General features: G+C 40.9%; 59 protein-coding genes and 2 pseudogenes (1 of these 61 running past the window's edge). 25 read left to right on the forward strand and 36 right to left on the reverse strand.

From position 1 onward, the window contains the following. Together SCSH_RS06655 and SCSH_RS06660 are read right to left on the reverse strand one after the other, a co-directional pair. On the reverse strand, positions 1-1513 hold a 1513-nt coding region (locus tag SCSH_RS06655), incomplete at its 3' end, for a collagen binding domain-containing protein (RefSeq protein ID WP_057491112.1). A 145-nt stretch (positions 1514-1658) separates the two neighbouring features. Then, entirely contained in the window at positions 1659-3074 is a 1416-nt protein-coding gene (locus tag SCSH_RS06660; RefSeq protein WP_152972531.1) for a streptococcal pilin isopeptide linkage domain-containing protein, read from the reverse strand. A gap of 391 nt (positions 3075-3465) precedes the next feature. On the opposite strand from SCSH_RS06660, the gene zupT reads away from it, so the two are divergent. The 3 genes from zupT (at position 3466) to SCSH_RS06675 (ending at position 5390) form a co-directional block, all read left to right on the forward strand. After that, on the forward strand, positions 3466-4260 hold the full coding sequence (zupT, locus tag SCSH_RS06665; RefSeq protein ID WP_057491114.1) for a zinc transporter ZupT: 795 nt from the start codon (positions 3466-3468) through the stop codon (positions 4258-4260). Between the two features lie 36 nt (positions 4261-4296). After that, positions 4297-5028 (forward strand): peroxide stress protein YaaA, encoded by a 732-nt coding sequence (yaaA, locus tag SCSH_RS06670; RefSeq protein WP_057491115.1) that lies wholly within the window; start codon positions 4297-4299, stop codon positions 5026-5028. A 119-nt stretch (positions 5029-5147) separates the two neighbouring features. Then, on the forward strand, positions 5148-5390 hold the full coding sequence (locus SCSH_RS06675; RefSeq protein WP_057491116.1) for a hypothetical protein: 243 nt from the start codon (positions 5148-5150) through the stop codon (positions 5388-5390). 50 nt (positions 5391-5440) lie between these two features. On the opposite strand, the gene nrdG is transcribed toward SCSH_RS06675, so the two are convergent. The 9 genes and pseudogenes from nrdG to SCSH_RS06710 form a co-directional block, all read right to left on the reverse strand. After that, the gene (nrdG, locus tag SCSH_RS06680) at positions 5441-6046 is read right to left on the reverse strand and encodes an anaerobic ribonucleoside-triphosphate reductase activating protein (protein WP_057491117.1); all 606 of its coding nucleotides are present in this window, start codon (positions 6044-6046) and stop codon (positions 5441-5443) included. Next, a pseudogene (locus SCSH_RS06685) lies at positions 6027-6546 on the reverse strand (GNAT family N-acetyltransferase). The gene nrdG and the pseudogene SCSH_RS06685 overlap by 20 nt, the downstream one beginning before the upstream one ends. Further along, positions 6521-6691 carry a hypothetical protein gene (locus SCSH_RS11255; protein ID WP_193743690.1) on the reverse strand — a complete coding sequence of 57 codons (171 nt, stop codon included), beginning with the start codon at positions 6689-6691 and terminating at the stop codon, positions 6521-6523. Before SCSH_RS11255 ends, SCSH_RS06685 begins: the two are co-directional and overlap by 26 nt. 364 nt (positions 6692-7055) lie before the next feature. Next, positions 7056-9260: an anaerobic ribonucleoside-triphosphate reductase gene (nrdD, locus tag SCSH_RS06690; protein WP_057491119.1), complete on the reverse strand. Its 2205-nt coding sequence runs from the start codon at positions 9258-9260 to the stop codon at positions 7056-7058. A 99-nt stretch (positions 9261-9359) separates the two neighbouring features. Further along, positions 9360-10931, reverse strand: coding sequence for a DUF2079 domain-containing protein (locus tag SCSH_RS06695; protein ID WP_152972532.1), 1572 nt, complete (start codon positions 10929-10931; stop codon positions 9360-9362). A 36-nt stretch (positions 10932-10967) separates the two neighbouring features. Then, on the reverse strand, positions 10968-11096 hold the full coding sequence (locus SCSH_RS11415; protein ID WP_274518962.1) for a hypothetical protein: 129 nt from the start codon (positions 11094-11096) through the stop codon (positions 10968-10970). Between the two features lie 78 nt (positions 11097-11174). Next, entirely contained in the window at positions 11175-11480 is a 306-nt protein-coding gene (locus SCSH_RS06700) for a DUF1292 domain-containing protein (RefSeq protein ID WP_057491121.1), read from the reverse strand. 90 nt (positions 11481-11570) lie between these two features. Continuing rightward, entirely contained in the window at positions 11571-11990 is a 420-nt protein-coding gene (ruvX, locus tag SCSH_RS06705; protein ID WP_057491122.1) for a Holliday junction resolvase RuvX, read from the reverse strand. Next, positions 11987-12256: an IreB family regulatory phosphoprotein gene (locus SCSH_RS06710; protein WP_057491123.1), complete on the reverse strand. Its 270-nt coding sequence runs from the start codon at positions 12254-12256 to the stop codon at positions 11987-11989. Before SCSH_RS06710 ends, ruvX begins: the two co-directional genes overlap by 4 nt. Positions 12257-12424: 168 nt before the next feature. On the opposite strand from SCSH_RS06710, the gene SCSH_RS06715 reads away from it, so the two are divergent. Next, the gene (locus tag SCSH_RS06715; protein ID WP_057491124.1) at positions 12425-12859 is read left to right on the forward strand and encodes a LytTR family DNA-binding domain-containing protein; all 435 of its coding nucleotides are present in this window, start codon (positions 12425-12427) and stop codon (positions 12857-12859) included. A 12-nt stretch (positions 12860-12871) separates the two neighbouring features. Further along, positions 12872-13318, forward strand: a complete 447-nt coding sequence (locus SCSH_RS06720) for a DUF3021 domain-containing protein (protein ID WP_057491125.1) — start codon at positions 12872-12874, stop codon at positions 13316-13318. Positions 13319-13610: 292 nt separating this feature from the next. Here SCSH_RS06720 and SCSH_RS06725 read toward each other — a convergent pair whose 3' ends face one another. The 10 genes from SCSH_RS06725 to argR all read right to left on the reverse strand — a co-directional run bounded on the left by SCSH_RS06725 (position 13611) and on the right by argR (position 24120). Then, positions 13611-14030 carry a hypothetical protein gene (locus SCSH_RS06725; RefSeq protein WP_057491126.1) on the reverse strand — a complete coding sequence of 140 codons (420 nt, stop codon included), beginning with the start codon at positions 14028-14030 and terminating at the stop codon, positions 13611-13613. 319 nt (positions 14031-14349) lie between these two features. Then, positions 14350-14748 (reverse strand): transcriptional regulator Spx, encoded by a 399-nt coding sequence (spx, locus tag SCSH_RS06730; RefSeq protein ID WP_057491127.1) that lies wholly within the window; start codon positions 14746-14748, stop codon positions 14350-14352. 84 nt (positions 14749-14832) lie between these two features. Beyond that, positions 14833-15978 carry a recombinase RecA gene (gene recA / locus SCSH_RS06735; protein WP_057491128.1) on the reverse strand — a complete coding sequence of 382 codons (1146 nt, stop codon included), beginning with the start codon at positions 15976-15978 and terminating at the stop codon, positions 14833-14835. A 47-nt stretch (positions 15979-16025) separates the two neighbouring features. Further along, complete coding sequence (locus SCSH_RS06740) at positions 16026-17294, reverse strand: competence/damage-inducible protein A (protein ID WP_057491129.1); 1269 nt, start codon at positions 17292-17294, stop codon at positions 16026-16028. 122 nt (positions 17295-17416) lie between these two features. Further along, positions 17417-17986: a DNA-3-methyladenine glycosylase I gene (locus tag SCSH_RS06745; protein WP_082581958.1), complete on the reverse strand. Its 570-nt coding sequence runs from the start codon at positions 17984-17986 to the stop codon at positions 17417-17419. A gap of 25 nt (positions 17987-18011) precedes the next feature. After that, positions 18012-18602 (reverse strand): Holliday junction branch migration protein RuvA, encoded by a 591-nt coding sequence (gene ruvA, locus SCSH_RS06750; protein WP_057491131.1) that lies wholly within the window; start codon positions 18600-18602, stop codon positions 18012-18014. Between the two features lie 157 nt (positions 18603-18759). Beyond that, positions 18760-20724 carry a DNA mismatch repair endonuclease MutL gene (gene mutL, locus SCSH_RS06755; protein WP_057491132.1) on the reverse strand — a complete coding sequence of 655 codons (1965 nt, stop codon included), beginning with the start codon at positions 20722-20724 and terminating at the stop codon, positions 18760-18762. A 72-nt stretch (positions 20725-20796) separates the two neighbouring features. Beyond that, the gene (mutS, locus tag SCSH_RS06760) at positions 20797-23346 is read right to left on the reverse strand and encodes a DNA mismatch repair protein MutS (protein WP_057491133.1); all 2550 of its coding nucleotides are present in this window, start codon (positions 23344-23346) and stop codon (positions 20797-20799) included. After that, positions 23339-23686: a YlbF family regulator gene (locus tag SCSH_RS06765; protein ID WP_057491134.1), complete on the reverse strand. Its 348-nt coding sequence runs from the start codon at positions 23684-23686 to the stop codon at positions 23339-23341. The genes mutS and SCSH_RS06765 overlap by 8 nt, the downstream gene beginning before the upstream one ends. Continuing rightward, complete coding sequence (gene argR, locus SCSH_RS06770) at positions 23683-24120, reverse strand: arginine repressor (RefSeq protein ID WP_057491135.1); 438 nt, start codon at positions 24118-24120, stop codon at positions 23683-23685. Before argR ends, SCSH_RS06765 begins: the two co-directional genes overlap by 4 nt. A gap of 171 nt (positions 24121-24291) precedes the next feature. Here argR and argS point away from each other — a divergent pair, with 171 nt between their 5' ends. Then, a complete protein-coding gene (gene argS, locus SCSH_RS06775) occupies positions 24292-25983 on the forward strand; it encodes an arginine--tRNA ligase (protein ID WP_057491136.1) in 1692 nt (563 codons plus the stop codon). A 101-nt stretch (positions 25984-26084) separates the two neighbouring features. On the opposite strand, the gene SCSH_RS06780 is transcribed toward argS, so the two are convergent. The 4 genes from SCSH_RS06780 to hisS all read right to left on the reverse strand — a co-directional run bounded on the left by SCSH_RS06780 (position 26085) and on the right by hisS (position 31313). Continuing rightward, positions 26085-26966 (reverse strand): YitT family protein, encoded by an 882-nt coding sequence (locus SCSH_RS06780; protein ID WP_057491137.1) that lies wholly within the window; start codon positions 26964-26966, stop codon positions 26085-26087. Between the two features lie 28 nt (positions 26967-26994). Then, positions 26995-27933, reverse strand: coding sequence for a YitT family protein (locus SCSH_RS06785; protein ID WP_057491138.1), 939 nt, complete (start codon positions 27931-27933; stop codon positions 26995-26997). Continuing rightward, positions 27926-29686, reverse strand: a complete 1761-nt coding sequence (aspS, locus tag SCSH_RS06790; protein ID WP_057491139.1) for an aspartate--tRNA ligase — start codon at positions 29684-29686, stop codon at positions 27926-27928. The genes SCSH_RS06785 and aspS overlap by 8 nt, the downstream gene beginning before the upstream one ends. A 349-nt stretch (positions 29687-30035) precedes the next feature. Then, positions 30036-31313, reverse strand: coding sequence for a histidine--tRNA ligase (gene hisS / locus SCSH_RS06795; protein WP_057491140.1), 1278 nt, complete (start codon positions 31311-31313; stop codon positions 30036-30038). Positions 31314-31662: 349 nt separating this feature from the next. Between hisS and rpmF the strand changes: the two genes are divergently transcribed. From rpmF to SCSH_RS06815, 4 genes are all read left to right on the forward strand, one after another. Beyond that, complete coding sequence (rpmF, locus tag SCSH_RS06800) at positions 31663-31845, forward strand: 50S ribosomal protein L32 (protein WP_003079131.1); 183 nt, start codon at positions 31663-31665, stop codon at positions 31843-31845. Positions 31846-31861: 16 nt separating this feature from the next. Next, the gene (gene rpmG / locus SCSH_RS06805; RefSeq protein WP_001265622.1) at positions 31862-32011 is read left to right on the forward strand and encodes a 50S ribosomal protein L33; all 150 of its coding nucleotides are present in this window, start codon (positions 31862-31864) and stop codon (positions 32009-32011) included. Positions 32012-32280: 269 nt separating this feature from the next. After that, positions 32281-32841: a nucleotidyltransferase family protein gene (locus SCSH_RS06810; protein WP_057491141.1), complete on the forward strand. Its 561-nt coding sequence runs from the start codon at positions 32281-32283 to the stop codon at positions 32839-32841. Between the two features lie 146 nt (positions 32842-32987). Further along, positions 32988-33749, forward strand: coding sequence for an SDR family NAD(P)-dependent oxidoreductase (locus SCSH_RS06815; protein ID WP_193743691.1), 762 nt, complete (start codon positions 32988-32990; stop codon positions 33747-33749). 331 nt (positions 33750-34080) lie between these two features. Here SCSH_RS06815 and SCSH_RS06820 read toward each other — a convergent pair whose 3' ends face one another. Both SCSH_RS06820 and SCSH_RS06825 read right to left on the reverse strand, forming a co-directional pair. After that, entirely contained in the window at positions 34081-34440 is a 360-nt protein-coding gene (locus SCSH_RS06820) for a rhodanese-like domain-containing protein (RefSeq protein ID WP_057491143.1), read from the reverse strand. Position 34441: 1 nt separating this feature from the next. After that, on the reverse strand, positions 34442-34855 hold the full coding sequence (locus SCSH_RS06825) for a MarR family winged helix-turn-helix transcriptional regulator (RefSeq protein WP_057491144.1): 414 nt from the start codon (positions 34853-34855) through the stop codon (positions 34442-34444). 190 nt (positions 34856-35045) lie between these two features. On the opposite strand from SCSH_RS06825, the gene SCSH_RS06830 reads away from it, so the two are divergent. The 4 genes and pseudogenes from SCSH_RS06830 to SCSH_RS10920 form a co-directional block, all read left to right on the forward strand. Beyond that, positions 35046-35375: an ArsR/SmtB family transcription factor gene (locus SCSH_RS06830; RefSeq protein ID WP_027974919.1), complete on the forward strand. Its 330-nt coding sequence runs from the start codon at positions 35046-35048 to the stop codon at positions 35373-35375. A gap of 76 nt (positions 35376-35451) precedes the next feature. After that, positions 35452-36447 carry a permease gene (locus SCSH_RS06835; RefSeq protein WP_057491145.1) on the forward strand — a complete coding sequence of 332 codons (996 nt, stop codon included), beginning with the start codon at positions 35452-35454 and terminating at the stop codon, positions 36445-36447. Positions 36448-36458: 11 nt separating this feature from the next. After that, positions 36459-36767, forward strand: coding sequence for a thioredoxin family protein (locus SCSH_RS06840; RefSeq protein WP_057491146.1), 309 nt, complete (start codon positions 36459-36461; stop codon positions 36765-36767). Next, positions 36767-36886, forward strand: a pseudogene (locus SCSH_RS10920) (arsenate reductase/protein-tyrosine-phosphatase family protein); the annotation flags it as partial. The gene SCSH_RS06840 and the pseudogene SCSH_RS10920, both read left to right, overlap by 1 nt. Before the next feature lie 167 nt (positions 36887-37053). Here the strand turns inward: SCSH_RS10920 and SCSH_RS06845 are convergent. Continuing rightward, entirely contained in the window at positions 37054-37617 is a 564-nt protein-coding gene (locus SCSH_RS06845) for a TetR/AcrR family transcriptional regulator (protein ID WP_057491147.1), read from the reverse strand. Between the two features lie 120 nt (positions 37618-37737). On the opposite strand from SCSH_RS06845, the gene SCSH_RS06850 reads away from it, so the two are divergent. Further along, a complete protein-coding gene (locus SCSH_RS06850) occupies positions 37738-38919 on the forward strand; it encodes a macrolide family glycosyltransferase (protein ID WP_057491148.1) in 1182 nt (393 codons plus the stop codon). Between the two features lie 15 nt (positions 38920-38934). Then, positions 38935-39750: a tyrosine-protein phosphatase gene (locus SCSH_RS06855; protein ID WP_057491149.1), complete on the forward strand. Its 816-nt coding sequence runs from the start codon at positions 38935-38937 to the stop codon at positions 39748-39750. A gap of 115 nt (positions 39751-39865) precedes the next feature. On the opposite strand, the gene SCSH_RS06860 is transcribed toward SCSH_RS06855, so the two are convergent. From SCSH_RS06860 to SCSH_RS06880, 5 genes are all read right to left on the reverse strand, one after another. Then, a complete protein-coding gene (locus SCSH_RS06860; RefSeq protein WP_057491150.1) occupies positions 39866-40495 on the reverse strand; it encodes a hypothetical protein in 630 nt (209 codons plus the stop codon). Positions 40496-40553: 58 nt separating this feature from the next. Next, entirely contained in the window at positions 40554-41318 is a 765-nt protein-coding gene (locus tag SCSH_RS06865; protein WP_027974926.1) for a ferredoxin reductase domain-containing protein, read from the reverse strand. A gap of 14 nt (positions 41319-41332) precedes the next feature. Next, positions 41333-41656 carry a hypothetical protein gene (locus SCSH_RS06870; protein WP_027974927.1) on the reverse strand — a complete coding sequence of 108 codons (324 nt, stop codon included), beginning with the start codon at positions 41654-41656 and terminating at the stop codon, positions 41333-41335. Between the two features lie 151 nt (positions 41657-41807). After that, entirely contained in the window at positions 41808-42377 is a 570-nt protein-coding gene (locus SCSH_RS06875) for a TetR/AcrR family transcriptional regulator (RefSeq protein WP_003090013.1), read from the reverse strand. 167 nt (positions 42378-42544) lie between these two features. Then, positions 42545-43879, reverse strand: coding sequence for a replication-associated recombination protein A (locus SCSH_RS06880; RefSeq protein ID WP_057491151.1), 1335 nt, complete (start codon positions 43877-43879; stop codon positions 42545-42547). A 483-nt stretch (positions 43880-44362) separates the two neighbouring features. Here SCSH_RS06880 and SCSH_RS06885 point away from each other — a divergent pair, with 483 nt between their 5' ends. Genes SCSH_RS06885 through SCSH_RS06900 form a run of 4 tightly spaced genes read left to right on the forward strand, consistent with a single transcriptional unit; the run spans position 44363 to position 47742 of the window. Next, the gene (locus SCSH_RS06885) at positions 44363-45514 is read left to right on the forward strand and encodes a betaine/proline/choline family ABC transporter ATP-binding protein (RefSeq protein ID WP_057491152.1); all 1152 of its coding nucleotides are present in this window, start codon (positions 44363-44365) and stop codon (positions 45512-45514) included. Continuing rightward, on the forward strand, positions 45511-46143 hold the full coding sequence (locus SCSH_RS06890; RefSeq protein WP_057491153.1) for an ABC transporter permease: 633 nt from the start codon (positions 45511-45513) through the stop codon (positions 46141-46143). The genes SCSH_RS06885 and SCSH_RS06890 overlap by 4 nt, the downstream gene beginning before the upstream one ends. A gap of 1 nt (position 46144) precedes the next feature. Further along, positions 46145-47080: an osmoprotectant ABC transporter substrate-binding protein gene (locus SCSH_RS06895; RefSeq protein WP_057491154.1), complete on the forward strand. Its 936-nt coding sequence runs from the start codon at positions 46145-46147 to the stop codon at positions 47078-47080. Continuing rightward, on the forward strand, positions 47077-47742 hold the full coding sequence (locus SCSH_RS06900) for an ABC transporter permease (RefSeq protein ID WP_057491155.1): 666 nt from the start codon (positions 47077-47079) through the stop codon (positions 47740-47742). The genes SCSH_RS06895 and SCSH_RS06900 overlap by 4 nt, the downstream gene beginning before the upstream one ends. 40 nt (positions 47743-47782) lie before the next feature. Here the strand turns inward: SCSH_RS06900 and SCSH_RS06905 are convergent, their stop codons facing one another. After that, positions 47783-48361 (reverse strand): DNA-3-methyladenine glycosylase, encoded by a 579-nt coding sequence (locus SCSH_RS06905; protein ID WP_057491156.1) that lies wholly within the window; start codon positions 48359-48361, stop codon positions 47783-47785. Positions 48362-48492: 131 nt separating this feature from the next. On the opposite strand from SCSH_RS06905, the gene SCSH_RS06910 reads away from it, so the two are divergent. From SCSH_RS06910 to ilvD, 3 genes are all read left to right on the forward strand, one after another. Continuing rightward, entirely contained in the window at positions 48493-49869 is a 1377-nt protein-coding gene (locus SCSH_RS06910; RefSeq protein ID WP_057491157.1) for an NAD-dependent succinate-semialdehyde dehydrogenase, read from the forward strand. A gap of 191 nt (positions 49870-50060) precedes the next feature. After that, entirely contained in the window at positions 50061-52841 is a 2781-nt protein-coding gene (locus SCSH_RS06915) for a cation-translocating P-type ATPase (protein WP_193743692.1), read from the forward strand. A gap of 145 nt (positions 52842-52986) precedes the next feature. Further along, positions 52987-54702, forward strand: coding sequence for a dihydroxy-acid dehydratase (ilvD, locus tag SCSH_RS06920; protein WP_057491159.1), 1716 nt, complete (start codon positions 52987-52989; stop codon positions 54700-54702). A gap of 56 nt (positions 54703-54758) precedes the next feature. On the opposite strand, the gene SCSH_RS06925 is transcribed toward ilvD, so the two are convergent. Further along, on the reverse strand, positions 54759-55100 hold the full coding sequence (locus SCSH_RS06925; protein ID WP_057491160.1) for a metal-sulfur cluster assembly factor: 342 nt from the start codon (positions 55098-55100) through the stop codon (positions 54759-54761). 168 nt (positions 55101-55268) lie between these two features. Between SCSH_RS06925 and SCSH_RS06930 the strand changes: the two genes are divergently transcribed. Further along, complete coding sequence (locus SCSH_RS06930; RefSeq protein ID WP_057491161.1) at positions 55269-56210, forward strand: TDT family transporter; 942 nt, start codon at positions 55269-55271, stop codon at positions 56208-56210. Positions 56211-56368: 158 nt separating this feature from the next. Next, positions 56369-57154, forward strand: coding sequence for a Cof-type HAD-IIB family hydrolase (locus tag SCSH_RS06935; protein ID WP_057491162.1), 786 nt, complete (start codon positions 56369-56371; stop codon positions 57152-57154). A gap of 81 nt (positions 57155-57235) precedes the next feature. On the opposite strand, the gene SCSH_RS06940 is transcribed toward SCSH_RS06935, so the two are convergent. Beyond that, positions 57236-57671, reverse strand: the 3' end of a protein-coding gene (locus SCSH_RS06940) for a YhgE/Pip domain-containing protein (RefSeq protein WP_057491163.1). The gene runs 1964 nt beyond the window's last position; the window shows 436 of its 2400 coding nt (coding positions 1965-2400); the start codon falls outside the window, past its right edge; its stop codon occupies positions 57236-57238.

Here is a 57671-nt window from a genome sequence, read left to right on the forward strand (position 1 = left end):
CTTCCGTTGTCGTTGGAGCCTCTGTTGTCGTTGGAGCCTCTGTTGTCGTTGGAGCCTCTGTCGTTGTTGGAGCTTCCGTTGTTGTTGGAGCTTCTGTTGTCGTCGGAGCTTCTGTTGTCGTTGGGGCTTCCGTTGTTGTTGGAGCTTCTGTCGTTGTTGGAGCTTCTGTCGTTGTTGGAGCTTCCGTTGTCGTTGGAGCCTCTGTTGTTGTTGGAGCTTCTGTCGTTGTTGGAGCTTCCGTTGTCGTTGGAGCCTCTGTTGTTGTTGGAGCTTCTGTCGTTGTTGGAGCCTCTGTTGTTGTTGGAGCTTCCGTTGTTGTTGGAGCTTCCGTTGTTGTTGGAGCTTCTGTCGTTGTTGGAGCTTCTGTCGTTGTTGGAGCTTCCGTTGTCGTTGGAGCCTCTGTTGTTGTTGGAGCTTCCGTTGTCGTTGGAGCCTCTGTTGTTGTTGGAGCCTCTGTCGTTGTTGGAGCCTCTGTTGTCGTTGGAGCCTCTGTTGTCGTTGGCTTTTCTGTCGTTGTCGTATTTCCGTCAGCACCGCCATCAGCATTAACATTAGCTACAGAAGAGTTAAATTCTTTACCATTAACAGCTTCTTTATTATTTTCCTTATACCAAGCTTTACTGTGATTTTCAAAAGTCTTTTGCTTAGGGTTATCAACTTTAGTCAAGTACATAATGCTAAAGCTTCTTACTTGAGCATATCCATAAGGAATAAAAACTGAAATTTTATTAGTAGCTGAGTTTGCTGAAATTGCTACACCTGGGTAATCATTAGCAAGGTCATTAATAGCATAGTCTCCACGATACGTATGAACATTGCCATCATAATCAGTTACAGTAATTTCAAAGCTTTTTTCATCCAGAGTTTGACCAGATTGAATTTCATCTTCAACTCTGACATCAGTGTCTACATAAGTTCTTTCATTGTTGATGTTCAAGAACCAGCGCACATGATCAGTATCATGGGTCTGCATGTCGCCCGTCTTGTAGTAAAAAGTACCTTTATTTCCTGAAGCAGCTTTCACGACACTGACTTCAGCAGACTTGCTCCCGCTGGTAATTCTAAAGCTGCCGGTATTTTCTTCAGAAGTATTAGCAAAATTGCGACCTTCGATTTCAAATTCACCCCAGCCAGTGATATTTTGCAGACCAGTAATGCCATCGTTAAAAGTAACGACTGCTCTGTCTTGCGTAACTACCAAGTCACCAACATAGGTACCACGAATTTCCAGGCGAACGTTTTTAGAATAACCCGATCCTTTGACTGTTCCTGTATTCTGCCAGTTAACAGTTATAGTATCCCCAGATTTAATTTTTTGAGCATGTTCATCAAAATTAAAGCGAACCGTTGTTTTACCGCCGTCTTTAATCTTCTCAGGTGATACCGTCAGTGATGACACATTACTGCTAACATCATCTGCCTGAACCTTAGTCAAAGCTATAAAAAGCATTGAGAAAAGGATAGCAAAGGTTCCTAGGAATTTTAATATTCCTGCTAAACGCTTTCTATTCATTTTTTGAGTCCTTTCTGAAATAAACAAAATATTACAAAAACATTATAGATATATTTCATGCTTTTGTCAACGGTAATAATTAAATTAGAATAAAATAATAAAAAGGGAAATCTAATACTAAATTCCCCTTTTTATCTATTTAGCATCAATGATGCTGTTTTCGGAAATAGAAGGCTCCTGTTATAGAAACCATAACCAGTCCCAAAAGCCCTAAAGCAAAGCCACTTTCTTCGCCTGTGCTTGGAAGACCTTGTACCCTACCTTTTTGTTTGCCAGATACTTTATGAGGTTTTCGGGTTGGTCTGCCTGAAACTGTTGTTGTGATAGATGGATCCTTAGCTTTGGTTGCAGTAGTTTTCTCTTCAGCTTTTGTGGTTGCTGGATCTTCTGTTGTAGTTGGGGCTTCCGTTGTACTTGGATCCCCTGTAGTAGTCGGTGCCTCTGTGGTAGTTGGTGCTACCGTCGTTGTCGGCGCTTCTGAAGTGCCTGGAGCCACAGTTGTAGTCGGTGCCTCCGTTGTTGGAGCTACCGTCGTTGTTGGCGCCTCTGTTGTTGCTTCCGTTGTGGTCGGTGCTTCTGAGGTGCTTGGAGTTACAGTTGTGGTTGGATTACCTGGTGCTTCTGAAGTACCGGTAACCTCGGTTGTTGTTGGCGCCTCTGTTGTTGCTTCCGTTGTAGTTGGAGCCGCTGAAGTGCTTGTAACTTCTGTTGTTGTCGGTGCCTCCGTTGTTGGAGCTTCCGTTGTGGTTGCTTCTGTCGTTGTTGTCGGAGTCTCAGTTGTCGTTGGATCGTCAGGCTTTATTTTATTTGTAATCTTAAAGCCATCATACATGTCACCTTCAATTTGAGGCTCTTCATATCCTTCTATCGGTGTTTCAACTACCAGATATTCCCAGTCGAAAGCACCATCTTTATCAGAACCATATGTTGGTAAATTTTTAAAAGTATAAGTCCAATTTCCTTGAGCATCTGGAGTTACTATAACATCTTGATAACCAGGTACCGGTTTATAATCGTTAGGGATTAACTGTGCAACTGGAAGAGCCTTCTCTGGATCCAATGCCACTGGTTGGACTTTCTCTCTCGCTTTTCTTCGATATAAGCCGATAAAAATATGGTCAGGACGTATCTTCTTACGATTATTATGGTCTTCCCAGATTTTCTCAACATTAATACTTGTTACAGCTGTATCGTCAAAGCTGTTTTCAAAAATAATTTCGTTTTCCGTCTTATCAACAGTTGCTTTTAGTTCTCCTGAACTATCTTCTGTAACAGTAACTGTCACATCATACTCAACATTATCATACGTAATGCCTGCTTCTGATCCCAGTTCTTGTTTAATGGTATAGCGATAGTCCCCAGTCTTATTAAAGCTCAGCTCGTCAAATACAACAGAACCATCTGCCTTATTTTTAGCCTTTAAGACTGTTTCACCCGTTTCTTTATTAATCAGGTTAAGGGTGAACTCATTATCAACCAAATTACGACCAGTTAGATTCGTCTTAGCCTTAATAGCTACCTTAACTGATTCAGGCTCAGCTGCATTTATATTACGAGTCATTAAAAAACTTGTTAACGCCAAAAATAATAACAAAATTGACGCTAATAATTTGCTTGTTTTTGTCACGAACGTAACTCCTATTTCATGTTTTTTATGTTATGTCACTAAAAAGTAATATAACCGAAATTTATTATACCTTCCTTCTACCCACTATGTCAATATATTTTTACGCTGATTATTAGCTTATCATTAATTTTTCAAAAAAAATCATCAAAAAAATAGAATTTGCACTTTTTTGCCCCTATCTCTATCGTTTTACAAAAGGTATTATGTTTATATTTTGATTAATAAATGGTCTGCTATTCTTGTGTTTTCTTTCACTTATTTGATGAATTCATACATTCATATTATAATGAAAGCATATCAAAGCTACTGGGAGAAAGAATTAGTCATGTCTCAAAATTTACTTACTGCCTTTGTGCTTACTGCCATTGCTGGTTTATCTACTGGTATTGGCAGTCTCATTGCCTTTGTTGCCAAGCACACCAATAAAACCTTCTTGTCTGTCAGTCTCGGCTTTTCTGCAGGTGTCATGATTTATGTTTCTATGATCGAAATTTTTCCAACCGCTCAGGATATTTTGATTAAGTCACTGGATAAAAGAACAGGCTCTTGGATGACTGTCCTAGCTTTTTTTGGCGGCATGTTTTTGATTGCCATTATTGACAAGTTGATTCCGTCCGAGGAAAATCCTCATGAAATAAAAACAGTTGAAGAAGAAGAGCAAAAGCCTAGGAAACTCATGCGCATGGGACTTATGACAGCCATTGCTATCGCTATTCACAACTTTCCAGAAGGCTTGGCCACCTTCATTTCCGGGCTGCAGGATGCCAGCGTTGCCATTCCTATCGTGGTAGCCATTGCCATTCACAACATCCCCGAAGGAATCGCGGTTTCTGTACCGATTTACCAAGCGACTGGTTCCAAGAAAAAAGCCTTTACCTACTCTTTCTTGTCAGGCTTAGCTGAACCCTTGGGAGCTATTATCGGCTGGTTCCTTCTCATGCCCATTATGAATAATATCGTCTATGGTGCTATTTTTTCAGGAGTGGCAGGGATTATGGTCTTTATTTCTCTAGATGAACTGCTGCCCGCAGCCGAAGAATACGGCAAGCACCACTTGGCCATTTATGGCCTAATCTCCGGTATGATTGTCATGGCTATAAGCCTCCTACTCTTCATCTGAAATAAGTACAGGCAGCTAACTTAAATGAGGAACTCTATGAAATTTTTAATCCCAACTGCTAAAGAAATGAAACAAGACAGTACCCCTTCTTTGCAGGAAATCCCATCTCAAACACAGCCCATTCTTGAGCAGCTGGCTTCATTTTCTGCTGAGGAACTGGCTCATCTCTACAAAATCAAGCCCAAGGCTGCTGAACTCGAATACGAGCGCCTGCAGGCCATTCAAAAGGGACAGGCACAAGCCTATCCCGCTCTTCATTTATTTAACGGTCTCATGTACCGCCACATTAAACGCCAGTCCTTGTCTACCAACGAATCCGCTTTTCTAGAAAAAAATGTCTTTATAGCCTCAGCGCTGTACGGTATCATTCCTGCCTTTGAAGAAATTGCTCCTCACCGGCTTGATTTTAACACCAAGCTCAGTATTGCAGGACAGTCTCTCAAAAGCTACTGGCGCAAGGATTTTGATCGCTTCGCCTTAGAAAATGACCCCCTTATCTCGCTCTTATCCAGTGAATTTATGGACGTCTTTTCTCCTAAAGTCCGCAGCCAGCTGACAATCGTTAAGTTTTTAGAAACCAAAGACGGCCGCTTAAAATCTCACTCCACCATTTCAAAAAAGGCCAGAGGAGCCTTCCTGACGCAGGCCATCCAAAAGCAATGCCAAACCATTGAAGACCTGCAGACTCTTTCCTTTGAGGGCTTTCACTATCAGGCAAACCTTTCAAGCGCTAAAGAATTGGTTTTTGTCAAAGAACAAGATGATTGAGATTTTCAATTCAGATCACAAAACGAGGCAGGATATTTGCCTCGTTTCAGACTGTAGACAAATCTCCATTTGCCTACCTTGATCAGCAAAAAAGTCTGCAGACTACCATATAAATTTCCATGAACGCAAACGAGTTAGATAAAGGATACTTCCGCCGTGATGAAAGTGTCGGAAATGGTGAATTTAAGCCAATTCTGACACTCGGAAACTTTGAGACCGTGGCTCAAAGTTTAGGCATGGAATTCCCTAGGAAGTCGCTGCCATCCGACATCACCCAAGGAAGTATCAAAGAAAAAGGACTTTTTCTTCAAGCTAAAACGAAGCAGAATCCCTGCTTCGTTTTTAATGTTATATCTCATTAAAGATAGACAGCTTTACTGAGTTGGCTTGACAGAGACCAAACTTTTTAGATTTAAATCAAGTCACTTCTGTCAACTTGTTCATAGCTTTGTTTACCGTCATTTAGCTTATCCCAAATCACGACCTCGCCTGCAGCCAGTGACTTAGGAACATCAATGATACGTTGATTTGAAGAGCCGCGAAACTGCAGCATTAGGTTTTTCTTTGATTTATCAAAACGCCCATCCACCAGAATATCTATCAGCCCAAGCATCTCCAGCTTATCCGGTGTTTCCAGCATCATTTCTTCCCAAGTATAGCCTGTCCAGGACCAGATGTCCTTTTCAGGCAGTTCCTTACGAATGCGTTTGAGCAAGGGAATGAGAATGCCCGTATTTAAAAAGGGTTCCCCACCTAAAAGCGTCAAACCCTGTACATAGGGCTGTGCCAAATCTTCCATAATCTGCTCCTCCAGCTCCTGTGTATAGGGGATACCAGCATTAAAAGACCAGGTTGCCACATTATAGCAGCCTTCACAATGGAACATGCAGCCGGCAACATATAGCGAGTTGCGTACCCCTTCACCATCAACAAAGTTAAAGGCCTTGTAATCAATAATACGCCCCTGACTCAGCTCCTCGCTCTTCCATTCTCCGGGTTTAGGTGTATTCCAGGTCATATTTCCTCCAAATCTATCCAATAGCGCTCCACATGTTCTCTTACGTCTTCTAAAAGTCCGCCATTTGCCAAGATAACTGCCCGGCTGGCAGGATTGTCATCATGACAAGTAACCAGAACTTTTTGAAGATTTTTTCTTTTAGCTTCCAATAAACCCAGACGCAGCATTTCCTTGGCATGACCTCTACCACGCGCAGACGGCCGAATGGAATAGCCGATATGTCCACCTTGGTTCAGTAAAAAATCATTGAGGCGCAAGCGAATGTTCAGAAAACCCAAAGCTCGTCCTTCATTGTCAAAAGAAGCCAACTGAATAGCAGGAACAAAGCCATCAGGAATGTCAATTCCCATTTCATAGGCTAAGTTGGTCTGCAGCCAATCATCATAGTCAAAATCTTCCTTCCAAAAGCCGCCATCATGGGCGGAATGACTGTCAGTAAATTCTTTCATCATCTCAAGAACGGCCTTTTTGTCTCTAGGACTTGGTCTTCTTAGCTCCATTGGCATTTCTCTCTTTTTCTAAAAATTTTTCACGCAAAGCCTGAACACGGTCTTTTTTACGCTTCGCATCCATGCCCTGCGAATGTTTTTCATGAAAGCGCCGAACCTGCGCTTTCCCTTTATCGTCTAATTGATATTTTCCCATTTTTCCTCTTCTTTTTAATCACTTGCAAAATTCTAATCTTGGAGCAATTCTTTATGCAGCTAAATCTAGAGCCCTCTTAAGGCAGCTACTCTTTGGCAATCAAAATCATGCACTATTGACTTCGCCCCACCCTACTTTAAGCACTGTCTTCTAGTCTGATTTTAATTTTCTTGAAATATAAGTCATAACTAGTAGAGTAAAAAAGGGACGGGAAACAGCAGTTCCCAATCCCCTTCATCATTCATCAAAGAACACTGCTACAAACAGAAAAGTAACAGTTCACCCAACATTACTGGGCAAGCTCCTACTTTCTCAGCCTCAAAAAACACATTAGACAAGCACTCCAAGCGACAGGACAACTTATCTAGTTTTTAAATCCTGGATTTTTAATCGTTGAGCCGTTCATATGTTTAACTCGAGCTGAAATTTCCTTGTGGCGGCCTTTTACCATCGGACGAGCCTGCGGATTGCCAAGATAACCACAAGTTCTTTTTACCACATCAGCAGTCCTAGGATCTGTATTGCCACAGTTTGGACACATAAAACCACGTTCTGTCGGTGTAAAATCACCTTCAAAATCACACTCATAGCAGTGGTCAATCGGCGTATTTGTTCCTAGATAACCGACACGGTCATAGGCATAATCCCAAACAGCCTCAAGAGCCTTAGGATTTTGCTGCAGAACAGGGTATTCGCAGTAGTGAATAAAGCCACCTGTAGCACCTGCTTCTGGGTAATCTTTTTCAAAATCTAATTTTTCAAATGGTGTCGGATTCTTACGAACATCATAGTGGAAAGAGTTTGTGTAGTATTCTTTATCCGTGATATCTTTGATAATGCCAAATTTCTCTGTATCCAAACGGCAGAAGCGGTCTGTCAGACTTTCAGACGGTGTCGAATAGACAGAAAAATGATAATCGTATTCATTAGACCATTCACCGCAAAGATTCTTCATTTGACGGATAATATCAATGGTGAAGTCCTTAGCTGCTGGATTAGATTCCCATTCGCCGCCGTAAAAGACAGTCGCAACTTCATAAAGACCAATATAACCGAGCGAAACCGTTGCCCGACGATCCTTGAACAGTTCATCTACAGAATCTTCCTTACCCAGACGTTTGCCAAAGGCACCGTATTGATACAAAATAGGGGCATTAGCAGGTGTTGCTTCTTTAACCCGGCCGATACGGTAGACAAGCGCATCTTTAGCAATAGCCATTTTTTCACTGAAAATATCCCAGAACTTATCAATATTTCCGTTGGACTCCAAGGCAATACGAGGCAGATTAACCGTTACCACACCAAGGTTCATACGGCCAGAATTGACTTCAACACCATTTTCGTCCTTCCATCCTTGAAGGAAGGAGCGGCAGCCCATAGGCACCTTGAAAGAACCTGTCAACTCGATAATTTTTTCATAAGACAGCATATCAGGGTACATCCGCTTAGTCGCACACTCAAGGGCCAACTTTTTGATGTCGTAGTTAGGTGTTCCTGGCTCCAAATTAAGGCCGCGCTTAACAGTGAAGATCAATTTAGGGAAAATAGCTGTGCGGTGTTCGCTTCCCAGACCCTTAATCCGAATGTTTAAGATAGCTTTTTGAATTTCACGTTCAAACCAATCCGTACCCAAACCAAAGCCAAGTGATGTAAATGGTGTTTGTCCATTTGAAGTGAAAAGAGTATTGATTTCATACTCTAAACTTTGCATAGCATCATAGATATCTTTTTTGGTCTTTTCACGCGCATATTCTTCACGCTTATCCTCAGCCACCCACTTTTGAGCATCTTTTAAATGCTTTTGGTAATTGAGTTCCGCATAAGGTGCCAGAGTTTCATCAATGCGGTCAGCCGAGCAGCCGCCGTACTGACTTGAAGCGACATTTGCAATAATTTGTGAAATTTGAGCTGTAGCCGTTTGGATAGACTTAGGACTCTCAACCTCAGCATTGCCGATTTTGAAACCAGACTCCAGCATTCCCTTGAAATCAATCAAACAGCAGTTGGTCATCGGTGTGTAAGGATTGTAATCCAAATCATGAAAATGGATGTCCCCTTTAAGGTGAGCATTGGCAACATGCTCTGGCAACATCTTCAGACCAATAGACTTACCGACAATACCAGCTGTCAAATCACGCTGAGTATTAAAAACATCGCTGTCTTTGTTGGCATTTTCATTGACAACCGTTTGATCTTTATTAATCAGCTTATCAATCGTAAAGTTGATATCAGTTGCTTGAGAGCGCTCAAAATCACGTTTTGCACGATAATTAATATACTCCTGAGCAATCGTATATTCACCAGCCTGCAAAAGCTCATGCTCCACAATATTTTGAATTTCATAAATCTTAATATTTTCACTAAAACGCTCATAAATTTCAGCGACCACCCGATCCGCAATATCGGACAGCTTAGCTTCAATAAAGGGCGTCATCGGTGTCACCTGATTACTTGCCCTGACAATAGCTTGATAAATTTTATCTTTATCAAAAGCAACCTGACGACCGTCACGTTTAATAACAATCATAGCAGGTTTAGCAAAAATATTTTCTTTTTCGAGTGCAATCATATGTCTCTCTCCTTACAGAAGCTATTATAACATAAGAAAGAAAAAAATCAATATATTGTGGTAAAAAAATTAATTAGACACAATATATTGATTTTTAGCCTATTTTCGCTTGTAAACAGTGAAGTCAGGACTCATTTTCAGAGAAGCTGCTTTATAATTTTTTTTCAAATTATTTTTCAAAACAAGAGGCATCCGCTCTGCGTTTTCATTCACCAAAACATAGGAAGCTTCATTTTGCAGCAGCTCATCTTCTAAGGCCTTCTCATTAGATTTCTTAACGGTATTTATCATCGGCAGAGGAAATTGCGAACTGGAAAGGCGGTCAGCATCCAGATAAATTTTTGCACTGGAATCCCAAACATAAATTCTAGAGCCCTTCTCTGTATTTTCTCTAATATATTCAGCCACCTGAGCTCGTTCCTGATTTAAGCTGTAAGAGGAAATATAATGGACAATCGGCTGAGCCAAACCATAAACGAATAAAAGACAGGGTAGATAAAAATGTCCCAGTAAAAACAGATCAAAAACCCTGCGCGATAGTCGTCTGTGCTGTTTTCGACGGCGTGATCTACGTCTTAAGGATTCCTTATACTTATCATCAAGATAGAGTCCTGTCAGTACCAATCCAAACGGTAAAAGCAGCAAGAATTGGTAAGTAGCATAACTTTGTGACAGCAAAATGAAAATCAAACTGAAAACAAAGCTCAAAAAGACAATAGATTTAACCAAATCATCCCGATCCGTCTCACGCTTAATATGATCGAAAAAGGTCAAAGCTCCCATTAACAAGCCCGAAGCAAAAAGCACAAAGAGCTGGAACAAAATGGTCAAGAGAATATTACCTTTGCCAAGAGCAAAATAAGTAAAATAATAAGTTCCGGCCTGAGAAATATAAGACGACAGAATCTGCATGTTTAAAACAAAATAACCAAAGGTATAAAATACCAACAAGCCACCAAAAAGCAGGCAAAGAAATTGATAAAACCCATGAGCATACCGTCGATTCTTAATATTATAAACACAGATAACCGCCAGCGAGACAAGCCAGAAAAACAAGGTTCTAGGCTCAATCAAATAAGCCAAGGCTCCAGTCAGACCATAGACAATAAAGCCCTCATCCCTTGTCAGTCCTGCAAAATACTTAGTTAAAAACCACAGAGACAGCAAGACAAAAGGCATAGCCAACTGGATGGGGTAAAGACCACCAAAACCAAGGGCAAAATTAGCCAAATAAAAGAGCAGTATAGTATTGATAGCTACTTCTTCTTTGTCAGTCATATGATAGACAATCTTGTAAAGGAAAATCCCAGAAAAGTAAAAAGCTACAAACTGAACAAAAGTTAGCCAGAAACTGCTTCCTAATAAATAACTCAAGGAAATAAGCCCATAATAAACAAAGCCGCCTGTCGAAAAGATATCACTATAGGGCAGATGATTTTGCACCATCATAAAGCCCGTATAGAGATTCTGGGACTGCACAGCGTTGCCAAAATCAGTAAAAACAGGCATAGCCACACTGAAAAAACTGATAAAAGCACTAAATATAATAATATAAAGACGGTGCAGAGAGTCAACTTCTGCTGCACCTTTGCTGTCCTTAAAATCTCTATAAGTATTTTGGTCTGTTAAGCTTTCACGGCTGTATCTATCTTGTCGTCTGTTCAAACTAATTCTCCTTGAATTTTCCTATTAAAAGTATAACAAAATCTACTTATTAGTCAATTTATCTAAGATAAAAGAATAGGTTAAAATTTCTCTGAAACGGTGATAAGGCCTCTTTTTATAGGCTTTCAAAAATAATTCTTCTTCCTGAGTAAGCTCTTTCTTTTTATCCATTTTATTGATAATACACCTCTTTTAACTATTCGTAAAAGAGCAAAAAGAAAAAGCCTGATTGTCTCAGACATTTCTAGATTAGTGGTCGTCTTCATCCAAGAAACTGTTGAAAACTTCTTCAATCATATCCCATTCAGCATCAGCGTCTTCTGGAATAGGCTGCAAATCACCTTCTGTGCCATCTTCATTTTCAGTAAATGAATAGGCTTGAATTTCAATCTGACCATCAGCGTCTTCCTCAGCTCCTGCTGGTACCAAAAGGACATAATTTTTGCCGAATTCTTCTTTTCCGTCAATCGTTAACAAAATTTCAAATAGGGTTTCATTTCCTTGTTCGTCAACAAGCGTAATAAGATCATGCTCTTGTTCATGATGATGTGACATAGTCGCCTCCTCCTTTTTATTGATAAACTAGCTTCAACTTCTGTGAAGTGAGTAGCTAAATTATCTCTTACAACTCAAAAAAATTAATCTTTAAACCATTCGATCTAAATAATTTTGCAAAATCAGCTGAGCCGCCAGCTTATCAATGACCTTTTTGCGTTTGCCGCGGCTGATATCAGCCTGCTCAACCAGCATCCGTTCTGCCTGAACAGTCGTCAAGCGCTCATCCTGATAATCAACAGGCAGTTTAAAAAACTCCTTGATTTTCTCACCGTAGGCTCGGCTGGCTTCAACACGCGGACCGCTTGTATTGTTCATGTTTTTTGGCAAGCCTACAACAAATTTTTCAACCTTATATTCCTTGACCAAATCAGCCAAGCGATCAAGACCAAATTTTTGGTTGGCTTCATCAATAGAAATTATTTCAAGCCCTTGTGCTGTAAAACCAAGAGGATCGCTAATAGCAACACCGACTGTTTTTGAACCGACATCCAGCCCCATTATTCTCATTCTAGATCAATCCCATTTCCTTGCAAATAGTAACGTACTAATTCTTCAACAATTTCATCACGTTCATACTTGCGGATTTGATTGCGGGCATCATTATAACGAGGCACGTAAGCAGGATCTCCGCTTAAAACATAACCTACAATCTGATTAATTGGATTATATCCCTTCTCTTCTAACGACCGATAAACATGCGTCAGCGTTTCACTGATTTCCTTCTTATTTCCATCGTCAAGGTTAAAACGAACTGTTTCATCTGTAAATCCCACAATAACACCTTCTTTCTCATAGGGAATATCATGTTACATTATATCTTATTTTCAGTATTTTCACAAGGAGAAGAGCCACTTATCTCAAATTAAGTACCATTTATCCCAAAAATCTGGTTCCTTTTTACAAAATTCTATATACTTAAAATAAAGGAAAGGAGATAAGTGATGAAATTAAAAATTATTAAGGACCCCAACTTTAAAGAACCCTTACTCCAGATTTACACACATCATATTGATAAGCAAACACAGGAGATAATTGATTTTATTAAGCAAAAGCCTAATGTCATTTACGGTTACAAAAATAAGAAATTACAATTTATCCCTCTAGAAAATGTGGTTCGTATTTTCACTGAAAACAAGCAAGTCTTAATTCAAACACCGACAGATACCTATTTGGCTAAACAAAGGCTCTACTTTTTCGAGCAAGAATTGGGGACACATTTTATTCGTATTTCTCAAGGAGAAATTATTAACATCAAGTACATCAAACAATTGAATTTAACCATCCGAGGCAGCATCGAAGTAACTTTAAAAAATGGAATAACTAGCTTCGTGGCTAGACGAAGCCTGAAACACTTCAAAGAAAAATTAAATCTCTAATGGAGGCCTACCATGAAAATACTCAAACAGATTATTAGTTACAGTTTTATTGGCATAGGAATTGGCTCCGTAATGAATTATGTCATAGCCATCTTCTTTTTCCCAAACAGCAATCCACTTGGTGTTCCAAGTTTTGTTCACCATTTTTCATCCGCTTCACAAGCAACAGCCGTTCAACTTTTCATTTTTGCCCTTTTAGGAATTTTACAGGGATTTGCCAGCGACCTCTTTAGAAACGAAAAACTCAGTCTGCTCACTACAAGCTTGATTCATTATTTATTCATTGTCTTACCGCTTGTTTTAGCTGGATTTTACTTACATTGGTTCCATATGACTTGGATATATTTAGCTTTCTTTCTCTTCGCAGTCTCTATTATTTACATCCTCATTTACTTATTCTGCTATTTCGCACATAAAAAAGAAATTCAAAAAATCAACAATCGATTACATCAAGTTTAACAAATATAATTTTTTAGCATTTAATACTCAAAAATAGACTAAGCTAGACGACGAGCCGCAGGCTGTATTAAGCTACAACAAAATAAAGGCAACAACCTATAAAGAGTATAACTATTTTAAAAGACGCTTGAAATTCTAACAGTTATTTCAAGCGTCTTCTTTATCTTATTTTGGATCTTTGCTGGCTCTTTTTAAGAACTGCAATATAGAATTGGTTCAAACCAAGGTCTTTATATATTGAACTGGATAATCTTTTTATTGAGACATTGCATTCTTCACAAAATGTTAAAGACTAATTTCTTTTCCTATAAGCAAAAAGGAAAAGCAACACGACCACAACTCCTAAGAGTATCCCTGAAAAAGGCATGGTCGGTTCAAAAACAAGAGTTAGCAGGCGATAAGGCGCTATCAAAGCTTCTTTTATCGCTGCTCCCTGTTTAATATCTAAAACAACAAATGCACCATAAGTCAGTGTAAAAAAGATAACCATATAGCGAACAAAACTCAGCACAACTAAAGCCCATCCCTTTAGCTTAGTTCTAGCCAGCAATAACAATAACCCTAATAAATAAGCAATGGGAAAAATAAACAGCCACTGAGATTGGTAAAGGTAAAGAATAACCAGCGAAACAATAAACGCCAACCCTATACCAATTTTATAATACAGCCAAAACGGAGCCAAGTCTTTTTGGTTTTTGTTACTTCTTCTCATATCTTCTTCTCCTTAACTCCAGTATAGCATATTTTAAAGGAAAAAAAGTAAGAATCGTGAAAAAATCAGCACATCTAGTTCATAGCCTTGTTTATCTTCAAAGTCCCCTTATTTCACGACCTTATCTTTACTTTTAGCTGCAGGCAAATTTAAAAATCTGCATAATATCAATTATTAGCTATCTTACATCTATCTGTCTGCACACTGCGCCAAAGCAGATTTTTCTGGGCATTCAAAAAGAGACTGAATTGAGCTGCTCCTTAAGCTAGATTTTTCCCAACTTAAGAAACCCTTACAGTCTCTTCCAATCTCTTTTTCTCTATAAAGCTGCACGTAAACGAGCTTCAGTATTTTCAACATTACGGATTGCTCGCGGTAAGAAAGCGCGAATATCATCTTCTTTGTAACCTACCTGAAGTCGTTTATCATCAATCAAAATCGGACTTTTCAGAATCCGAGGATTTTCTTGAATCAAGTCAATGACCTCGCTGACACTCAAGTCATCAATATTACAATTGAGGGCTTTTGCATAACGATTTTTTGAGGAGACAATACTTTCAATCCCATTTTCTGTTTTTGAAAGAATATTTAAAATTTCTTCTTTAGTCAAAGTATCTTTTGCTAAGTTTTGTTCTTTATAAGGGAGTTTATGAGCATTAAGCCATGTTTTTGCTTTCTTACAACTTGTACAGCTTGAAATTGTATAAATTTTAATCATGTGTCAATCTCTCTTTCCTTACAGGATAGTACTATCTTAGCATAGTTCATTAAATAAAGAGTCGGTCTTTGGACCTATTTTTATTTAATCTTCAAGTTCAATAGCATTATCAAGTTCCAAAACGAGATCTTGATTCGCTTGTTCTGAGCTGTCTTCAGAGACTTCTTTTTGCTGTGCTTCGCTGTCTTCGATCAGACCATATTGAACACGCACTTTATGATCAATTTCATCAAAGATTTGAGGATTATCAGCTAAGAACTTCTTGGCATTTTCTGAACCCTGACCAATCTTTTCACCATTATAAGAATACCAAGCACCAGCTTTTTGAATAATGCCCAAATCACTGGCAATCTTGACTAATTCACCAGTTCGAGAAATTCCTTCTCCGTACATAATTTCTACAAAAGCTTCCTTAAATGGCGGTGCAACCTTGTTTTTCACGACCTTAATCTTGGTTTCCTTACCAATGTTACTGTCTTTTTGATCCCCAGTTCCTTTAATTTGAGTATTGCCGCGGACATCCAGACGTACAGAAGAATAAAATTTTAAAGCTCGTCCACCCGGAGTCGTTTCAGGATTACCAAACATAACCCCAACTTTTTCGCGCAGTTGGTTGATAAAAATTGCGATAGTTTTTGTTTTATTGATAGACGCAGACAGCTTACGCATAGCCTGACTCATCATCCGTGCCTGAAGCCCCACATGGCTGTCACCGATATCACCGTCAATCTCTGCACGTGGAACAAGAGCTGCAACTGAGTCAACAACTACCAGATCAACAGCTCCAGAGTCAATCAGTTGACCAGCAATTTCCAAACCTTGCTCTCCTGAATCCGGCTGTGACAGTAAAAGTTCATCAATGTTAACACCTAGAGCCGCTGCATAGGATGGATCCAAAGCATGCTCTGCATCAATGAAAGCAGCAATCCCGCCATCTTTTTGAGCTTGGGCTACAGCATGAAGAGCAACAGTTGTCTTACCTGATGACTCTGGACCGTAAATCTCAATAATACGGCCTTTAGGATAGCCTCCAACACCCAAAGCAATGTCGAGGGCTAAACTACCTGAACTCATAACCTGCACTTTTTGCTCAGCACGTTCGCCAAGGCGCATAATAGCACCTTTGCCAAAATCTTTTTCAATATTTTTTAAAGCAGTATCGAGCGCTTTTTTTCGCTCATCTCCAAATTTTTTAGTAATTTCTTCTGTCTTTTTTGTTTTTTTTGCCAATCTTTTTCTCCTATTTTCTTACATATTTCGAAATTGCTATTATTTCATTATACTAAATTTTCATTAGATAATAAAGCTTGACGCACTAAATAAAAAGCGTGCAAGACAGCAATATGACGCACATCTGAACGGCTGCGTCCTCCAATCAGGACTTTGTATGACAAAGTTTTTTGAGGACTTGACAGACCAATAAAAACTGTACCTGCTGGCTGATTTTCCAATTCATCAGGTCCAGCTACTCCAGTCAGAGAAATGGCCAAGTCTGCACCGGTCAAAAGCCGTGACTGTTCTGCCATTTTTTTAGCCGTAAAATCACTGACAACACCGTGCTGTTTGAGTTCCTCAAGCGGAATATTTAGCATTTTTGCTTTTTCCTCAATACTGTACGTCACAAAACCACCTTCAAAAATATTGGATGCCCCAGAAAAATCTGCCAGTTTTGCCTGAAAAAGTCCTGCAGTCAGACTTTCAGCTGCGGTAATCGTTTTTCCTTTTTCTTTAAGCAGATTAAAGGTTACTTGCGCCAATGAATTATCCTCACCATAGCCGTAAAGATAGTCAGACAGATGATCAATAGCTAAAATTTCTTTTTCTATTTGATCCAATTTAGCATCTGCCTCTTTTTGACTGCTGGCCTTCGTAGACAAACGAATGGTTACTTCACCTGTTTTGGCATAAGGAGCAATGGTAGGATCTGTTTGCTTGTCAATCAAATCATGCAGCAAAGTAACGAGACGGCTCTCACCAATCCCAAAAAAGCGCAGCACACGCGAATAAAGCTGTTTAGGCACCTTATCAGAGGTCTCGGATAAATAAGGGAGCAGTTCCTGATTAACCATGGGTTTTAATTCGCTTGGAGGCCCCGGCAGTACAACATAGGTCACATCCTGCACCTCTAAAATACCGCCAACGGCTAGCCCTGTTGCATTAGGGAGCGGTCTACTACCTTCAACAATCTGAGCCTGACGTTCATTATTGGGAGTGCGGGCTGAAACCGGACGAGAAGCAAAAAAATCGTCTAAACGAGCCTGAGCAGCTTCATCAAAAACCAAGCCTCTTCCTAAAAACTTCGCTAAGGTCTGCTTGGTCAAATCGTCTTCTGTAGGTCCTAAACCACCGCAAAGTACCACTAAGTTACTGCGTTTTTTAGCAATTTCCAAAACAGATAGTAGCCGTTCCTCATTATCCCCTACTGCCGTTTGAAAATAAACATCGATACCTAACTGTGCAAATTTTTCTGACAGAAACTGCGCGTTAGTATTAACAATCTGTCCCAATAAAATTTCTGTACCTACAGCAATAATTTCAGCTTTCATATTATAACCTGCTTATCTATTCTATTCGTAATTTTCGTTTTATTTTATCACAAAATAATTCTAAATTTTTGATCTTTATACCTAATCTTATGTACCTGCCTCAGGCACTGTCAAGTAAAAAACTAAGCTTTTGTTTTAATAGGATTGAAATCACAGTTTATTTCGTGATCATTAATCAGTCCAGCTGCCTGCAGATAAGAATAGATACAGACAGGTCCGACAAACTTAAAGCCTCTCTTCTTTAAATCTTTCGAAATTTTTTCAGACAAATCTGTCTTGCTCGGCACATCCTGATAGTGTACTACATTGTTATTAATGCTTTTACCGTTAACAAAAGCCCAAAGATAGCTGTCAAAACTAGAATATTCTTTTTGAAGTTTTAAAAAGGCCTGGGCATTAGCTCGGGTAGCATAAATTTTGAGTTTGTTGCGAATAATCCCAGGATTCTCCAGCAGCCGATCTAAATCCTGATCTGACATACGGACTACTTTTTGGGCATCATAGTTATGAAAAGCTTTCTTGAAAGCAGCGCGCTTATTGAGAACGGTCTCCCAGGACAGCCCTGCCTGATAGGTCTCTAAGCACAGCAGTTCAAACAGCTTTTGATCATCGTGAAGCGGCTGTCCCCATTCTTGATCATGATAGGCAATATACAAAGGGTTGTTTTCTTTAACCCAACCACAGCGTTGCATAATATCTCCTTTTTAGTGTAGACAATTATTTAATGAGCATTTTTAAGGCTGCCTTAATGTAATTTTCAGCAGTATCCTGAGTTCCCTCAAAGAAGGCACGAATTTTTTTCAGTTCCTTAGCTTTATATCCCAGTGCTAAAAGAGCTTCCATGGCCTCTTCCAAATCCTGATTTCCCTGTGTTGTAGACTTATTCTTGGCAACTGTCGGCTGCTGAGTATCAGCAAACTTGCCAGCCAAATCTAAAACCATTTGCTGGGCTGTTTTTTTCCCGATTTTTGGAAATTTCATTAAATAGGTAACATCGCTATTATCAATAGCGGCTACCAAACCGTCATTGTCATCAGCTGCAATAATGGCAAGTGCAGAAGTCGGGCCAATCCCTGAGACTGAAATGAGATTAAGGAAAACAGACTTTTCGTCTTCTGTATGAAAGCCGTAAAGAAGTTGAGCATCTTCACGCACCACCTGGTGCAGATAAATTTTCAATTCTTGATTCATCTGCTCTGAAAAACTATAAGGGTTGGCAACATTGATGATATAGCCCAGACCACCCGCTTCAACAACAATATATTTTGCGGTGATTTTCGTTAATTTTCCTTTGATGTAGTCAAACATGTTTTTCTTACCTCTCTTTAATCCCTATCAGTATAGCATAATTTATGACTTTTCGAAAAACTGTCGACTAAAAATATATGCGAGTTTAAGGAAGAATGATAAGTTTCAAATTTGCCGAGATATCAATGTGCCAGACTTCTTTTTCATGGTTAGATTATTAGTATTTTCCCAGTTCTCGTAGGCTGGTATGGTTTTCCTGAATTCGGCGGAACATCTTTTCCATGTCAGACTTGGTAAAATTGACTAAAACCGGCCGACCGTGCGGGCAGTTGTAAGGATTTTTACACTGGGACAACTGATTCAAAAGATTCCTAGCAGAATAGTCGTCTAAGGTATGGTTGGCCTTGATACTACGCTTGCAGGACATCATAATAGCCAGCTCTGCCCGGTATTTTTTTATAGATACTTCATTTGTCAAAAGCAGCATATCGCACATTTCATAAACAGCTGATTCAATTTCTTTTTCCTGCAGCCAGATAGGGTGCTCTCTTAGAATGAAGGTGTTTTCTCCATAGACTTCCAGGTAGATACCGACTTCGTTGAGAATCGGCATTTTTTCCTGCAGGGTCATAAAATCATTAGCCGGAAACTCAAACAAATAAGGTACCAAGAGCTGCTGTAAACTACTGTCAACCTCTCCGATTTTTTCACGGTAATACTCATATTTTACACGTTCCTGTGCAGCATGCTGATCAATAATATAAAGGCCGCCTTCCCCTTGAGCAAAAAGATAGGTGCCGTGCATCTGGCCAAAATAATCCAGCTCGGGGAAAGATGAAGCTTCTTCATTTTCCAAATCTTTAACAAGTTTGCTGAGCTGTTGCTTCTGACTTTTATCCTTTAAGACAATATCAGGGTGGTCTTTGTCATCCTGACTATAGGCTCTGCGCTCGGCATATTTAACGGTACTGGTTGCTGGGCTGTCAACAGGCTCCTTTACAGAGTTGTCAACCTGTGTAAACTTGGCTGACTCTTCTGCAACAGTTGTTCCTTCTGTTTCTTTAAGGAAAAAATCATTTCTGTCCTTATCATAATAAATACTGGACTGCTTCAAAGGCAAAGAAGTTTGTTCTGCCTTTTGATTGTGACGGGTGCTGGCTTTAGCCAGATTTTCCAAAGCATCAGGAATTAAGTCTTGTTCCCGGAGGCTGTCAGCAATAGCTGAGCTAATAAGCTGCATCAGCTCCCTTTCCTTAGAGATGCGCACTTCCTGCTTAGTAGGATGGACATTGACATCCGCCAAGTAAGGATCGATCTGAATATCAATAACCGCAATCGGAAAACGCCCTACCATCAGCTTAGAACCGTAACCGTCTAAAATTGCCCGATTCAGCAGAAAATTCTTAATATAGCGTCCATTGATGAGAATGGTGATGTAGTTGCGGTTGGCTCGTGTCAGCTCTGGCAGGCTGATATAGCCGGATACCTCAAAATCAAGGTCAGCATTGGAAATTTCAATCATCTTTTTAGCCGTATTCAGGCCGTAAATGCCTGCAATAGCTTGGCGTAAATCACCGCTGCCTGAAGTTTTCGTCAACTCACGGTCGTCATTAATTAAAGTAAAAGCAATTTCAGGGTGGGCCAGACTAAGACGGTTAATCACATCAATAATATGGGCTAGCTCAGCCTGCAGACTTTTCATGTACTTAAGCCGAGCTGGAGTATTGAAAAACAGATCTTCGACCGTTATTTTTGTACCGACTGGTGTACTGACGGCTTCTTCTTTTTCAACCTTACCCCCGTTAGCAAGAAGAAAGGTCCCGTGGTTTTCTGTCTCACTGGCAGTTTTTATGCTTAAACGGCTGACTGAGGCAATGGAAGGAAGAGCCTCCCCACGAAAACCAAGCGTCCGAATTCTAAAAAGATCAGCCTGACTCTTAATTTTGCTGGTCGCATGACGGTGCAGGCTCATAGCTACATCATCTTCCTCAATTCCGTGACCGTTATCTGTCACCTGAATCTTTTTAAGTCCTGATTCCTCAATTTCTACTGTAATCTGGCTGCTGCCCGCATCAATAGCATTTTCAACTAACTCTTTAACAACACTGGCTGGTCTTTCGATGACTTCACCAGCAGCAATTTGATTGGCTAATATTTCTGGCAATTCAATAATTTTTGACATAAGTTACCTCACTAGAATGTGTTTATTATAACATAAAACAAAGGAGCAATCCCATTTGAGATAGCTCCCTTGCTATAGCATATCTTTTAAATCAAAGAGAGCATTCATAGCTTCTCTTGGGGTCAGGCTGGCAACATCCAGCTGCTTTAATCTTTCCAACAAATCTTTATAGTCGTCATTAATATTAAAGAGCGATAGCTGTTCTTGGGCAGGCTGCTCAGGGGTTTTGTCATTTTTCAGATTAACCGAAACGGCAGCACTAGTCTTTTCCAAATCTGCCAAGATATGATCGGCACGGTTCAATAAACTTCCAGGCAGACCGGCAATTTTTGCCACATGAATTCCATAAGATTTATCTGCCGGACCATCTGTGATTTTGTGCAAGAAGGTCACTTCGCCGTTTTTTTCTAGAGTTGCAACATGGACATTGACAAGGTTTGTCAATGTAGTTGACAGGTCTGTCAACTCATGATAGTGAGTAGCAAACATGGTTTTAGCTCTAATTTTATCATGAATATACTCAATAATCGCCTGTGCCAGAGCCATCCCATCATAGGTAGCTGTTCCGCGTCCCAGTTCATCAAAAAGAATCAGAGAGTTTTCGTTAGCATCCTTGATGGCATGATTGGCCTCCATCATTTCGACCATAAAGGTGGACTGTCCAGAAATCAAATCGTCTGCTGCACCAATGCGGGTGAAAATAGCATCAAAAACAGGCAGATTAGCCGATTCTGCTGCAACAAAGGAACCCATTTGTGCCATAATTACAGTCAGGGCAAGCTGACGCATGTAGGTTGACTTACCGCTCATGTTGGGACCCGTAATCAGCTGGATATTGGTATTTTGATCCAACTGAATCGTATTAGGAATGTATTCCTGAGAACCCATAACTTTTTCAATCACCGCATGACGACCCTTTTCAATGCTGATGACCTTGTCATCATTAAAAACCGGCCGGACATAGTGGTTGTTTTCAGCGACCACTGCCAAGCTTTGCAGAACATCAACAGTTGCCAAGTGTTTAGCTAGTCTTTGCAGACGCTTAATATAGGTTTCAATCTGTGCTCTGATCCGCATGAAAATATCATATTCTAAATTAGCAGATTCCTCTCGCGCTTCCAGCATCTCACCTTCAATTTTAGCCAACTCTGCTGTACCAAAGCGCTCAGAATTTTTCAGGGTGGCCTTTCTGAAGAAATGCTCAGGTACCAAAGCTAGATTGGAATTTGTGACATGGAAATAGTAGCCGTCTTTTTTATTGTAATCAATTTTTAAATTAGAAATTCCGCTGGCTTTTCGCTCTTTAGCTTCAATATCAGCAATCCACCCTGTTCCCTCACGCATGACTTTACGGTATTTATCCAATGTCTCATCAAAACCTTCACGGATAATGTTACCTTCGGTAATTACCATTGAAGCATTAGGATCAATGGCTGAGCGAATCAGTTCTTCTAACTCTGGAAGAGGATCAATTTGACTAACTAAATCCTCCAAAGCAGGGCTGGCAAAACTTTCTAAAACAGCTTTAATGACTGGAACCTGAGTCAGTGTTTGCTCCAGCTGCAAAAGGTCTTTAGGATTGGCTTTGCCAAAAGAAACCCGGCTGGCCAAGCGTTCAATGTCGTAAACTCCTTTTAAACTGTCGCTCAAATCACTGCGCTCAAAAAACTGATTCAAAAAAGCCTGAATAATATCCTGACGCTTATTGATAAGCTCACGATTTACCAAGGGACGATCAATCCAAGCCCGTAAAAGCCGAGTCCCCATAGCTGTCTTTGTCTCATCTAAAAGCCAGTAAAGACTACCATGCTTTTTCCCGCTGCGAGCATTTTCCAACAAGTCCAAGCTGGATTTGGTGGTGTAGGTCATCTGCAGATAATCTTTAATTTCATAGTGCACAAGCTTTTGCAAATGACTGAGTTCTCGTTTTTGGGTTGTGTGCACATACTGCAAAAGCTTACCAGCCGCAGAAAGCTCTAAGTCAGTCAGCTGGCTGTCCAGCAGATGAAGGTCCTCATAAACTGTTTTTTCAACAGACAGCAAAAGATTCATCTGCTTACGGAAAAGCTGCTCTTTTTCCTCATCAAGTTCAAAGCCAAGTACAAGCTCACGCGCCTTGAGATTAAGCACCTCGCTCCTAACCGCTGTTAAATCGGCTAAAGTCGTCGCATAAAACTCTCCAGTTGACAAATCCATATAAGAAAAGCCAAATTGGCTGCCATCTGTATCTAGGGCAGCCAAGAAATTGTTAGAACTGTCAGGTTTGCTAGAATCAACAAGTGTTCCTGGGGTAATCACCTGAACAACTTCGCGCTTAACTACGCCAACAGCTGTCTTTGGATCCTCCATCTGCTCGGCAATAGCAACCTTATAACCCAAATCAACCAAGACATCAATATATTGCTGAGCTGAGTGGTAAGGCACTCCCGCCATAGGAATAGGGTTGTCTGCATTCTTATTGCGGCTGGTCAGGCTGATTTCCAAAATCCTAGCAGCCTTGATGGCATCATCATAAAACAGTTCGTAAAAATCTCCCATGCGGAAAAGCAAAAAAGCATCTGGATAATCTTCTTTGATATCCAAATACTGTTTCATTCCCGGAGAGAGTTTTTCCTTAGTCATTTCCTAACTCCTCATTTATCCTGTCTTCCAGCGTTTTTGTGACATATTGTAAAAGATCGCTGGCATCCTGCATTTTAAGTCGATAATCCTCAACAATTGGAAGACCGTCTAAATCTTTTCCTAATTTCTCTGCCTGTTTATCTGCCTCTTTTTGAGCTTTTGTCTTTTCAATCCTTTGAAAAAGCACAGCATCCTGCTGATAGGCTTTCATTTTATAGGCTAAACGACTGAGCTCTGGCAGACTTTTCATCTTTTTTTCAGCAGCCTGATAGGCTTTGACACTGTCGTGTTCTCGCAGCAGAGCAGTCAAATGCTCAAGAGCCTCTTCAAATGAACTCATAGACCTGAAAGAATATCATTTTCCAGCCGGCTGGCAGTTTCTTCGTCTTTACAGATGACCAAAAGAGTATCTGCACCGGCAATTGTTCCTAGAATTTCAGGATTTTTGCCTTCATCAATCAAATTGGCCAAAACACCAGCCTCACCCAAATTTGTATGCAAAACCAGCATAAAACCAGCACGATCTGCTGTTAAAACATAGCTCAAAATAAGGGAATCAAAATAAGATGACTTCCCTTCTGAAAGGCTGTAGCGAAGCCGGCCTGACTCATCTCGAAATTTTAATAGGCCTATTTCGCGCAAATCTCGTGAAAGAGTTGCCTGCGTGACTGAAATCCCTTCTTTTTGCAAATGGGCTTTTATCTCTTCCTGAGTGCCGATATGGTTCGTTTGAATGATACGTTTTATCTGCTGCTGACGATCTTTTTTATTCATTAACTTCCTCAATTATCCAATTATCTTTAAAATTATATCAAAAATTGGAGTTTTTTTCATCCTTTCATTGTTTAAAAAAGTTAGTTGGAAAGATTGCAGATTTTTTGCAATTTTCAGCAAAAGCCTAGTAATTTATGTTAAAATAAAATGATTACTTTTGAGGAGACAGAAATGGATAACAAACAATTAGTTGCAAATGAACTTGCTAAAGTTATTAACGATTTAGATATTGATGGTATTTTTAATCTGCTGGAAAAGCCTAAAAAATCTAACATGGGGGATCTGGCCTTTCCTGCATTCAGCTTAGCTAAGACAATGCGCAAAGCACCGCAAATAATTGCCAGTGAGTTAGCTGAGCAGATTGATGTCAGCCATTTTGAAAAGGTTGAAGCTGTAGGCCCTTATATCAACTTCTTTCTTAACAAAGCAGAAATTTCAGCCAAAGTCCTAAAAGAAGTGATCGAAAAAGGAAGCAGTTATGCGCAAAAATCTATTGGTCAAGGCCGCTCCATTGCCATAGACCTCTCCAGTCCTAATATTGCAAAGCCTTTTTCTATCGGTCACTTACGTTCAACTGTCATCGGAGACGCCCTGTCCAATATTTTTCAAAAATTGGGATATAAAACCATTAAAATCAATCATTTAGGTGACTGGGGCAAGCAATTCGGCATGCTGATTGCAGCCTATAAAAAATGGGGAAACGAGGCAGCAGTTAAAGCCCATCCTATTGATGAACTCTTAAAACTCTACGTTCGCATCAATGCTGAAGCCGAAAAACATCCAGAAATTGATGAAGAGGCCCGCGAGTGGTTCCGTAAATTAGAAAACGGTGATAAAGAAGCGCATGAGCTCTGGCAATGGTTCCGCGATGAAAGCCTCGTCGAATTCAACCGCCTTTACAAGGAGCTGGATGTTCAGTTTGACAGCTACAACGGAGAAGCCTTTTACAATGATAAGATGGATGAAGTCGTTGAGCTGCTGACCGAAAAAGGGCTCTTAGAAGAGTCTGACGGGGCTCAGGTTGTCAATCTTGAAAAATACGGCATTGAACACCCTGCCCTAATCAAAAAATCCGATGGGGCTACACTTTATATTACCCGCGATTTAGCAGCTGCTCTTTACCGCAAGCGCGAGTACGACTTTGCTAAAGCTATCTACGTTGTCGGACAGGAACAGGCAGCCCACTTCAAACAATTAAAGGCTGTACTTGAAGAAATGGGCTATGCTTGGGGGAAAAATATTGAGCATGTCTCTTTTGGTTTAGTGACTAAAAATGGTCAAAAGTTATCAACCCGCAAGGGCAATGTTATCCTGCTGGAACCAACTATCAAAGAAGCCGTCAAACGCTCCTTGGCGCAAATTGATGCCAAGAATCCCGATTTGGCAAACAAGGAAGAAGTTGCTCATGCTGTCGGTGTCGGAGCCATTAAATTTTACGATCTGAAAACAGACCGCAACAACGGCTATGATTTCGATCTTGAAGCCATGGTTTCCTTTGAAGGAGAAACTGGGCCTTATGTCCAGTATGCCCATGCCCGCATTCAGTCCATTCTTAGAAAGGCTGACTTCCAGCCTGATGGGAAGGCCGTTTACAGTTTAGATGATGCCGAAAGCTGGGAGATTATTAAACTCATCCAAGCATTCCCGGATATCATTAGCAAAGCAGCGGACAATTTTGAACCGTCTGTTATTGCTAAATTTGCTATCAATCTTGCACAGAGCTTTAATAAATTCTATGCACATACACGTATTCTTGATGACAGTCCAGAGCGCAGCAGCCGCCTAGCACTCAGCTATGCAACAGCTGTTGTTCTCAAAGAAGCCCTGCGTCTGCTTGGGGTAGAGGCACCAGATGAAATGTAATTTCATAAAAAAAGGATTTAGATATTCGTCATAATATTTAGAAATTAAAAAAGAAAAAACATGAATTCAATTGCTGTTTGAAGCTTTGAATTCATGTTTTTTTATGACTTATAAGCAGATTTCCGCTCCCGCCTGCTAATGACGAAGTCAGGACTGATAATCTCTTCAACATTTAAAATTGAAATAAAGGCGTCCGGATCTAGTTCTTCCATCACTTCTTTTAAAGCCCTAACATCTGAAGGGTTAAGAGCAACATAAAGCACATTTTTTTCCTTGCCGGAATAGGCTCCCTGTCCTTTCAAATAAGTAACCCCACGGTTAAGTTCTTTGAGAATCACTTCAGCTACTTCCTTATGTTTATCTGTAATAATCAAAACACCACGAACAGAATAACCGCCATTTTGAACCAAGATAACAACCTGACTGAACATGAAACTAGCAATCAGCGCGTACATCATCTGAGGAATGGATACATAGGTCAAAGACAGCAGCATAACAAAGATATCAAATCCCAGCAGAGCCTGACCAAGCGGAATACCATACTTATCTTCAATAATGCGAGCAATAATGTCTGAACCGCCAGTCGTTCCTCCGTAACGAAAAACAATACCACTGCCAATGCCTGAACAAATACCGGCTACCAGCGCCACTACCAGATAATCATGCTGCAAATCAATATAAAGGGGAATTCTCTGAAAGACATAGACAAACAAATACATCAGTGTCGTTCCGTAAATAGTGTAAAACATGGACTTGCGTCCAAAAATATAAACACCAAGAAGCAGCAGCGGCAAATTCATCAGATAGCCCGTATAGGTCGGATCAATTCCCAAAAGAGCATGAAAGACCAGTGTTAATCCAGCGATTCCACCTTCGGCGATATGATTTGCCAAATTGAAATTGACAAAGCCAAAAGCATAGATTGCTGTTCCTAAGGCAATAAAAATAAAATTCCTCAGATGTAACGTATAATCTATTTTCATTGGAGCTCCTTAAATCACAAAATAAAATCTAATCATCTTCCACAAAACGGCCGATAATATTGACATTATCCGCAACAGAGACAAAAGCTTCCTTATCCGTCTTTTTCATGATGTCCTTAAAATCATTGAATTCCGCGCGCGTGATAATCGTGATAAGAACAGCCTTGTGTTCATGATTGTAGGTGCCTTCAGCATCATTGATAATAGTCACACCGCGGTTAAGCCTCTTATGAATCATGCGAATGACACGGCTGGGTTTGCCAGTGATAATCATGGCCTGCATCTTCTTTTGCTTAACGAAAACAGCATCCGTCATTCTGCTGGATACAAAGATGGTAACCATCGAATACAGGGCATACTGCCAGCCAAAAGTCATGCCCGCAACTGCCATAATCAAAACATTGACCACCAGAGAGACTGTCCCGACCTTACGTCCCGTTTTTTTACGGACTAGAAGACTGACAATGTCCGTTCCGCCGCTTGAGACATTGTTGCGAAGCGCAAAGCCAATGCCAACCCCCATAACCAGACCACCAAAAATAGCATTCATCATGGGATCAGGTGTCAGTGTCATCTGAGGAATGAACTGAATGAAGAGTGAACTCAAGGTGACTGTAATAAAGGTAAAAACGGTAAACTTATGACCGATAGTATACCAAGCCATGACTAACAGCGGTATATTAACAGTGTAAAAGGTCACTGATACAGGAACAGTGATGTTCGTGTATTCAGCTGACAAGGCCGACACAATCTGCGCCAAACCAGTAGCACCGCTGGCATAAACCTTCCCCGGCTGAAAGAAGAAATTCACCGCAATAGAAGACAGCAAGGCATAAATAATAGAACCCGAAATCCGCTCACCATACTTTTCCCGCGAAATAGACGAGAGCACATGGATGAGCTGATAACGCTTGGCTAGGCGTTTGAGGCGGTGTTTAAAAATGATCACAAATTTATTTTTAGTCATTGTTTTTAGAAGGTTCTAATACATTTAAAGAAAGTTCATCGAGCTGCTGATCAGACACGGGACTTGGAGCCTGGGTCATTGGATCAGAAGCCTTGTTGTTCTTTGGAAAGGCAATGACTTCACGAATATTGTCCTTACCAGCCAGCAGCATAACAAAGCGATCAAGCCCAAGCGCTAAGCCGCCGTGAGGAGGAAAACCATAATCCATGGCTTCCAGTAAAAAGCCAAATTGCTCCTGAGCACTGTCCTTTGTAAAGCCGAGGGCTTGGAACATGCGCTCCTGCAGCTCTCTTTGATTAATACGCAGGCTTCCGCCACCAAGTTCATAGCCGTTAAGCACAATATCATAGGCGACAGCCCGAACCTTGCTTAGATCTCCCTCAAGTTCTTGAGCCGTATCTGCTTGCGGCAGTGTGAAAGGATGGTGAGCACTGGTATAGCGGTTTTCCTCTTCTGACCATTCAAACATAGGCCAGTCAACTACCCAGAGAAAATTAAACTTAGACGAATCAATGAGACCCAGCTCTTTACCCAAGTGATTGCGCAGCGCTCCCAAAGCATTATTTGCCACATCCAAACTGTCTGCTACAAAGAGGACTAAATCATTTTCTTCCAGTTGTAAACCTTCTGTCAACCTATCAGCAAGCGGCAGAAGGAATTTCGCGATAGGACCTGTCAAGTCCCCATTGCTGTATTTAACCCAAGCTAGGCCCTTAGCACCAAACTGCTTGACAAAGTCTGTCAACTTATCAATAGCCTTGCGGGAATACTGATCAGCAGCATTTTTAGCCACAATAGCCTTGACAGCGGGAGCTTCTGCAAAAACTTTAAAATCAATTCCCTTGACAAGAACTGTCAAATCTTGTAAAAGCATGTCAAAACGAGTATCAGGCTTATCCGAACCATATTTATTCATGGCATCATCATATGTCATTCGTGGGAAAGGAAGGCTGACATCAAGATCTTTCGTATCTTTCATGACTTGGGCAATCATGTCTTCTGTAATATCTTGAATGTCCTGATCTGTCAAAAAAGAAGTCTCCAAGTCCACCTGTGTGAATTCTGGCTGGCGATCACCCCGCAAGTCTTCATCACGGAAGCATTTAACAATCTGATAATAGCGGTCAAAACCAGCATTCATTAACAATTGCTTAGTAATCTGCGGGCTTTGAGGAAGGGCATAAAAGTGTCCACGGCTGATACGACTCGGCACCAGATAATCACGCGCCCCTTCCGGCGTAGACTTAGATAGCATAGGTGTTTCAACATCTATAAACTCCTGCTCATCCAGATAATTGCGGATTGAGTGGGTGACTTTGGCACGCAATTTAAAGTTTTCTAACATCTCAGGACGCCGCAGATCAAGATAGCGGTAACGCAGACGCGTTTCATCTGCAACTTCCACACCATCCTTGATTTCAAAGGGAGTTGTTTTCGCAGTGTTGAGAACTGTCAGCTGGCTCACTTTCAGCTCCACAGCTCCAGTTGGAAGTTTATCATTGACTTGTTCGCGTGCAGATACCTGTCCCGTCACTTCAATAACAAATTCATTACGAAGACTTTCAGCAGTTGCCATGACATCCGCAGATACTTCTGCTGGATTGATAACCAGCTGCATAATGCCTTCACGGTCACGCAGATCGATAAAAATAAGGCTTCCCAAATCACGTCGGCGACCAACCCATCCTTTCAAAGTCAGTTCACTTCCGATGTGTTCACTGCGAACACGGCCAGCATACATAGAACGCTTCATAAATTAAGATACCTGAATCGTTAAAATAGCTTAAGAGACTACTTCAAGCGGCAGCTGCCGCGGCAAAAAACAAGTGAAAACTAGATCGCTCGCCCGACATTTTCCCTTCGCCAAGCAACTCTAATCATTCTCCAGCTTTCCTGCCCGAATTCATTTCCTTTCAACCATATATCATTTATTCATTCCCATCTATTATAGCAAAAAGCACACAAAAACCCCACCCATATAGGAGGAGTTTTTCATTATTTTTAAGAATGGCTGAGCTTCTCTTTAAACAGACTTTTTTGACTGTCGGCACCTACTGACAGGTTTCCAGCAGCGAGTCTGTTTTGGGACAAGGCTCTTTGCTTTAGTTCAATTGGTCAAAAATGGCTGCAAAGTCCGTTTTTATCGCATCAAAGCTGACCGTCAGCTCTTCGCGCGTCCTATTATTTTTAATAGTCACCTGACCGGTTTCAACTTCACTTTCACCGAGCGTAATAACTGTTTTCGCCTTAAAAGCATCCGCTGACTTAAACTGAGCCTTAATCTTACGGCCAAGATAATCACGCTCCGCAGCAAAACCTTGCTCACGAAGTGCTTGGACAAGCTCCAAGGCTTTAGCATTAACACTGCTTCCAAGAACAGCTACATACACATCTAAGCTGTCATCAAGCGGTAGCTTAATGCCTTGTTTTTCGAGAACCAAAAGCAAACGTTCCAAGCCAAGTCCAAAGCCAAAACCAGCTGTTGCAGGACCGCCAAAATATTCAACCAAGCCATCATAGCGGCCGCCCGCACAGATGGTCAGCTCAGATCTATCAACGGTCGTAATAAATTCAAAAATCGTATGGTTATAGTAATCCAGTCCGCGCACCATGTTGGTATCAATAACATACGGAATCCCCAGCGCTTCAAGCATCTCCCGCACTGCCGCGAAGTGCTCCTGCGATTCCTCATCCAGGTAATCCAGAATGGAAGGAGCATTTTCAACAGCGACTTTATCTTCTTTTTCCTTAGAATCCAGCACGCGCAGCGGATTTTCTTCCAAACGGCGCTGTGAATCCTTAGAAAGATTGTCTTTCATCGGGGTCAGATAATCAATCAAGGCCTGCCGGTAGGCCTTGCGGCTCTCGCTATTACCCAGACTGTTAAGGTGCAAAACAACATCCTTAATCCCCAGCTCAGCAAACAGCTGATAAGCCATGGCAATGGTTTCCACATCAGTGGCCGGATTACTAGAACCAAAACACTCTACACCAATCTGGTGAAATTCCCGCAGACGCCCAGCCTGAGGCCGTTCATAGCGGAACATAGAGCCAATATAAAATACTTTGACTGGTTTTTGAACTTCTGGTGCAAACAACTTATTTTCCACATAAGAACGCACAACCGGAGCAGTGCCTTCCGGACGAAGGGTGATGTGACGATCCCCCTTATCGTGGAAATCATACATTTCTTTGGTGACGATGTCAGTCGTATCACCGACAGAGCGGCTGATGACTTCATAGTGCTCAAACATCGGTGTCCTAATCTCACCATAGTGATACTTCTTAAAGGTTTCACGCGCAAAATTCTCCACATACTGCCATTTAGCAGTTTCTTTAGGTAAAATATCCTGCGTTCCCTTAGGTTTTTGAAGTTTCATATTTTATGATACAAAAGGCAGCAAGCCTCAGCCAAAATAGAAAAGCGACAGAAAATCCTGATTTCCCAGACACCTTATCTTTTTTGCCCAGCGCTCAGTCTGTGTTTAATTCCAACACAAAGGCTTTTCGCCTCTTGTCCTTCCTTTCTATACAGATAAAATTCTTATCTATTTTACCATTTTTTAAGCTATTTTTGGAAGATAGCAGAGCTTTTTTCTAAAAAATCTGTCAAGTAACTTTACTTTACAAAAATCTTTTGATATACTGTTAAAGTTGACGCAAGTCATATTAACCCAAAAAATGAATACGGGCTAAAGAGCCCTTTATATCTTACGGAGGAAAGAAAAAATGGCAGTACCTGCACGTCGCACGTCAAAAGCGAAAAAGAACAAACGCCGCACACATTACAATTTGACAGCTCCAACTGTGAAATTTGATGAAACTACTGGAGATTACTCACGTTCTCACCGTGTATCCCTCAAAGGATACTACAAAGGACGTAAAATCGCCAAAGCTAAGGCTGCGGAATAATTAGAAGGGAGATACCATGCGCGTAAATATTACACTTGAACACAAAGAATCTGGTGAACGCTTGTACCTTACTTCAAAAAACAAACGCAACACTCCAGACCGTCTGCAACTGAAAAAATATTCACCAAAATTGCGTAAACACGTCGTGTTTACTGAAGTTAAGTAGACATTCAATACACGTCAGTTGAGACGAAAACCTTGATTTTATGCGATTTTTGAAATTCTAAATTTCAGTAGATTGCAGTAAAAATCAACCGAATGACTACATTTTTGACTACATTTTTTGTGAAATAAATTTAGAAGTTCGGATATTCAAAAGCGCCCTGAATAAAAATCTAGGGCGCTTTTCATTTCAAAAAATCTTAATGTTAAAATATATTATACCTCAATTTGATTTTCCAAGTATAAATTTGTATAATGCCAATGAGGTTTAAAATGTATAATATCAACAACATAATTAAAGAAAACACAGAATTAATAACGTTGCTAGAAATTATTAATTCCTTAAAGCTTAAAGACTGTTGGCTTTGTGCAGGAACTATACGAAATTACATTTGGGATTACTTAAGTAATAAAAATAGTTTTACAAGTATTAATCTTTCAGATATAGATGTAATCTTTTTTGACGAAAATATATCATATGAACAAACTATTGCAATTGAGGATAAAATAAAGAAACAATATCCTCAATATAATTGGGAAATAAAAAATCAATACTATATGAACATCCATAGTCCAAATACTGAAAAATATACTAGCTCAAAAGATGCCGTTTCAAAATTTCCAGAAAAATGTACAGCGATAGCTGCTAGACTAGATAATAATCAGGATTTAGAGTTATTCACTCCTTATGGAATAGAAGATTTAATTAACTTTAAAATCTCACCGACACCACATTACTCTTCTGACAAAAAGCGACAAATAGTTTATAACGAAAGAATAAAAAAGAAAAATTGGATAAACGTCTGGCCAAACCTTTCTATAGAGCTATTATAATATAATTAAAACGGCTTCTTAGTATTCCTTTAGTCAAGTGAAGGATTGGGTTCTGTCTTGCACAGGACTCAGTCCTTTTAATTTTCTCTTGACCTAGAGTTAACTCTAGAAATTATAATGAAGCTATCTTAAAAAGGAGGAACTTAATAATGACAGCCAAACTTAATCAATACGTTTGCATCACCGGCGCTAGTTCCGGCATAGGACGAGCGTCCGCCAAAGCTTTCGCTCATCTCGGATTCCATCTCATTTTGGCAGCCAGACGAAAAGAATCACTGGAGGAGCTGAAGCAAGAAATTCTGCACACTTATCCCGACCTGGATATTGTTGTCAAAAGCGTTGACCTAGGTATCTCAGATAACGTCTATCAATTATACGAAGACTTAAGGAATTATCACATCTCTGTTTGGATTAATAATGCGGGCTTTGGCAACTATGATAGTGTTGCCGACCAAGACCTCACGAAAATTTCTGCTATGATTCATCTAAATATTGAAGCCTTAACAATCTTATCAACTTTATATGTTAGAGATTATCAGGATATTGAAGGCAGTCAGCTGATCAATATATCATCTCGCGGCGGCTATATGCTGGTCAATAACGCCGTGAGCTATTGTGCTGCAAAATTTTATGTCAGTGCCTTCACCGAAGGACTGGCCCTAGAGATGAAAAACCAGCACCGTAAACTGCGGGCAAAGGTGCTTGCTCCGGCAGCAACCAAGACCGAATTTGGCAGGGTAGCGACTGACTCTAGTCAATACGATTACGACCGAGAGTTTAAACAATACCATACTGCTCAAGAGATGGCTGATTTCCTCATTCAACTCTACAAGAGTGATGAGGTGGTTGGCTTAGTTGATGTAACAGATTTCAGCTTCCACCTGAGCCCGCCGCTGTTTAAGCATTAAAATGAATTATTTTTAAAGGGAGTGGGAAAGAACCCAAAAATTGAAAATTTTGGTTCTCACCACTCCCTAGTTTCAAGGTGGTGACCTGAAACGGTCTCTCCCCAGACCGTTTCACTCCCACCCCCGCACAGTTGGCTAGGTTTTCCGCTTTAGCCTTGTGGCAAAAGGAAAACCAGCCAGCAGTGGTTCATTGGTGCTAAAGCACCTAATGAACTGTGCAGGGGTAAGACTAAGTTGGCGTAGCCAACAAGTCTTACTCCCAACCACTGCACCAAGAGTTTATTCCAAAACAGGAATACTGGACGAGTTTTTGCCCTGCCTCTTCTTTGTATTATACCGCCGGTTCAATCGGCAGGTTCATGCCCTTCCAGCCTTCAAAGGCTCCTGCAAGCTCATAGGCTTTGAAACCAGCCTTATAAAGAGTCAGTAAGGCCTGTTTGCCCAGAATTGTGCCGCCGTTCCAATCATAGACCACATAGGTTTTACTTTTATCAAGATCGGCCAAGTGTTTGTGCAGATCTTTGGCTGGTATAGCCCTTGCTCCCTTGATTTGCTCTTTCTTCATTTGCGCCGGAGCATTGCGGATATCAAGAACGACATAGTCGTTCTTTCCGCTCTTCATAGCTTCTAAGACTGTAAAGTGGTTAATATAAAGTTCTAAGTACATTTCTAAAAATTCAATCTTATCCATCTTATTTTTCTCCCATTTCATTTGCGATGCTGTCAAGCACTTCTTTTTGCCAATCAGCCAGATTAGCAATGACACCTTGCTCTATTTGGTGCATTTCTTGCCACATTTTAGCCACTAACGTTTTACCTTCATTTGTTAAGACGATTAGGTTTTGCCGTCTATCCTTAGGATTTTGTTGGCGTTTCACAAATCCTTTTGATTCCAGCATATCAATCAGCTGCCCAACCGTGGTCCTATCAATGGACATCAGTTCCCCGATTTTTATTTGCGTAATAGAATCATTGTTACTAAGCGTGACCAAAACACCGTACCCCCTCGAATCGATACCATACATCGAGAGAGATTTGGAAAACTGTTTATCCATCTTCTGAGCGACTTTACTAAGGGTATAGCCCCATGATTGTTCTAATTTCAAATCATCACCTCTTTCGATTATCAGTTATACTGATTATATATTTTATGCAATGGTTTGTCAACTATTAGAAAGAACATTTTAACAGCTTTACCTTTTAAAATTTTCCTTGCTTGCTCAGATAAATCTTTGACAAAAATACTGATAAATTGTACTCTTAAGATAGTTATACATCAAGTTTTTTTGATATGAGGTGATTGCAATCGGTCAGTATACACGTGATGCTCAAATTTTCAAGGCACTTGCGGATGAGAAGCGCCTGCAGGTATTGGATTATTTACAGCAGGGAGAAACCTGTGCCTGTGTCTTGATTGAAGCTTTAGATATTCCCCAGTCGGCACTTTCTTACCATATGAAAATTTTATGTCAGTCTGGTCTTGTCACCAGCAGGCAGGAGGGAAAATGGAAACATTACAGCATCAGCAGTCTGGGCGCTAGCTATGTCATAGAGCGCCTCGGGCAATTAACCGCTGCTGACAGCAGTCATGCTAAAACCTGCCATTGCCAGCGAAAGTCATCGTAAGCATGACTTTTATTTAAACCTAATATATCAAATTTTTTTGATCTATTATCTGTAAAACGTGAACGGAGGCCCAATGATGTGGTCATTTATCCAAGATCAGATCCTCGGTATGAAATGGCTGAACAGCCTTGTTGGCAAAATCCTGTCATCACTCGGCCTTGACTTAGAGTCAAGACTGGGAGGGAGTTTACAATTTTTTATTTATGATGTCATCAAGATCACCATTCTTTTATGTGTCCTGATTTTTATTATTTCCTATATTCAAAGCTACTTTCCGCCAGAGCGCAGCCGAAAGATTTTAAGCCGCTTTGACGGTCTGACAGCAAATATTATCTCTGCCCTGCTGGGAACGGTAACCCCCTTTTGCTCCTGCTCCTCCATTCCTCTTTTCATGGGATTTTCAAGTGCCGGTCTGCCGGTCGGTGTGACCTTTTCCTTTTTAATTTCATCACCGATGGTTGATTTGGGGAGCTTAATTTTGCTGATGAGTATTTTTGGCGGTAAAATCGCTGTTATCTATGTTATTTTGGGCTTAGTAATTGCTGTTGTTGGCGGATCTATTATTGAAAAACTGGGGATGGAAAAATACGTTGAGGATTTCGTCAAAAATGCTCAGGCTATTCATTTAGAGGCAGAAAGCTTAGCATGGTCTGACAGGCTGTCTTTTGCTAAAGAACAGGTTGCCGACACCTTTAAGAAAGTCTTTCCTTATATTCTGGCTGGTGTTGGCATTGGGGCTCTTATCCACAATTGGATACCGGAACATTGGGTCACTCAGGTGCTCGGCAGCCACAATCCTTTAAGCGTTATCCTTGCAACACTGATTGGTATTCCCATGTACGCGGATATTTTCGGCTCTATTCCGATTGCTGAAGCCCTGCTGAGTAAAGGTGCTCAGCTGGGAACGGTATTATCTTTTATGATGGCTGTCACCACTTTAAGTCTGCCATCGCTCATCATGTTAAAAAAGGCTGTCAAGCCTCAGCTCTTAGCCGTTTTTATCCTGATTTGCACTGTCGGTATCATTTTAGTAGGGTATGCTTTTAATATCCTGCAGGCATTTATATTTTAGGAGGTATTAGGATGTCACTATTTGGAAAAAAAGAAAGTCAAAGTCTTAACAAGACTGCCCCTGCAGGAAGCGATTCTGTTGTTTTTAAGGTGCTGGGGTCCGGCTGTAAGAAATGCCAAACTTTAGAAGCTAATGTCAAGCAAGCTTGTGAGGAAACTGCGCTCAAAGCTGTTGTCGAACATGTCAAAGATTTCAGCCAAATTGCTAGCTATGGGGTTATGTCTACACCGGCTCTTGTTCTAAACGAAGAAGTCGTTTCTGCTGGTAAGGTCTTGTCTGCCGAGGACGTGAAGGCCATTATTCGGGAGAAATTATCATGATTTCAAAGCCCAAGGTTGCCTTTGTCTGCGTGCACAATTCCTGCAGAAGCCAGATGACCGAAACCCTGTTCCATTATTCAGATATTTTTGAGGCCTATTCAGCAGGGATACAGACAAAATTAAAACAGCTTAGGTAAAATTTATCTAGAGCTGTTTTTTGTTGTTAATGTCCCCTTCTAACTGGCTAATACGAGGCTTTATTTAATCCCTAGAAATCTGCTAATAAACCGCAAGAGCAGCACAAACCAAGTCAAGAAAACAGGCAAGGCGCATGCTTTTTCGACACTTATTTCTCTCCTGCTTTCTCTAGCAGACTAACTAAATCATAAGTCTCCTCGATGAATTGTTCACGGCTATAATTTTTTTGTGATAAAAACCACTCAATCATGGCAATAAGTCCAGCAATTCGGATGTGGATGGTAAAATCTTTTGAGTTGCCAATTTCCTCAGAAAAGACGCTATCGTTCTCTGTTAAAAATACTTTGAGTACTTTGCGTATCGAACGAATGGCAAAGGGATAATTCGTTTCATTGAATAAGCGTTTGAAAAAGATGGTATTTTCCTGAAGATAATCATAAAGCTTACCCAAACTAACAAGAAATACATCTTGCTGGCTAAGGGATTGTATCAAGTCAATATCACTGACAATTGGCAGCAGACTTAGCAGATAAGCATCTAAAAGGGCATACTTATCCTCAAAATGTAAATAAAAGGTTGAACGATTGATGTCAGCTAGGTTGCTAATATCATTGATGGTTATTTCGGTAAAATCTTTTTCTAAAAGTAAGTTTGCAAATGCTTCATATATAGACTTTTGTGTTCGTTTGAAGCGACGATCTTGTTTATTCATTGGTGACTTTCTAGACAATATTAAATATGTGTTGATTATACAACAAATAGGGATTTTTGCCCATTGTTTCCTCGTTTTCATCTGATAAACTGAAAGCATTAAGAAACTGGAGGAAAAACGATGAAACGTATTATCTTTATGGGAGTTCCCGCATTTGGTCACACCAATCCGACCTTATTTGTGGTCCAAAAATTAGTTGAAAACGGACATCAGGTTCGCTACTATACCGTCTCAAATTTCAAAGAAAGCTTAGAAAAACTTGGTGCTGAGGTGATTTGCTACGATGAGAAAATGGCTTATATGACGGTTGAACATGTCAATCAGCCCACTCACAATCAAAAAAATCATTTTTCCGCCCTTTTAGCCATCGTTTCAGAAGCTATTGAAGATATCCGAAATACCTATCTTGAAGAGATTAGAGTTTGGCAGCCTGATGTTATTGTCGGTGACTCCCTTGCCCTGTGGGCCTCGGTTATTGCTGATAACCTAGATGTTCCATACGTTTCCTACAATACGCATTTCGCTTTTAACGAATATACACCGACCATGTTAAGCGATTCTTCTTTCAAAGACAACTTTAAAATGCTTTTACACTTGCCTGAAATGATGGCAAATTACCATAAAATAAAAAGGCTTGGCTATCCAAGCAAGCACGTCACTGATCTCGCTTTAACCAGAACCGACTGTCCTGTTATTGTAACAACATCACAAAATTTTCAGCCTGCTGGTGCTAGCTTTTGCGAAACGATTCACTTTGTCGGACCGGTTATTCGAGAAAGCACCGCAGTTTGGAAGAAGTCTAATCGCCCGCTTGTTTATATTTCATTGGGGACTGTTAATAACCAAGCGAGCGACTTCTATCGTCACTGTTTTACAGCTTTAGGGAATAAGGAGTTCGACGTCCTCTTATCTGTTGGGGCCAAAACAGATATAAACTCATTAGGACAGATTCCTCAAAATTTCCAAGTCGCTCATTCGTTTGATCAAATAGCTGTGCTAAAGTCAGCTGATGTTTTCCTCACTCATTGCGGCTTAAACAGTACTAGCGAGGCACTCTATTACGAGGTTCCCCTCCTTGTTTTTCCGCAAACAATTGAACAAAATATGGTTGCTGAACAGGTTCTTGCAGCTGGTGCCGGTTTCAAACTTGAAAGCTACGCCCCTACGGCCATAGCTCAAGGCATTGAGGAAGTCCTTTATCATGCTAATTATAAGAAACAAGCCAGCAAAGTAGCACAAGATTTTAGAGCTAGCGGTGGTGTTGAAGCCGCTATGCAAATTATTCTAAATCCCAAACAATAATGGAGTGAATAGCCTATGAGCAAGACAGACAGAACAATCAAAAATTCAGGTCAAGAAATTGTCTGCGCTAGCATCAAAAACCTACGTGATTTAGGTGGTTACAGAACCGTTGATGGAAAAACGGTCAAACACCATCTCCTTTTCAGAGGACCTGTCTTAGCAAATCTCTCTCAAGAGGCTCAAGCAAGAATAGATAGCTTACAGCTCAAACAAATTTTAGATTTAAGGTCAGAGCAGGAAGCCATGCAAATGCCCGATTATATTCCGAAAGAATGTTCTTATGTGAGACACTGTGCCAGTGTCATCAACGGAGTTGAAATCGACCTATCTCCAGAAGCATTAAAAAACAATATTTTCAAAAACCCTTGGAATTTTATCCGCTTGCTAAAAAACTCTTTCAATCAAACCAGTTATAATGACATGGTCTTTTCAAATCCAGCCTTCTATGAGCTCTTTCAATTACTAGAAAATCAACAAGTACCGCTTTACTTTCATTGTACAGCCGGAAAAGACAGAACTGGTCTGGCAGCACTTCTCATCTTATTGGCATTAGGCGTAACCAAAGAACAGGCTTTAGATGATTTCGAATTGACAAATCATTACTATGCGAAGAAGATTAAAGCAGCACAAGAAAAACATCAATTACTGTGTTGTTTTTCCAAAAAAGCAAGGCTACTTATCCAGTCAAGTGAAGGGGTAACTAGACTAGCTGCAGAACATGCTCTGCAAGCTATTTTAGACAAATACGCTTCCTTTGAAAACTACTTTTATCAAGAATTTGGTCTAGATGAAACAAGGTTGGAACAACTTAGACAAAATTATACCGCTTAACGTATTTTAAAATCATACAGCGCCTCTAAGAATAGGCAAAAAGTCCATCTTTTGAGGTGCTGTATGATTTATCCCAAAAGACTTCCTACTCCATCTAACTAGGTCATATAAAACTTTATTTAATCCCTAGAAATCTGCTAATAAACCGCAAAAACAACATAAACCAAATCAAGAGTGCAGGAATAATGATAAAGATAGTCTCAAATGGCAGTAACCAAGGATAGGCCATGACAAGCTGCGATAGTGCGACAAGTATCCCCGTAACTAAAATGAGCTTGGATTTTTTAGACAGCGAGAAACTGATGGTCACAATAAGCACAGACAGCGCTAGGGAAGCCATGTGAACTGCTGCCACCATAGATGAGATGACCAGTTTAGCAATGGTATCATCTAAAACCATATGATAGACTGGGTAAACAAGCCTTCCTGAAAATAGAGAAGTTAAAACTAAAGCCATAGCAAGGATAATGATCAAACTGCTGCCAATACTTTTAACCAGTAGGCATTTGACATAGGCCAATAAGAGATGACTAGAGATGAGCAGAAAAACCGCAGAGAAGATGGCTGCTTCAGAAATAACCGCAAAGGCTGTGCCATGTTTTTCTACCCATAATACGAGTTCAGAAGAGGTTGATAAATCTTGCGTTATGGACATCAGAAAGTAATAAATGACTGAAATGAATAAAGCAAAGCCCCAAAGCGAGCAAAATAGCAAGTATTTTTCTATTTTTCCCTTGTTTTTCATTTCGCCTTTCCCTCCATGATATGCTCTATCAAAACAAGTTCATTTCACAAAGCACTCACTATTTCAAACCATTAAACTTTTCTGTTTTCAGCTGCTTTATGTCAATCCCCTTATCCGCAAGAAACTTTTTCATAGCCTCAACATCATCAGGCTGACCAGCTAAGAGATAGGTGGCTTTGTTGCCGTACTTATCTACTGCTTTCTTCAAGCTTTCTTTACTTTGGGAAAGGCTGGCGCTGCTGTCGTAGGTCAGCTTGCTGTCTTGTTGATCCAGCCGATACAATTCTTTATCAAAGACCGTCACTCCCTTATCCAAATGGTTGAGGATAAGGTCACGTTTACCGACCCACTCTTTAACGATTGGCCTCATCGCTGCAATACCAACATCAGAGGCAAAGCAGACAAACGGTGAATCATCATTTTGAATCTTTAAGGTGGACTCCAGCCAACTCACCTCAACCTTGCTGCCAACTGGCAAACTGGTCAAGGTTTTCTTAAAAGTACTGCTGCTATTATGCGTCAGAATGAGAATCTCATTGTCATCAGGATTGGAAGCAATAGTCAGCCAGCGACTCTTTTGAGCGCTTTCTTTGACTTCAGGTAAAGTAATCTTAGCGTAAGAACCAGCTTTCCAAGTCATATTCTTGGGTTTCGTCAGATGAATGAAATAAAGATCGCTGCTGGGATTTTCAATGGATTTGACAGTCAGAGTTTGACTGCGGCCCAAGTAGCTAATCACTCCCCAAGTTATCAGACAGCCAAGAAGTCCCACTGCAAGAATTGATAGAATAATCGTTAACATTTCAGAAGGTCCTTTCTTCATTTATTTTCTCCTTATTATTGCCAAAATTTAAGCGATAGCCAAGCCGCCAAAGCAAGGACAGGAACAAAACCAATTACCTTAATGATTAAGTCCGTATCCGGCAGGCTGTAAATATAAAGCATGGTAGCTGCTGCCGCCAGCCAAATCCCTAAAACTTTGCAAATTGCAGGCAAGTCCGCAATCATGCAAAGCCCGATAGCTACGAGCAGCAAACCGCCTGTCACAAAAGACATAAAGTCAGGGCTTGAAAAATTGATTGGCTGTAAAGTCGCTCCCCAAATCACCACCAAAAGCCCAATCACAGCCAAGGCTGCTCCAAAAATACCTAGTCCATTCATTTCTTTGCCTCCATTTTTAGTCATGATTTTTTCTCCTTTTATTTTAAATTTGAGTAACCTCTAAAACCTGTTTGCTTAGGACTTTTCGACTGAATGAACAAAAATATTTATTCATTCAGTCGCTTTTAAAAAAATAAAGAATTCCTATTCTTTATTTAAAAAGTCCTTTGACAAAATAAGTAGCCAAAATTTCAATGGTCTGACTGACATTAGAAAAATCCTTTTCAGTGATATGAGTGTCCATATAGTAGAAAAGCTGATAAACCTGCAGCACCTCTTGGATTTTCTCTTGAGAATAGCCTTCTGCCAGCATGCGATTAGTAAAGGTTTCCACTAAAAACTGATGAAAGGGATTATCAGACTTGCCTTTTTCTGAAGCATAATAGCTGTGCAGCTCATCAGAGATGGCGGGATTATACCATTCTGTCAGAATCTTATTGGATGAAATAAGGCTGCGCGACTGCCCAAAAATCTGACCAATGAGTTCAACCGCGTCTCCTTCCCAATCAATCTCATCCATCATAGCTTGGCGCACGCGGTTATTCTCATCAATATAAACATCCAGAAAAATAGCTTCCTTGCTGTCATAGTAATTATAGAAAGTCCCAGCTGCCACTCCGGCTTTTTTAGTAATTTCAGAAATGCCTGTAGCCTTGTAGCCTTTTTTCGAAAAGATCTCACAGGCAGCTGTCTTTAAGGCTTGTTTTTTGTTTGTCAACATCAACACCATCCTTCTTAGCAATATGAATGAATTTTAACTTCTATTCATTCATATTTTACAATCTTTTTTTCTGCCTGTCAAGCCAAGGATCAAAGTTAAACGCCTTATCGCTTTAAAGAGCAGAAAAGAAAGCGGAACAGATTTCCATTGCAGTTAACAATGGCGTTTTAGTCTTTATCCATATGATGTTTTTCTTTCCATTCTTTGATATAGTTGAGCCGCTGTTTGATTCTGGCTTCATGGCCTTCTTCGGTCGGCTTGTAATAAGTATGATCAGCTATGCTTTCAGGACGCGTCGGCATGGCTGTCAGCTTATCTTTATAAAAATGCGCCAGCTGATAGCCTTCGCCGTAACCGACTTCTTTCATGAGCTTGGTTGTCGCATTGCGCAGCTGCAAGGGCACCGGTTCATCAATGGTTTGTTTGATGTCCTTTTGCACAGCCGTTCTGGCCTTATAAACCGCATTTGACTTGGGCGCCAGAGACAGATAAATCACACACTGGGTCAGATGCACATCACACTCGGGCAGGCCGATATAGCGGCAGGCTTGAAAAACATTAATCGCCAGATTGAGGGCACTGTTGTCCGCCAGCCCGATATCCTCACTGGCAAAGCGAATCAGACGGCGGGCAATATAAATAGGATCCTCACCGCCATCAATCATCCGCCCCAACCAGTAAATGGCCGAATCCACATCGCTGTTGCGCATGGATTTATGAAGGGCAGAGATAATATTATAATGCTCTTCGCCAGCCTTATCATAGTAAGCCGTTTTCTTATCCAGCAGCTCTTCCAAAAGGTCACCGGAGATGGTGGCTGTTTTATCTTTTATATCGCTGTTAATGACCAGCATTTCCAGCGTATTGAGAGCTGTCCTGGCATCCCCGTTAGAATAAATGGCAATTTGTTTCAGAAGCTCATCGCTGATACTAATCTCTAAATCCGGAAAAGCCTGAGGGGATTTGAGGACCCGTTTGAGCAGTTCTTCAATATCTTCTTCGGTCAGCTGTTTGAGGACAAAGACTCGGGTACGTGACAGCAAGGCTGAATTGACTTCAAAAGAAGGATTTTCAGTTGTCGCCCCAATCAGAATGATACTACCCTTTTCGACATAAGGCAAAAAAGCATCCTGCTGAGCCTTGTTAAAACGGTGAATTTCATCAATAAAAACAATGGTACGCTCTCCCAGCTGACGGTTTTCTTCCGCTTCGTTCATAATTTTACGGATTTCTTTGATCCCATTTAACACCGCGCTGAAGGTAATAAACTTGGATTTGGTCTTTTTGGCAATAATTTCAGCGAGTGTCGTCTTTCCCACTCCGGGCGGCCCCCAAAAAATCATAGACGACACCTGATCCTTATCAATCATTTCCCGCAGAAACTTTCCTTCCCCCACCAAGTGCTTTTGACCAACAAAATCATCCAGATTAGTCGGCCTCACACGACTGGCTAAAGGTGCTGTCATATCCATATCTTGGTCAAATAAAGATGTTTGCGCCATGGCTGTCCCTCCGATCTCAATACAATAAAATCTTAACGAATCATTTTTATTTCAACATCTGCTGTTGACCTCTAATGAACTCTAAGTGTTATCCTTATTATAACTTAAAAGGAGGTATTTGATAGACAAAAAATTTATATTTGTATACAAGTACAAGCTCAAGCATTGGTTTTGAGGCTGCCAAAACTTTGGCAGAACTCAGCTACAATCTTATTTTCCAGCAAAGTAGCACTTACAGACAGCAATATCAGCCGCAGCTTAATCTATCATAAAAGGCAAGAGAAGACCGCTTTTAACACTTTAGCAAAAGTGGATTATTTTCTTGTAAACTCCTTTGAAAAGCAATGAAATTTTTTCTGAAAATAATTTGATTCATAAAAATATTTCTTTTTTTTACATAAATTTGATAAACTACTAGTAAACGGAGATTTTTCTTTATTTACTATTACTCACTCTTATAAAAAGCAGCTAAAGGAGGTTCACATGGAAAATAACCCTGTTATTGAATTTAAAGAGGTTAATAAAATTTATGGTGACAGTGTTGCTGTTGAGCATATTAACTTAAAAATTATGCAAGGGGAGTTTGTCTGTTTAATCGGAACCAGTGGTTCTGGAAAAACAACCATCTTGCGCATGATTAACCGAATGTTAAAGCCAAGCAGCGGTGAGATTTTGATTAATGGTCAAGAAATTTCACACTTTAACCCTGTCCAGCTGAGACGAAAAACCGGCTATGTTATCCAAAATATCGGACTCATGCCTCATATGACCATCTATGAAAATATTACTTTGGTGCCCAGGCTCTTAAAATGGTCGGAAGAAAAGAAAAAAGCTAAGGCCAAAGAGCTTTTAAAACTGGTTGAATTGCCTGAGGATTTTTTAGACCGCTACCCTTACGAGCTCTCTGGTGGACAGCAGCAGCGTATCGGCGTTATCAGAGCCTTGGCTGCTGATCAGGAAATTATTTTAATGGATGAGCCCTTTGGAGCCCTTGATCCTATCACTCGGGAAGGTCTTCAGGACCTTGTTAAATCACTGCAGGAAAAAACAGGAAAAACAATTGTTCTGGTGACTCACGACATGGACGAAGCCTTAAAACTGGCTACTAAGATTGTCGTCATGGATAACGGACATATGATACAGCAGGACAGTCCTACCGAATTGCTGCGGCATCCGGCAACGCCTTTTGTGCAAAAGATGATTGGGGAGGATCGCTTAATTCAGGCACGCGCTGATGTGACGCCTGTCAAGACAATCATGCTGAAAAATCCTGTCTCGATTACACCGGATCAATCCCTGCATGAAGCCATTTCTTTGATGAGACAAAGGCGCGTCGACTCTCTTTTAGTCACAGACAAAGATAATAAGTTGCTTGGTATCGTTGATATTGAAACTCTTAATAACAATTACAAAAAGGATTTGTCTGTCGGCGATATCCTAAACAAAGTTAACTTTTACTTGGAAGAAGAACAGCTCCTGCGGGACACAGCTCACCGGATTTTGAAACGCGGTCTTAAATATGTACCGGTCGTTGACAAAGAGCACCATTTAAAGGGAATTGTAACGCGGGCATCATTGGTTGATATGCTCTATGATATTATCTGGGGCAGCCAAGATACGGAGGACACGCTATGAGTGACTTTTTAGCACAATATGGCAGTGAATTGATCGTTAAAACCTGGGAGCAGATTTATATTTCAGCCATGGCACTTCTTTTGGGTATTATTGTAGCTGTCCCTATTGGAGTTGCACTAACTCGTTTTCCTAAATTGGCTAAATTTTTCATCGGGCTGGCCAGTATTTTGCAAACTGTTCCCAGTCTGGCTCTTTTAGCGATGATGATTCCTTTATTTGGTATCGGAAGAACTCCGGCAATCATTGCCCTCTTCATTTATTCTTTGCTGCCAATCATGAGAAATACCTATATCGGAATGAATAATGTTGATCCCATTTTAAAGGACAGTGCAAAGGGTATGGGCATGACTCCGATTCAGTCTATTTTCCAAGTTGAACTGCCTCTGGCAGTTCCGGTTATCATGACTGGTATTAGGCTGTCCGCTATTTATGTCATTGCCTGGGCTACTTTGGCTTCTTATATCGGAGCTGGAGGCCTTGGAGATCTTATTTTTAGTGGTTTGAGCCTCTTTCAGCCTTCTTTAATTATTGGAGGAACTATTCCTGTTATTCTCCTTTCTTTAATTGTTGATTATCTGCTTGGACGCTTGGAAAATTATTTGACACCGCGACAAAAGAGGAATGTATAACATGAAAAAACTAATCTATTTTTTAACAGTCCTTACAATAATTCCAATCATTGTTTTAGCCAGCTGCAGCAAGGGCAATAATACGAAAAATAAGGATGATGCTAATATCAAAATTGCCGCACTGAGTACGACAGAATCTAGCATCATGGCTAATATGATTAGCGAATTGATTAATCATGAGCTAGGCTATAAAACAACCTTGGTCTCCAATCTTGGCTCTACCAATGTGGTTCATCAGGCATTGATTCGAAAAGATGCGGATATTGCAGCAACCCGCTATACAGGAACAGACCTGACAGGAACACTGAATCTGCCGGCCGAAAAGGATAATGTTAAGGCCAGCAAAATTATCAAAAAAGAGTTCACCAAGCGCTTTGACCAGACTTGGTTCCCAAGTTATGGTTTTGCTGACACCTATGCCTTTATGGTAACGACCAAATTCGCTAAAGCAAACAAGCTTACAACCGTGGAGGATTTAAAAAAGGTCGCCACAACTGCTAAGGCAGGTGTGGACAGTACCTGGATGAGGCGCGAAGGAGATGGCTACAAGGAATTCAGCCGTGCCTATGGTTTTTCCTTCAATAGCATCTATCCGATGCAGATAGGCCTTGTTTATGACGCTGTTGAGAATGATAAGATGCAGGTGGTTCTGGGATATTCCACAGACGGCCGCATTCAAAGCTATGACCTTACTATCCTTAAAGATAATAAGCACTTTTTCCCACCTTATGATGCATCCATGGTTGTCAACAATCGTATTTTAAGACAGTATCCTGAGTTAAAGCCACTCTTGCACCGCTTAGACGGCAAAATTGACCTTGAAACAATGCAAGAACTTAACTATCAAGTGGACGACCAATTGCTAGAGCCTTCTGTTGTTGCCCATAATTTTTTGAAAAAACATCATTACTTCCGTGAAGGAGGGGATAATTCATGAGTCATATGAGTCTCACACAGCAGCTGATTTACTATTTTCAGCACAACAGTAGCTACATTTTGACACAATTTCTGCAGCATTTCCTCATCTCCATATACGGCGTGCTGCTTGCTGCTCTTATAGGAATTCCGGTAGGCATACTGATTGCTAAGAAGGGACACCTAAAAGGATTCATCATGGGTATCGCCAATGTCATACAAACCATTCCTTCTTTGGCCATGATTTCCATCATTATGCTAGCTTTAGGTTTGGGAACTAAAACTGTTATTGCTACCGTATTTTTGTATTCTTTGCTGCCTATTATCGGCAATACCTATGCTGGTATTAGAAACGTTAATGCTGACCTTGTTGACGCTGCCAAGGGCATGGGAATGACCAGCAAACAGCAATTGCTGATGGTCGAGCTACCCTTGTCTTTAGCTGTTATCATGGCCGGTATTCGCAATGCCTTGGTGCTTGCCATTGGGATTACAGCTATTGGTGCCTTTGTCGGCGGCAGCGGTCTGGGAGATATTATCATTCGCGGTACCAATGCAACCAATGGCGGTGCTATCATTCTTGCAGGTTCTCTGCCAACTGCCTTCATGGCCGTTGTTTCCGATTTAATTCTAGGAGCTATTCAGCGCTACTTGGAACCCAAAGGCATGTCATCCAACCGTTAATACTCTTCAAAAATCAAAAAACTGTCTCAACAGACAGCTCTTATCTCAACCAAGTCTCTTCATCTGCTAAGAGGCTTTTTTTAGAAATCTTAGAAACATGTCGATTACCCGCTACGTAAAAACAAAGCGGTTTTTCCCGCCAGCTATCGCTGCAGGTCACACCGATACGGGGTCTGACTGCGATGTGAAGAGGTTGACGGTCTTGTAACAGCTGAAGTTTGGAAGTTGGTAAAAAATCGCCGTTGAACCTTTTATCAATCCCCGCAAATTTTGTCAATTTTCCAGGTCCATTGGCCAAGAGTTCTCCGCTTGGAATCTCCAAAGCCCGAATAAGAACGGCCTCTGCAACATCTTGTCCCTTGGTAACCAAGTTAAGCATCTGATGACCATAGATCTGATAAACATACCAATGGCCAGCAGATAGATACATGGCTTCATTTTTAGGCGTCCGCCGGCCATTAGCACTGTGGCAAGCACTGTCTTTGCTGCCCAAATAGGCTTCTGTTTCCACGATTCTGCCCAAGGGCCGACCGTCCAAACACAGCTGCATTCCCAGCAAAGCCTTGGCAGTCGCAACAGTATCTGTCTCCATCATATGTTTAAATTCTCTTGATAACATAGTTTTATTATAACATGAACTTTCGCTTTCTTAAGAGAGGTAATTAAAGGAGGAAAAACAATTTTAATTCTTGAAATCGGTTTCAAAAATGCTATAATAAATTTGATTAAATAAAAAACGGAGGACAACCTATGGCTTATAAGACAACTTATCCTTATACAAACGAAGTTTTAAAAGAATTTGCAAATAACAGTGATGCAGATTTGGAAAAGGCACTGGCAACAGCACATGCACTCTATAAAAAATGGCGTGCTGAAGGGGGCTTAGAAGAACGCAAAGCCCAGCTGCATAAAGTAGCTGACCTTCTTCGCCGCGATGTCGATAAATACGCCGAAGTCATGACCAAGGATATGGGAAAACTCTTTACGGAAGCTAAAGGCGAAGTTGAACTTTGCGCAGAAATTGCTGACTACTTTGCTGATAAAGCCGAAGAGTTTTTAGAACCAAAATCATTTGAACCTATCCACGGTGATGCTTACTATATCAAACAGGCTGTCGGTGTGCTCTTTATGGTAGAACCATGGAATTTCCCATTCTATCAAATCATGCGCGTTTTTGCTCCTAACTTCATGATTGGCAATCCAACTGTTTTAAAACATGCTTCTATCTGTCCTGGTTCTGCTCAAGCCTTTGAAGATTTGGTTAATGAAGCAGGGGCTCCTGAAGGTTCCTTCAAGAATCTCTTCCTTACCTATGATCAAGTTAATAAGGCCATTGCAGATCCGCGAATTCAAGGTGTTGCTTTAACCGGTTCTGAACGCGGCGGTGCTTCTATCGCCGCTGAAGCAGGGGCAAATCTGAAAAAATCTGCTCTTGAACTCGGTGGTAATGATGCCTTCCTCATTTTGGAAGATGCCGATTTTGATCTCTTAAATGACACTATTTTCTTTGCCCGTCTTTACAATGCAGGCCAAGTATGTACATCATCTAAACGTTTCATTGTAGTCGGTGAAGAAAATTACAAGAAATTCGTAGACATGGTTGTCGAAACCTTCAAGACAGCTAAGTGGGGCGACCCAATGGATCCTGAAACAACACTTGCACCATTGTCATCAGCTGAAGCCAAAGAAGAAGTTCTGGGTCAAATCAAATTGGCTGTGGACAGCGGAGCACACGCAGTTTACGGCAATGAACCGATTGACCATCCAGGCAACTTCGTTATGCCTACTGTGCTGACAGATATTACCAAGGACAACCCAATTTACAACCAAGAAATCTTTGGTCCTGTTGCTTCTATTTACAAAGTTGATACCGAAGAAGAAGCTATTGAACTAGCCAACGATTCCAGCTACGGACTTGGCGGCACTGTCTTCTCTAAAGACCTTGACCATGCTAAAGAAGTTGCTGCTAAAATTGAAACTGGTATGTCCTTTATCAATTCTGGTTGGACTTCTCATCCAGAAGTTCCATTCGGCGGTATCAAGAATTCTGGTTACGGCCGTGAACTCAGCAATCTTGGTTTTGATGCCTTCGTCAATGAACACCTTGTGTTCACGCCTCATTCATAAATTTTGCCAACTTTTTCCCATCTCCTGGATGCTGTTGCATCTAGGAGATGTTTTGTGACCTTTTTTCCAGAAAAAATAAACTTTTTTTGCACTACTTTCAGAAAATAGGCGTATAATCATCTTATAAAGTAAAAGGCTTACATTTTAGATGGGAAGTGTTTTTCGTGATTAGAAAACGTAGTCAGCAAAACATTAACAGACAGCCTAACTTATACCAATATGATGTAGAGACTGTCTTTGAACGAGCAAAGGCCAGTCCTCAGGGACTCTCTTTTGATGAAGTTGCCAAAAGGCAGGCAGAATACGGCCCCAACCAGTTGGAAAAGGTCAAGGGAGAACCTTTAATTATCAAATTTGCTAAGAACTTTTTGTCCTTGATGGCAATTCTGCTCTGGATTGGCGGTGCGGTCGCCTTCTTCTTTGCAGGAACACCTGAACTTGGGATCGCCATCTGGCTAGTCAATATTATTAACGGCTGTTTTTCTTTCTTCCAAGAATACAAGGCCGGCAAGGCAACAGAAGCACTCGAACATATGCTGCCCTCCTATGCCCGTGTGACTCGGCAAAATCAAGAAGAAAGGATTCTTGCCCAAGAGCTGGTGCCTGGCGATTTGATGATGATTGAAGAGGGCGATAGTATTTCTGCTGACGCCCGCATCATCTCTGCTACTGACGATTTTCAGGTTAATCAGTCTGCTCTCACAGGTGAGTCCAATCCTGTCAATAAAAATAATCGTGCAATTTCTGAAAAAGAACCTGATCTCCTTAGTCTGGACAATCTTGTTTTTGCTGGCACATCTGTTAGCAAAGGTAATGCCAAGGTTCTAATCACTAATATCGGCATGGCGACAGAATTCGGACAGATTGCCCATTTAACGCAAGGGGTCACCAATGTCACCAGTCCCCTGCAAAAGGAACTCAACCGCCTGACCAAGCAGATTTCGCTGATTGCCATATCAGTGGGTATCTTCTTTTTGCTCACTTCTGTTTTGATAATTAAAGAACCGTTAGCACAGGCTTTCGTTTTCGCCCTGGGTATGATTGTGGCCTTTATTCCTGAGGGGCTTCTACCAACGGTGACCCTGTCGCTTGCTATGGCCGTTCAAAAAATGGCTAAGAAAAACGCACTGGTCAAAACTTTAGCTTCTGTAGAGACCTTGGGCGAAACATCTGTTATCTGTTCTGATAAAACCGGAACCCTGACACAAAATGAAATGACAGTCAATCACATTTGGACGCCACAGCAAGAATACGACGTAACAGGACTGGGCTATGCCCCCCAAGGAACTATAAAAGCTGATCAAAAGCCTGTCCAAGTCAGTGATAATCCTAGCCTAAACTGGCTTATTAGAGGGGCTGCCCTCTGCAGCAATGCTTCTATCGAGCCACCCCACGGAGATCAGACTCGCTATACAGTTCTAGGCGATCCGACTGAAGCCTGTCTAAACGTCCTTGCCCAAAAAGCTGGAATTAACTTAACAGACAATGAAAAAACGGCTCCTAGACTTCATGAACTGACCTTTGACTCTGAACGCAAGCGGATGACAACCATTCATCAGCTTGAAACAGAACTTTTGGGAAGCCGCTTAATCAGCTTTACCAAAGGAGCACCCAAAGAAATCGCAGAGTTGTCCAGCAGAATTTATGATCAGAACCAAATCAGACCTCTGACGGATAAAGAAAAAGCTGCCATTCTCAAAGCCAATGACCAATATGCCAAAGACGGGCTGCGCGTGCTGGCTCTTGCCTGCCGCCAGCTTGATAAGACAGCTGATCTGCCGCAGGATTTTGCCGATTATACCCCTGAGATGATTGAACAAGATCTCATTTTTATGGGGCTCCTTGTCATGCAGGATCCTCCGCGTATGGAAGTTGCTAAGGCTGTTGAAAAATGCCACAAGGCAAACATCCGAATTGTCATGATCACTGGTGACTATGGCCTGACGGCTCTTAGCATTGCCAAAAAGATTGGAATTGTCCAAGGAGAAAATCCTCGCCTAGTTACAGGTCAGGAATTGGGAGAATTATCCGATGCAGAACTCCAGACAATTTTGAAAGACGAGGTGGTTTTTGCTCGTATTGCTCCTGAGCAAAAATACCGAATTGTCACCAATTTACAAAAACTGGGGCATGTCGTTGCTGTTACTGGTGACGGAGTAAACGATGCTCCTGCTCTGAAAAAAGCCGATATTGGTGTTGCTATGGGAATTACCGGAACTGACGTTGCTAAAACGTCAGCCGATATGATTTTGACCGATGATAATTTTGCCTCCATCGTTAATGCTATCGAAGAAGGACGGACCGTTTATCAAAATATTAAGAAGTTTTTAACCTATATTTTTAATTCCAATACTTCTGAAGCCGTTCCTTCAGCCAGCTTTCTTTTCTCCCGCGGTTTTATCCCTCTTCCTTTAACAGTCATGCAGATTCTTGCTATCGACCTTGGCAGTGACATGCTGCCGGCTCTGGGCTTGGGTATTGAAAGTGCTGAAAAAGATATTATGGAAAGGCCTCCTCGACGTAAATCTGATGCGCTGCTTACCAAAAATCTGCTGATTAAGGCCTTTATCTGGTATGGTCTCTTAGAAGCCTGTCTGGCCATGGGAGCTTTCTTCTTTACCTATTTGATTCACGGTCAAGGTTTGAATTTCAACAGCAGCTATTATGCAGAAGCTACAACCATGACGCTGGGAGCCATCATTTTCTGCCAAATTGGTATGGTACAAAACTGTCGAACAACCAAACAGTCTGTCTTTAGCCTCAAGCTCTTTTCTAATTCTTATATCAATCTAGGAATGATTGCTGAAATTCTGCTCTTTATTCTGCTGAGCTACCTTCCTCTCTTTAACCACATCTTTAACACGGCACCCCTAGAGGCTGTAAACTGGCTCTATCTTATTCTCTGCCCGCTGCCTATCCTTGCTTTGGAAGAAATTCGCAAGGCTTGGCTCAGAAAACGGCCTCGCAGATGAATCAAGGGAAAAATAGAATTTTTCAGAAAATAATAGAATTTTGCAACAATTATAATGATTACAAGGATGATTTGTGCTATAATGATGACTGTAAAGTTATAGATTCTACTTTGGATGACTAAATATGATGAAAGGAAGCGGTCAAATGACTGACAAAGAAACTCTTAAAAATTTAAGAAATCGCAGTTCTGTCTATGATTCAATGGTTAAATCACCTAACCGTGCTATGCTCAGGGCAACTGGCATGCAGGACGAAGATTTTGAAAAACCTATTGTTGGTGTTATCTCAACTTGGGCTGAAAACACTCCTTGTAACATTCATCTGCACGACTTTGGTAAACTGGCAAAAGCTGGAGTTAAAGATTCAGGCGGTTGGCCTGTTCAATTTGGAACCATTACGGTTTCTGATGGTATCGCAATGGGAACCCAAGGCATGCGTTTCTCACTGACTTCACGTGATATTATCGCTGATTCGATCGAAGCTGCTATGGGCGGTCATAATGTTGATGCTTTTGTAGCTATCGGTGGCTGTGATAAGAACATGCCAGGCTCTATGATTGCCATTGCCAATATGGATATTCCAGCTATCTTTGCCTACGGCGGAACTATTGCTCCCGGTAATTTAGATGGTAAAGACATTGATCTTGTCTCAGTTTTTGAAGGTGTCGGCCACTGGAACCACGGTGATATGACCGAAGAAGAAGTTAAGGCTCTTGAATGCAATGCCTGTCCTGGCCCTGGCGGCTGCGGCGGTATGTACACAGCCAACACCATGGCAACAGCTATTGAAGTTCTGGGAATGAGCCTTCCTGGTTCTGCTTCACACCCTGCTGAGTCTCCTGAGAAAAAAGCAGATATCGAAGAAGCCGGCCGCGCTGTAGTGAAGATGCTGGAAATGGGCATTAAGCCATCAGACATTTTGACACGCGAAGCCTTTGAAGATGCTATTACAGTAACTATGGCACTGGGCGGCTCGACCAACTCAACTCTTCACCTGCTGGCGATTGCCCATGCAGCCAATGTTGAGTTGACGCTTGATGACTTCAACACTATCCAAGAAAAGGTACCTCATTTGGCTGACTTGAAACCTTCTGGTCAGTATGTCTTCCAAGACCTTTATAATGTCGGCGGCGTACCAGCCGTAATGAAATATCTTTTGGCAAACGGCTTCCTTCATGGAGATCGCCTCACTTGTACCGGTAAGACCGTTGCTGAAAACTTAGCCGAATTTGAAGATTTGACTCCAGGTCAAAAAGTCATTATGCCGCTGGAAAATCCAAAACGTGCTGACGGTCCTCTGATTATCCTTCATGGTAATCTCGCTCCAGATGGTGCAGTTGCCAAGGTTTCAGGTGTTAAAGTTCGCCGCCATGTTGGCCCAGCTAAGGTCTTTGATTCAGAAGAAGACGCTATTGAAGCCGTATTAACAGATGAGATTGTTGACGGCGATGTCGTTGTCGTACGTTACGTCGGACCAAAAGGCGGACCAGGTATGCCGGAAATGCTTTCTCTTTCATCGATGATTGTTGGTAAAGGACAGGGAGATAAGGTTGCCCTGCTCACTGACGGACGCTTCTCAGGCGGTACTTACGGCCTTGTTGTCGGCCATATCGCTCCTGAAGCCCAAGATGGCGGACCAATCGCCTACCTTCGCACTGGCGATACAGTTATTGTTGACCAAGACACCAAAGAAATTACCATGGAAGTTTCTGAAGAAGAGCTTGAACGTCGCAAGGCTGAAACCAAGATTCCACCGCTTTATTCCCGCGGAGTTCTGGGCAAATACGCTCATATCGTGTCATCTGCTTCTAAGGGAGCTGTGACAGACTTCTGGAAACCAGAAGAAACTGGTAAAAAATAGAAGAAATTACTATAAAAGCACTTAAAAATCACCGTTGTAATTAGACGGTGATTTTCTTATTTAGGACTGATTCCAAGAGCTATCCTGCCAAAACGGCTGATGCGCGTAATCTTCCAAGCCGGAGACCAGACGACTTCCACTCCAACTTTATTGATGCCATCAATTTCAGACAGAGAATCAATGATTTCTGCAGGCAATGTATCAATACAGCCGCAGTTAACCTCGGTAAAGGTAATGACTAACTTGCAAAATCCTTCTTCATCTAAGTTAATTTCGTAAATCAATCCAAGATTATAAATATCCAATTCAATCTCTGGATCATATATTTTTTCAAGTTTTTCAATCAGCTGATCGCTAATAGCTGCAGCACGCTCATTGATTTTGATATCATCTCTCATCTGCGCTCTCCTTCATAAAACGATTTGGCTATATTTTCCCATAAATAACCCTTTTTTTCAATGTTTACTAAACGATTTTTTTGATTTAAAATAAATTTCCTCTCTAAAAATGGGTTTGTTTTATGTTACAATAAGAAGAATTATAAAAGAAAGAGGAGTTTAGAGGAGATGAAAGCTGTAAAAAATCCACCTCTTGTGATGTCTGGTCTAAGTCTGGGCTTGTTTGCTCTTGGAAATCTGCTGGAGCTCTACCATCCGGCCTTGCGCTATTTATTAGGGACAGCTGCCATCTTTATCTATTTGCTTTTAATTATTGGGATTTTGAGAAATCTTCCTCAGGCTAAACAGCAGCTGCAGCAGCCCTTAGTTGCTTCGGTCTTTCCGACCTTTTTTATGTCTGGTATGTTGCTTGCAGGCTACATTCAACTTTTTTCAGGATTAGGACCTTGGGTTACCATTATTAGCCTCCTTGTTTGGTGGCTGGCTTTCTTGGGAAATGCTTGGTTAATCCTTTACTTTACAGTTACATTTGTCCTGCATTTCAGCTGGGATTATGTCTTTCCTTCATGGTCTGTCCTCTATGTTGGTATTGCGGTAGCCACTCTGACAGCTCCTATCAGCGGCCAGTATTTTCTGGGACAACTGATCTTTTGGAGCTGCTTAATTTTGACTCTATTGGTTTTACCGTTTATGACTATCAAAGCCTACCGTATTGGCCTGCCTGAAAGTGCCAAGCCTAATATTTCTACGTTTTGTGCTCCTTTATCACTCCTGCTTGCAGGCTACTTAAAAACTTTCCCAGATGGACAAAGTCCAAATACCAATATTGTTTGGTTATTGCTTTTTGCTTCGCAGCTCCTCTATATTTTTGTTGTTATCCAATTGCCCGTTCTTTTAAAGCGAGATTTTAACCCAGGTTTTTCCGCCTTTACCTTTCCTTTTGTCATATCAATCACTTCGCTGCGTTCGGCCGGCCTTTACCTGAATATCCAGCATCCCTTATTTCATGTCTTGGTTAAACTAGAGGAGATACTGGCCATTGTGCTGGTTTTCTTCGTTCTTGTTCATTACCTAAGATTCTTATTTCAAAGTAAGACACTTAACGGCTAAACAGCAGGGATAAGACTTTCGCACAACTTTATATGAAATATTAATCCGTCAAATACCCATTTCTAATCTGTCTTTATAAGTCTTACCTTTACAGGTCTGTCAACCTATCAACTGACATCTGACTTTTATCTGTGCAGGATTTATGCTACACTATTAACATGAATTATAAAGGCTTAGTATTTTTTGATCTTGACGGGACACTTTTAAACAAGCAGTCTCAAATTTCACCCGATAATAAATTAGCTCTTCAAGAGCTGAGGGCAAATGGCTATCTTCCTATTATTGCTACTGGACGTTCCATAAAAGAGCTTAAAGGAGTTCTCAAACAGTCAGGAATAACCTCTGTCATTATGATGAATGGCATGTCTATTTATATTGAAGGCAAGGAAGTCTTTACTCAAACTATTGATAGCGACACTATTGACAAATTGCTTGGTTTAGCCCGCAGTCTTGGCGATGAAATTGCCTACTATACTCCTTTTGACATTTACTTGTCAGGAGACTGTCAAGGCCTGAGGGACCATTTTACTTATTTTAATGAGGAACATGAGGAACTTCCGCCAATTAATGAAAATTTCTATCTTGACAATCCTGTCAACATGCTGCTGGTCGGCAGTGCTGATAAAAGTCATGATGCCATCTATCAAGAAGCAATTTCTCAGCTTCATTTTTTCAGAAACAGTCCTTATTCTATTGATGTCACAAAAGCGGGATCTGACAAGGGAACAGGTATCAATACCGTCAAAGATGTCCTTAATCTACAACACATTCCAACTTACGCCTTTGGAGACGGTAAAAATGATATCCCCTTGCTTTTAGCCGCTGATTATGCCATTGCCATGGAAAATGCTGTTGACGATGTTCTGGAAGTAGCAGATTTCATCACTCACCATCATGATCAAGACGGCATCAGACATGCTCTGCAGCACTATCATTTAATTTAAGCAAAAGAACTTGGCAATCAATCGATTGCCAAGTTCTTTGTTTTTGTCTTCATTCAGCAACTCTCAAAATGGTAATAGTCACTAAAGACTAGGCGACGAGCTACTGGTTGCTCTTTGCAAAGTAACTTTACGTTTTCCAACCAGCAGGTTTACAACAGCAAAGATAAGGAAAAATACTCCTAAAGCTAAAACCTGATTGCCGATTGTACCGCTCATTGAAATCGTTTCTCGCAAACCAGATACTGAGTAACTCATTGGTAAATAAGGATTGACATTTTGGAAAAACTTAGCCGTTACATCAAGAGGATAGGTTCCTGCACAGGAGCCTAACTGCAGTAAGAGTAAAATCAAGGAAGCAAAGGAACCAAATTTATCATGCCAGGTTACTAAAGCTGTTACCACCGTCATAAAAGTGATACTTGCAAGAATAGTCAGTCCCAGAGTCCTGAGTTCAAAATTAGAAGTCAGACCTAGCATACGAACGCCAAAATAGAGGATAACGGCTCCTGCTACAGCA

Source organism: Streptococcus orisasini, assembly GCF_001431045.1.
Classification (GTDB): domain Bacteria; phylum Bacillota; class Bacilli; order Lactobacillales; family Streptococcaceae; genus Streptococcus; species Streptococcus orisasini.

What these genes read in the sequence shown, in the direction of transcription:
- SCSH_RS06660 (WP_152972531.1), bottom strand. Translation starts at nt 3,074, where the DNA reads ATGACTCGTAATATAAATGCAGCTGAGCCTGAATCAGTTAAGGTAGCT.
- zupT (WP_057491114.1), top strand. Translation starts at nt 3,466, where the DNA reads ATGTCTCAAAATTTACTTACTGCCTTTGTGCTTACTGCCATTGCTGGT.
- yaaA (WP_057491115.1), top strand. Translation starts at nt 4,297, where the DNA reads ATGAAATTTTTAATCCCAACTGCTAAAGAAATGAAACAAGACAGTACC.
- SCSH_RS06675 (WP_057491116.1), top strand. Translation starts at nt 5,148, where the DNA reads ATGAACGCAAACGAGTTAGATAAAGGATACTTCCGCCGTGATGAAAGT.
- nrdG (WP_057491117.1), bottom strand. Translation starts at nt 6,046, where the DNA reads ATGACCTGGAATACACCTAAACCCGGAGAATGGAAGAGCGAGGAGCTG.
- SCSH_RS11255 (WP_193743690.1), bottom strand. Translation starts at nt 6,691, where the DNA reads ATGGGAAAATATCAATTAGACGATAAAGGGAAAGCGCAGGTTCGGCGC.
- nrdD (WP_057491119.1), bottom strand. Translation starts at nt 9,260, where the DNA reads ATGATTGCACTCGAAAAAGAAAATATTTTTGCTAAACCTGCTATGATT.
- SCSH_RS11415 (WP_274518962.1), bottom strand. Translation starts at nt 11,096, where the DNA reads ATGGATAAAAAGAAAGAGCTTACTCAGGAAGAAGAATTATTTTTGAAA.
- SCSH_RS06700 (WP_057491121.1), bottom strand. Translation starts at nt 11,480, where the DNA reads ATGTCACATCATCATGAACAAGAGCATGATCTTATTACGCTTGTTGAC.
- ruvX (WP_057491122.1), bottom strand. Translation starts at nt 11,990, where the DNA reads ATGAGAATAATGGGGCTGGATGTCGGTTCAAAAACAGTCGGTGTTGCT.
- SCSH_RS06715 (WP_057491124.1), top strand. Translation starts at nt 12,425, where the DNA reads ATGAAATTAAAAATTATTAAGGACCCCAACTTTAAAGAACCCTTACTC.
- SCSH_RS06720 (WP_057491125.1), top strand. Translation starts at nt 12,872, where the DNA reads ATGAAAATACTCAAACAGATTATTAGTTACAGTTTTATTGGCATAGGA.
- SCSH_RS06725 (WP_057491126.1), bottom strand. Translation starts at nt 14,030, where the DNA reads ATGAGAAGAAGTAACAAAAACCAAAAAGACTTGGCTCCGTTTTGGCTG.
- spx (WP_057491127.1), bottom strand. Translation starts at nt 14,748, where the DNA reads ATGATTAAAATTTATACAATTTCAAGCTGTACAAGTTGTAAGAAAGCA.
- SCSH_RS06740 (WP_057491129.1), bottom strand. Translation starts at nt 17,294, where the DNA reads ATGAAAGCTGAAATTATTGCTGTAGGTACAGAAATTTTATTGGGACAG.
- SCSH_RS06745 (WP_082581958.1), bottom strand. Translation starts at nt 17,986, where the DNA reads ATGCAACGCTGTGGTTGGGTTAAAGAAAACAACCCTTTGTATATTGCC.
- ruvA (WP_057491131.1), bottom strand. Translation starts at nt 18,602, where the DNA reads ATGTTTGACTACATCAAAGGAAAATTAACGAAAATCACCGCAAAATAT.
- mutL (WP_057491132.1), bottom strand. Translation starts at nt 20,724, where the DNA reads ATGTCAAAAATTATTGAATTGCCAGAAATATTAGCCAATCAAATTGCT.
- mutS (WP_057491133.1), bottom strand. Translation starts at nt 23,346, where the DNA reads ATGACTAAGGAAAAACTCTCTCCGGGAATGAAACAGTATTTGGATATC.
- SCSH_RS06765 (WP_057491134.1), bottom strand. Translation starts at nt 23,686, where the DNA reads ATGAGTTCATTTGAAGAGGCTCTTGAGCATTTGACTGCTCTGCTGCGA.
- argR (WP_057491135.1), bottom strand. Translation starts at nt 24,120, where the DNA reads ATGAATAAAAAAGATCGTCAGCAGCAGATAAAACGTATCATTCAAACG.
- argS (WP_057491136.1), top strand. Translation starts at nt 24,292, where the DNA reads ATGGATAACAAACAATTAGTTGCAAATGAACTTGCTAAAGTTATTAAC.
- SCSH_RS06780 (WP_057491137.1), bottom strand. Translation starts at nt 26,966, where the DNA reads ATGAAAATAGATTATACGTTACATCTGAGGAATTTTATTTTTATTGCC.
- SCSH_RS06785 (WP_057491138.1), bottom strand. Translation starts at nt 27,933, where the DNA reads ATGACTAAAAATAAATTTGTGATCATTTTTAAACACCGCCTCAAACGC.
- aspS (WP_057491139.1), bottom strand. Translation starts at nt 29,686, where the DNA reads ATGAAGCGTTCTATGTATGCTGGCCGTGTTCGCAGTGAACACATCGGA.
- hisS (WP_057491140.1), bottom strand. Translation starts at nt 31,313, where the DNA reads ATGAAACTTCAAAAACCTAAGGGAACGCAGGATATTTTACCTAAAGAA.
- rpmF (WP_003079131.1), top strand. Translation starts at nt 31,663, where the DNA reads ATGGCAGTACCTGCACGTCGCACGTCAAAAGCGAAAAAGAACAAACGC.
- rpmG (WP_001265622.1), top strand. Translation starts at nt 31,862, where the DNA reads ATGCGCGTAAATATTACACTTGAACACAAAGAATCTGGTGAACGCTTG.
- SCSH_RS06810 (WP_057491141.1), top strand. Translation starts at nt 32,281, where the DNA reads ATGTATAATATCAACAACATAATTAAAGAAAACACAGAATTAATAACG.
- SCSH_RS06820 (WP_057491143.1), bottom strand. Translation starts at nt 34,440, where the DNA reads ATGGATAAGATTGAATTTTTAGAAATGTACTTAGAACTTTATATTAAC.
- SCSH_RS06835 (WP_057491145.1), top strand. Translation starts at nt 35,452, where the DNA reads ATGTGGTCATTTATCCAAGATCAGATCCTCGGTATGAAATGGCTGAAC.
- SCSH_RS06840 (WP_057491146.1), top strand. Translation starts at nt 36,459, where the DNA reads ATGTCACTATTTGGAAAAAAAGAAAGTCAAAGTCTTAACAAGACTGCC.
- SCSH_RS06845 (WP_057491147.1), bottom strand. Translation starts at nt 37,617, where the DNA reads ATGAATAAACAAGATCGTCGCTTCAAACGAACACAAAAGTCTATATAT.
- SCSH_RS06850 (WP_057491148.1), top strand. Translation starts at nt 37,738, where the DNA reads ATGAAACGTATTATCTTTATGGGAGTTCCCGCATTTGGTCACACCAAT.
- SCSH_RS06855 (WP_057491149.1), top strand. Translation starts at nt 38,935, where the DNA reads ATGAGCAAGACAGACAGAACAATCAAAAATTCAGGTCAAGAAATTGTC.
- SCSH_RS06860 (WP_057491150.1), bottom strand. Translation starts at nt 40,495, where the DNA reads ATGAAAAACAAGGGAAAAATAGAAAAATACTTGCTATTTTGCTCGCTT.
- SCSH_RS06865 (WP_027974926.1), bottom strand. Translation starts at nt 41,318, where the DNA reads ATGAAGAAAGGACCTTCTGAAATGTTAACGATTATTCTATCAATTCTT.
- SCSH_RS06870 (WP_027974927.1), bottom strand. Translation starts at nt 41,656, where the DNA reads ATGAATGGACTAGGTATTTTTGGAGCAGCCTTGGCTGTGATTGGGCTT.
- SCSH_RS06875 (WP_003090013.1), bottom strand. Translation starts at nt 42,377, where the DNA reads ATGTTGACAAACAAAAAACAAGCCTTAAAGACAGCTGCCTGTGAGATC.
- SCSH_RS06880 (WP_057491151.1), bottom strand. Translation starts at nt 43,879, where the DNA reads ATGGCGCAAACATCTTTATTTGACCAAGATATGGATATGACAGCACCT.
- SCSH_RS06885 (WP_057491152.1), top strand. Translation starts at nt 44,363, where the DNA reads ATGGAAAATAACCCTGTTATTGAATTTAAAGAGGTTAATAAAATTTAT.
- SCSH_RS06890 (WP_057491153.1), top strand. Translation starts at nt 45,511, where the DNA reads ATGAGTGACTTTTTAGCACAATATGGCAGTGAATTGATCGTTAAAACC.
- SCSH_RS06895 (WP_057491154.1), top strand. Translation starts at nt 46,145, where the DNA reads ATGAAAAAACTAATCTATTTTTTAACAGTCCTTACAATAATTCCAATC.
- SCSH_RS06900 (WP_057491155.1), top strand. Translation starts at nt 47,077, where the DNA reads ATGAGTCATATGAGTCTCACACAGCAGCTGATTTACTATTTTCAGCAC.
- SCSH_RS06905 (WP_057491156.1), bottom strand. Translation starts at nt 48,361, where the DNA reads ATGTTATCAAGAGAATTTAAACATATGATGGAGACAGATACTGTTGCG.
- SCSH_RS06910 (WP_057491157.1), top strand. Translation starts at nt 48,493, where the DNA reads ATGGCTTATAAGACAACTTATCCTTATACAAACGAAGTTTTAAAAGAA.
- ilvD (WP_057491159.1), top strand. Translation starts at nt 52,987, where the DNA reads ATGACTGACAAAGAAACTCTTAAAAATTTAAGAAATCGCAGTTCTGTC.
- SCSH_RS06925 (WP_057491160.1), bottom strand. Translation starts at nt 55,100, where the DNA reads ATGAGAGATGATATCAAAATCAATGAGCGTGCTGCAGCTATTAGCGAT.
- SCSH_RS06930 (WP_057491161.1), top strand. Translation starts at nt 55,269, where the DNA reads ATGAAAGCTGTAAAAAATCCACCTCTTGTGATGTCTGGTCTAAGTCTG.
- SCSH_RS06935 (WP_057491162.1), top strand. Translation starts at nt 56,369, where the DNA reads ATGAATTATAAAGGCTTAGTATTTTTTGATCTTGACGGGACACTTTTA.